This window comes from Phenylobacterium sp., assembly GCF_046463815.1.
Taxonomy (GTDB): Bacteria; Pseudomonadota; Alphaproteobacteria; order Caulobacterales; family Caulobacteraceae; genus Phenylobacterium.
In genome coordinates this window covers 54713-110050 of sequence record NZ_JBKBRO010000014.1, presented here as the reverse complement: position 1 = coordinate 110050, position 55338 = coordinate 54713, and the positions used below count along the sequence as shown (strand labels likewise).

The 55338-nt window shown below is 71.0% G+C and carries 52 protein-coding genes and 1 riboswitch (2 of these 53 only partly in view); of the genes, 32 read left to right on the top strand and 20 right to left on the bottom strand.

Annotated elements, in window-relative coordinates; all coding sequences use genetic code 11:
• From ACK4TT_RS11225 to ACK4TT_RS11215, 3 genes are all read left to right on the top strand, one after another.
• A protein-coding gene (locus tag ACK4TT_RS11225; protein ID WP_409633339.1) for a response regulator crosses the window boundary here: on the top strand, nt 1-550 show its 3' portion. 20 nt of this gene lie to the left of the window's left edge; the window shows 550 of its 570 coding nt (coding positions 21-570); its start codon lies beyond the left edge, outside the window; it ends in the stop codon at nt 548-550.
• A 6-nt stretch (nt 551-556) separates the two neighbouring features.
• Nucleotides 557-1024, top strand: a complete 468-nt coding sequence (locus ACK4TT_RS11220; protein WP_410212999.1) for a hypothetical protein — start codon at nt 557-559, stop codon at nt 1022-1024.
• A gap of 70 nt (nt 1025-1094) precedes the next feature.
• On the top strand, nt 1095-2684 hold the full coding sequence (locus ACK4TT_RS11215) for a phytoene desaturase family protein (RefSeq protein WP_409633335.1): 1590 nt from the start codon (nt 1095-1097) through the stop codon (nt 2682-2684).
• On the opposite strand, the gene ACK4TT_RS11210 is transcribed toward ACK4TT_RS11215, so the two are convergent.
• Genes ACK4TT_RS11210 through ACK4TT_RS11195 form a run of 4 tightly spaced genes read right to left on the bottom strand, consistent with a single transcriptional unit; the run spans nt 2681 to nt 7760 of the window.
• Nucleotides 2681-3046, bottom strand: coding sequence for an ArsR/SmtB family transcription factor (locus ACK4TT_RS11210; protein WP_409633333.1), 366 nt, complete (start codon nt 3044-3046; stop codon nt 2681-2683). The two genes, ACK4TT_RS11215 and ACK4TT_RS11210, sit on opposite strands and share 4 nt — an antisense overlap.
• Nucleotides 3027-6320: an efflux RND transporter permease subunit gene (locus ACK4TT_RS11205; RefSeq protein WP_410212998.1), complete on the bottom strand. Its 3294-nt coding sequence runs from the start codon at nt 6318-6320 to the stop codon at nt 3027-3029. Before ACK4TT_RS11205 ends, ACK4TT_RS11210 begins: the two co-directional genes overlap by 20 nt.
• Nucleotides 6317-7378 (bottom strand): efflux RND transporter periplasmic adaptor subunit, encoded by a 1062-nt coding sequence (locus ACK4TT_RS11200; RefSeq protein WP_410212997.1) that lies wholly within the window; start codon nt 7376-7378, stop codon nt 6317-6319. The genes ACK4TT_RS11205 and ACK4TT_RS11200 overlap by 4 nt, the downstream gene beginning before the upstream one ends.
• Before the next feature lie 16 nt (nt 7379-7394).
• On the bottom strand, nt 7395-7760 hold the full coding sequence (locus ACK4TT_RS11195) for a rhodanese-like domain-containing protein (RefSeq protein ID WP_409633327.1): 366 nt from the start codon (nt 7758-7760) through the stop codon (nt 7395-7397).
• A gap of 170 nt (nt 7761-7930) precedes the next feature.
• Between ACK4TT_RS11195 and ACK4TT_RS11190 the strand changes: the two genes are divergently transcribed.
• The 5 genes from ACK4TT_RS11190 (at nt 7931) to ACK4TT_RS11170 (ending at nt 12594) form a co-directional block, all read left to right on the top strand.
• Nucleotides 7931-9208 carry an NAD(P)/FAD-dependent oxidoreductase gene (locus ACK4TT_RS11190; RefSeq protein WP_409633325.1) on the top strand — a complete coding sequence of 426 codons (1278 nt, stop codon included), beginning with the start codon at nt 7931-7933 and terminating at the stop codon, nt 9206-9208.
• A gap of 4 nt (nt 9209-9212) precedes the next feature.
• Entirely contained in the window at nt 9213-9656 is a 444-nt protein-coding gene (gene trxC / locus ACK4TT_RS11185) for a thioredoxin TrxC (RefSeq protein ID WP_409633323.1), read from the top strand.
• A gap of 13 nt (nt 9657-9669) precedes the next feature.
• Complete coding sequence (locus tag ACK4TT_RS11180; protein ID WP_409633321.1) at nt 9670-9873, top strand: DUF2892 domain-containing protein; 204 nt, start codon at nt 9670-9672, stop codon at nt 9871-9873.
• A 163-nt stretch (nt 9874-10036) separates the two neighbouring features.
• On the top strand, nt 10037-11419 hold the full coding sequence (locus tag ACK4TT_RS11175) for a pyridoxal-phosphate dependent enzyme (protein WP_409633319.1): 1383 nt from the start codon (nt 10037-10039) through the stop codon (nt 11417-11419).
• Nucleotides 11416-12594, top strand: coding sequence for a cystathionine gamma-synthase (locus ACK4TT_RS11170; RefSeq protein WP_409633317.1), 1179 nt, complete (start codon nt 11416-11418; stop codon nt 12592-12594). The genes ACK4TT_RS11175 and ACK4TT_RS11170 overlap by 4 nt, the downstream gene beginning before the upstream one ends.
• 41 nt (nt 12595-12635) lie before the next feature.
• Here the strand turns inward: ACK4TT_RS11170 and ACK4TT_RS11165 are convergent, their stop codons facing one another.
• Nucleotides 12636-15005: a transketolase gene (locus tag ACK4TT_RS11165; RefSeq protein WP_410212996.1), complete on the bottom strand. Its 2370-nt coding sequence runs from the start codon at nt 15003-15005 to the stop codon at nt 12636-12638.
• A gap of 221 nt (nt 15006-15226) precedes the next feature.
• Between ACK4TT_RS11165 and ACK4TT_RS11160 the strand changes: the two genes are divergently transcribed.
• The gene (locus tag ACK4TT_RS11160) at nt 15227-16735 is read left to right on the top strand and encodes an MFS transporter (RefSeq protein ID WP_409633313.1); all 1509 of its coding nucleotides are present in this window, start codon (nt 15227-15229) and stop codon (nt 16733-16735) included.
• Here the strand turns inward: ACK4TT_RS11160 and ACK4TT_RS11155 are convergent.
• On the bottom strand, nt 16694-17041 hold the full coding sequence (locus tag ACK4TT_RS11155) for a hypothetical protein (protein WP_409633311.1): 348 nt from the start codon (nt 17039-17041) through the stop codon (nt 16694-16696). The two genes, ACK4TT_RS11160 and ACK4TT_RS11155, sit on opposite strands and share 42 nt — an antisense overlap.
• A gap of 64 nt (nt 17042-17105) precedes the next feature.
• On the opposite strand from ACK4TT_RS11155, the gene ACK4TT_RS11150 reads away from it, so the two are divergent.
• Genes ACK4TT_RS11150 through ACK4TT_RS11140 form a run of 3 tightly spaced genes read left to right on the top strand, consistent with a single transcriptional unit; the run spans nt 17106 to nt 18828 of the window.
• On the top strand, nt 17106-17753 hold the full coding sequence (locus ACK4TT_RS11150; RefSeq protein ID WP_409633309.1) for an HAD-IA family hydrolase: 648 nt from the start codon (nt 17106-17108) through the stop codon (nt 17751-17753).
• Nucleotides 17750-18040, top strand: a complete 291-nt coding sequence (locus ACK4TT_RS11145) for a 4a-hydroxytetrahydrobiopterin dehydratase (protein ID WP_409633307.1) — start codon at nt 17750-17752, stop codon at nt 18038-18040. Before ACK4TT_RS11150 ends, ACK4TT_RS11145 begins: the two co-directional genes overlap by 4 nt.
• Nucleotides 18041-18051: 11 nt before the next feature.
• The gene (locus ACK4TT_RS11140) at nt 18052-18828 is read left to right on the top strand and encodes an SDR family oxidoreductase (RefSeq protein ID WP_409633305.1); all 777 of its coding nucleotides are present in this window, start codon (nt 18052-18054) and stop codon (nt 18826-18828) included.
• A gap of 15 nt (nt 18829-18843) precedes the next feature.
• On the opposite strand, the gene ACK4TT_RS11135 is transcribed toward ACK4TT_RS11140, so the two are convergent.
• Nucleotides 18844-19242 (bottom strand): Tat pathway signal protein, encoded by a 399-nt coding sequence (locus ACK4TT_RS11135; RefSeq protein ID WP_409633303.1) that lies wholly within the window; start codon nt 19240-19242, stop codon nt 18844-18846.
• A gap of 97 nt (nt 19243-19339) precedes the next feature.
• Here ACK4TT_RS11135 and pseB point away from each other — a divergent pair, with 97 nt between their 5' ends.
• Together pseB and pseC are read left to right on the top strand one after the other, a co-directional pair.
• Entirely contained in the window at nt 19340-20389 is a 1050-nt protein-coding gene (gene pseB / locus ACK4TT_RS11130) for a UDP-N-acetylglucosamine 4,6-dehydratase (inverting) (RefSeq protein ID WP_409633301.1), read from the top strand.
• A complete protein-coding gene (pseC, locus tag ACK4TT_RS11125) occupies nt 20389-21552 on the top strand; it encodes a UDP-4-amino-4,6-dideoxy-N-acetyl-beta-L-altrosamine transaminase (RefSeq protein WP_409633299.1) in 1164 nt (387 codons plus the stop codon). Before pseB ends, pseC begins: the two co-directional genes overlap by 1 nt.
• Here pseC and ACK4TT_RS11120 read toward each other — a convergent pair.
• Complete coding sequence (locus ACK4TT_RS11120; protein WP_410212995.1) at nt 21549-23264, bottom strand: hypothetical protein; 1716 nt, start codon at nt 23262-23264, stop codon at nt 21549-21551. The genes pseC and ACK4TT_RS11120 overlap by 4 nt on opposite strands.
• A gap of 146 nt (nt 23265-23410) precedes the next feature.
• On the opposite strand from ACK4TT_RS11120, the gene ACK4TT_RS11115 reads away from it, so the two are divergent.
• The 5 genes from ACK4TT_RS11115 to ACK4TT_RS11095 are packed head-to-tail and all read left to right on the top strand — an operon-like array spanning nt 23411 to nt 26869.
• Nucleotides 23411-24127, top strand: a complete 717-nt coding sequence (locus ACK4TT_RS11115; protein WP_409633295.1) for a response regulator transcription factor — start codon at nt 23411-23413, stop codon at nt 24125-24127.
• On the top strand, nt 24096-25691 hold the full coding sequence (locus ACK4TT_RS11110; RefSeq protein WP_409633293.1) for a stimulus-sensing domain-containing protein: 1596 nt from the start codon (nt 24096-24098) through the stop codon (nt 25689-25691). Before ACK4TT_RS11115 ends, ACK4TT_RS11110 begins: the two co-directional genes overlap by 32 nt.
• Entirely contained in the window at nt 25688-26122 is a 435-nt protein-coding gene (locus tag ACK4TT_RS11105; protein ID WP_409633291.1) for an HPr kinase/phosphorylase, read from the top strand. Before ACK4TT_RS11110 ends, ACK4TT_RS11105 begins: the two co-directional genes overlap by 4 nt.
• A 59-nt stretch (nt 26123-26181) precedes the next feature.
• A complete protein-coding gene (locus ACK4TT_RS11100; protein ID WP_409633289.1) occupies nt 26182-26586 on the top strand; it encodes a PTS sugar transporter subunit IIA in 405 nt (134 codons plus the stop codon).
• On the top strand, nt 26564-26869 hold the full coding sequence (locus ACK4TT_RS11095) for an HPr family phosphocarrier protein (RefSeq protein ID WP_409633287.1): 306 nt from the start codon (nt 26564-26566) through the stop codon (nt 26867-26869). The genes ACK4TT_RS11100 and ACK4TT_RS11095 overlap by 23 nt, the downstream gene beginning before the upstream one ends.
• Nucleotides 26870-26899: 30 nt before the next feature.
• Here ACK4TT_RS11095 and ACK4TT_RS11090 read toward each other — a convergent pair whose 3' ends face one another.
• The 4 genes from ACK4TT_RS11090 to bioB form a co-directional block, all read right to left on the bottom strand.
• Entirely contained in the window at nt 26900-27661 is a 762-nt protein-coding gene (locus ACK4TT_RS11090; protein WP_409633285.1) for an ABC transporter permease, read from the bottom strand.
• Entirely contained in the window at nt 27658-28620 is a 963-nt protein-coding gene (locus tag ACK4TT_RS11085; RefSeq protein ID WP_410212994.1) for an ABC transporter ATP-binding protein, read from the bottom strand. The genes ACK4TT_RS11090 and ACK4TT_RS11085 overlap by 4 nt, the downstream gene beginning before the upstream one ends.
• 195 nt (nt 28621-28815) lie before the next feature.
• Nucleotides 28816-29118 carry a hypothetical protein gene (locus ACK4TT_RS11080; RefSeq protein ID WP_409633281.1) on the bottom strand — a complete coding sequence of 101 codons (303 nt, stop codon included), beginning with the start codon at nt 29116-29118 and terminating at the stop codon, nt 28816-28818.
• Between the two features lie 117 nt (nt 29119-29235).
• A complete protein-coding gene (bioB, locus tag ACK4TT_RS11075) occupies nt 29236-30216 on the bottom strand; it encodes a biotin synthase BioB (RefSeq protein ID WP_409633279.1) in 981 nt (326 codons plus the stop codon).
• Nucleotides 30217-30287: 71 nt separating this feature from the next.
• Here bioB and ACK4TT_RS11070 point away from each other — a divergent pair, with 71 nt between their 5' ends.
• From ACK4TT_RS11070 to ACK4TT_RS11055, 4 genes are all read left to right on the top strand, one after another.
• Nucleotides 30288-31775: a CHAD domain-containing protein gene (locus tag ACK4TT_RS11070; protein ID WP_409633277.1), complete on the top strand. Its 1488-nt coding sequence runs from the start codon at nt 30288-30290 to the stop codon at nt 31773-31775.
• Between the two features lie 87 nt (nt 31776-31862).
• Nucleotides 31863-33254, top strand: a complete 1392-nt coding sequence (ahcY, locus tag ACK4TT_RS11065; protein ID WP_409633275.1) for an adenosylhomocysteinase — start codon at nt 31863-31865, stop codon at nt 33252-33254.
• A gap of 37 nt (nt 33255-33291) precedes the next feature.
• Nucleotides 33292-34137 carry a PfkB family carbohydrate kinase gene (locus tag ACK4TT_RS11060; RefSeq protein ID WP_410212993.1) on the top strand — a complete coding sequence of 282 codons (846 nt, stop codon included), beginning with the start codon at nt 33292-33294 and terminating at the stop codon, nt 34135-34137.
• A gap of 47 nt (nt 34138-34184) precedes the next feature.
• Nucleotides 34185-35309 carry a serine hydrolase domain-containing protein gene (locus ACK4TT_RS11055; protein ID WP_410212992.1) on the top strand — a complete coding sequence of 375 codons (1125 nt, stop codon included), beginning with the start codon at nt 34185-34187 and terminating at the stop codon, nt 35307-35309.
• On the opposite strand, the gene ACK4TT_RS11050 is transcribed toward ACK4TT_RS11055, so the two are convergent.
• From ACK4TT_RS11050 to ACK4TT_RS11040, 3 genes are read right to left on the bottom strand one after another with little or no spacing between them, the layout of a single operon-like run.
• Nucleotides 35306-36082 (bottom strand): CPBP family intramembrane glutamic endopeptidase, encoded by a 777-nt coding sequence (locus ACK4TT_RS11050; protein WP_410212991.1) that lies wholly within the window; start codon nt 36080-36082, stop codon nt 35306-35308. The two genes, ACK4TT_RS11055 and ACK4TT_RS11050, sit on opposite strands and share 4 nt — an antisense overlap.
• A gap of 28 nt (nt 36083-36110) precedes the next feature.
• Nucleotides 36111-37037: an EamA family transporter RarD gene (rarD, locus tag ACK4TT_RS11045; RefSeq protein WP_409633266.1), complete on the bottom strand. Its 927-nt coding sequence runs from the start codon at nt 37035-37037 to the stop codon at nt 36111-36113.
• Between the two features lie 3 nt (nt 37038-37040).
• The gene (locus ACK4TT_RS11040; RefSeq protein ID WP_409633264.1) at nt 37041-38072 is read right to left on the bottom strand and encodes an aspartate-semialdehyde dehydrogenase; all 1032 of its coding nucleotides are present in this window, start codon (nt 38070-38072) and stop codon (nt 37041-37043) included.
• A 120-nt stretch (nt 38073-38192) separates the two neighbouring features.
• On the opposite strand from ACK4TT_RS11040, the gene ACK4TT_RS11035 reads away from it, so the two are divergent.
• A complete protein-coding gene (locus ACK4TT_RS11035; RefSeq protein ID WP_409633794.1) occupies nt 38193-38633 on the top strand; it encodes a PaaI family thioesterase in 441 nt (146 codons plus the stop codon).
• Between the two features lie 9 nt (nt 38634-38642).
• Here the strand turns inward: ACK4TT_RS11035 and ACK4TT_RS11030 are convergent, their stop codons facing one another.
• Entirely contained in the window at nt 38643-39326 is a 684-nt protein-coding gene (locus ACK4TT_RS11030; RefSeq protein WP_410212990.1) for a MarC family protein, read from the bottom strand.
• 62 nt (nt 39327-39388) lie between these two features.
• Here ACK4TT_RS11030 and pyrF point away from each other — a divergent pair, with 62 nt between their 5' ends.
• Nucleotides 39389-40123 (top strand): orotidine-5'-phosphate decarboxylase, encoded by a 735-nt coding sequence (pyrF, locus tag ACK4TT_RS11025; protein ID WP_409633260.1) that lies wholly within the window; start codon nt 39389-39391, stop codon nt 40121-40123.
• Nucleotides 40124-40125: 2 nt separating this feature from the next.
• On the opposite strand, the gene ACK4TT_RS11020 is transcribed toward pyrF, so the two are convergent.
• A complete protein-coding gene (locus ACK4TT_RS11020) occupies nt 40126-40320 on the bottom strand; it encodes a DUF1674 domain-containing protein (RefSeq protein WP_409633258.1) in 195 nt (64 codons plus the stop codon).
• A gap of 100 nt (nt 40321-40420) precedes the next feature.
• On the opposite strand from ACK4TT_RS11020, the gene ACK4TT_RS11015 reads away from it, so the two are divergent.
• The 5 genes from ACK4TT_RS11015 to purH all read left to right on the top strand — a co-directional run bounded on the left by ACK4TT_RS11015 (nt 40421) and on the right by purH (nt 46329).
• On the top strand, nt 40421-40807 hold the full coding sequence (locus ACK4TT_RS11015; protein WP_410212989.1) for a hypothetical protein: 387 nt from the start codon (nt 40421-40423) through the stop codon (nt 40805-40807).
• Nucleotides 40808-40862: 55 nt separating this feature from the next.
• Entirely contained in the window at nt 40863-42155 is a 1293-nt protein-coding gene (locus ACK4TT_RS11010) for an RsmB/NOP family class I SAM-dependent RNA methyltransferase (protein ID WP_410212988.1), read from the top strand.
• 45 nt (nt 42156-42200) lie between these two features.
• Entirely contained in the window at nt 42201-42860 is a 660-nt protein-coding gene (gene rpe / locus ACK4TT_RS11005; protein ID WP_409633252.1) for a ribulose-phosphate 3-epimerase, read from the top strand.
• Nucleotides 42861-42868: 8 nt separating this feature from the next.
• The gene (locus ACK4TT_RS11000; protein ID WP_409633250.1) at nt 42869-44608 is read left to right on the top strand and encodes a heparinase II/III family protein; all 1740 of its coding nucleotides are present in this window, start codon (nt 42869-42871) and stop codon (nt 44606-44608) included.
• A gap of 8 nt (nt 44609-44616) precedes the next feature.
• Nucleotides 44617-44712, top strand: a riboswitch (ZMP/ZTP riboswitch).
• A gap of 24 nt (nt 44713-44736) precedes the next feature.
• Nucleotides 44737-46329 carry a bifunctional phosphoribosylaminoimidazolecarboxamide formyltransferase/IMP cyclohydrolase gene (gene purH / locus ACK4TT_RS10995; RefSeq protein WP_410212987.1) on the top strand — a complete coding sequence of 531 codons (1593 nt, stop codon included), beginning with the start codon at nt 44737-44739 and terminating at the stop codon, nt 46327-46329.
• A gap of 157 nt (nt 46330-46486) precedes the next feature.
• Here purH and ACK4TT_RS10990 read toward each other — a convergent pair whose 3' ends face one another.
• Nucleotides 46487-51349 carry an NAD-glutamate dehydrogenase gene (locus ACK4TT_RS10990; protein ID WP_410212986.1) on the bottom strand — a complete coding sequence of 1621 codons (4863 nt, stop codon included), beginning with the start codon at nt 51347-51349 and terminating at the stop codon, nt 46487-46489.
• Between the two features lie 201 nt (nt 51350-51550).
• On the bottom strand, nt 51551-52663 hold the full coding sequence (locus ACK4TT_RS10985; protein ID WP_409640238.1) for an AI-2E family transporter: 1113 nt from the start codon (nt 52661-52663) through the stop codon (nt 51551-51553).
• Nucleotides 52664-52849: 186 nt separating this feature from the next.
• On the opposite strand from ACK4TT_RS10985, the gene ACK4TT_RS10980 reads away from it, so the two are divergent.
• Both ACK4TT_RS10980 and ACK4TT_RS10975 read left to right on the top strand, forming a co-directional pair.
• The gene (locus ACK4TT_RS10980; protein ID WP_409640241.1) at nt 52850-54304 is read left to right on the top strand and encodes a helicase HerA-like domain-containing protein; all 1455 of its coding nucleotides are present in this window, start codon (nt 52850-52852) and stop codon (nt 54302-54304) included.
• Nucleotides 54305-54394: 90 nt separating this feature from the next.
• Nucleotides 54395-54751: a hypothetical protein gene (locus ACK4TT_RS10975; protein WP_410212985.1), complete on the top strand. Its 357-nt coding sequence runs from the start codon at nt 54395-54397 to the stop codon at nt 54749-54751.
• A gap of 65 nt (nt 54752-54816) precedes the next feature.
• On the opposite strand, the gene ACK4TT_RS10970 is transcribed toward ACK4TT_RS10975, so the two are convergent.
• On the bottom strand, nt 54817-55338 hold the 3' portion of the coding sequence (locus ACK4TT_RS10970) for an SDR family NAD(P)-dependent oxidoreductase (protein WP_012524041.1). 261 nt of this gene lie beyond the right edge of the window; the window shows 522 of its 783 coding nt (coding positions 262-783); the start codon falls outside the window, past its right edge — the gene reads right to left on this strand; it ends in the stop codon at nt 54817-54819.

Genomic DNA, 55338 nt, shown 5'->3' with positions numbered 1-55338 from the left:
GCTGGACCTGCGCAAGGCCAAGGTCCTCTTGGTGGACGACAATCCCCAGTCCCTGGAGCTGATGACCCAGGTGCTGATGGGGTTCCGGGTGGGCAGGATCACCGCCTGCCGGTCCGCCGAGGAGGCGCGTGAGTCCGCGTCTGCCGTGCCCTACGACCTGCTGATCATCGACGACGAGATGCCCGAGGAGGACGGCATCTCGCTGACCCGCCATATCCGCCGCCAGCCCGAGGGGCCGAACTTCACCGCCCCGATCGTGATGGTGAGCGGCAACACGCCGCTGGAGAAGGTGATCACCGCCCGGGACGCCGGGGCCAACATGATCGTCAAGAAGCCCATCGCGCCCGGCGTGCTGCTCAGCCGCATCGAATGGCTGGCCCGCAACAACCGCCAGTTCGTCACCACCGAGTCCTATTGCGGCCCCGACCGCCGCATCAAGCAGCAGCTCCTGCCCGAGGGCATCCCCGAGCGGCGCTCCTCGGCCATCGCCCTCGTCTCCAACCCCGTCCGCGCCATGTCGCAGGACGAGGTGGATTCCCTGTTCGGATAGCCGCCCATGACCGTCGTGCGCATCTTCACGCCCGAGAACAGGCTGGCCGAGATCCTCCAGTCGCTGGAGGCCCCCACCGCCCAGGAGCTGATCGCCGACGCCGAGACCCGGGTCACGGCCCTGGGCGACGCCATCCGCGCCTATGTCGCCGAGAAGCTGGAGGAGATTCGCGTCTTCGCCGAGCAGGGCGAGGAGGAGCTGTTCGCCGAATGCCGCACGCTCGGCGGGGCGGCGCTGGACGTGGCCGAGGTGGCCGGCGCGGCCGGCATGGAAGCGGTGGGCGAGGTGGCCCGCGGCATCAGCGCCATGGTCGACAACCTGGTGACCAGCGGGGTCTGGCACACCGATGCGCTCCGCCTGCACCTCGACGCGCTCGCCCTCGTCAACCGCGCGGGCGGCGGCCTGGATGAGGAGAGCGAGGTGATCCTGGGGCGCCTTCGGGGCATGCGCGAGGCCGTGGGCGTCGTCGAATAGGCCGAAGTTGCGCGGCGGCCCCGATCCGTAGCACACCCCTTGCGCACAAGAAGCCAGGGGAGCGGCGGGCGTGACGGACGTGATCGTGATCGGCGGCGGCCACAACGGGCTCACCTGCGCCGCCTATCTCGCCGCCGCGGGGCTGAAGGTCGTGGTGCTGGAGCGCCGGGCCGTCGTCGGCGGGGCGGCCGTCACCGAGGAATTCCATCCCGGCTTCCGCAACTCGGTCGCCAGCTACACGGTCAGCCTGCTCAACCCGAAGGTCATCCGCGACCTGGAGCTCCATCGCCACGGCCTCAAGGTGGTGGAGCGGAAGGTCTCCAACTTCCTGCCGTTCGAGGGCGACTACCTGGCCACCGGCGAGGGCCGCACCAAGGCCGAGGTGGCCCGCTTCTCGGCCCGCGACGCCGAGCGCCTGGACGCCTACGGCGAACGCCTGGACCGCATCGCCGACGTGCTGCGCGACCTCGTGATGGAAACCCCGCCCAACCTGGTGGAGGGCGGCTTCGCGAAGGCCCTCCCCGAACTCCTCAAGAGCGCGAGCCTGGGCCGACGCCTCTCGAAGCTGGACCTTACCGCCAAGCGCGACCTCCTGGCCCTGTTCTCGCAGTCGGCCGGCGAGTGGCTGGACGGCTGGTTCGAGAGCGAGCCCATCAAGGCCGTCTACGGCTTCGACGGGGTGGTGGGGAACTACGCCAGCCCCTACACGCCGGGCTCGGCCTATGTCCTGCTGCACCACGTCTTCGGCGAGGTGAACGGCAGGAAGGGCGCCTGGGGCCACGCCATCGGCGGCATGGGCGCGATCACCGGGGCGATGGCCGCCTGCTGCCGCGAGCGCGGCGTGGAGATCCGCACCGGAGCCGCCGTGGCCGAGGTGCTGACCGAGAAGGGCCGGGCCGTGGGCGTGGTGACCGAGGGCGGCGAGACGATCCGCGCCCGGGCGGTGGTCTCGAACCTCCACCCGCAGCTCCTGTTCTCGAAGGTCGACCCCGGCGTCGTCCCGGCCGACTTCGCCGAGCGCATCGCCCGCTACCGTTCGGGCTCGGGCACCTTCCGGATGAACGTGGCGCTGTCCGAACTGCCGAGGTTCACGGTGCTGCCGGAGCCGGGGGACCACCTCACCGCCGGGATCATCATCGCTCCCACCCTGGACTACATGGACCGGGCCTACACCGACGCCCGCGCTCACGGCTGGTCGCGCGAACCCATCGTCGAGATGCTGATCCCCTCCACCCTGGACGACAGCCTGGCGCCGGCGGGCCGGCACGTGGCGAGCCTGTTCTGCCAGCAGGTGGCGCCGCAACTGCCGGACGGCCGCTCGTGGGACGACTGCCGCGAGGAGGTGGCCGACCTGATGATCGCCACGGTCGACCGGCATGCCCCGGGGTTCGCGAAGTCGGTGCTGGGGCGCCAAATCCTCTCGCCGCTCGACCTGGAGCGCACCTTCGGCCTCGTGGGCGGCGACATCATGCACGGCCGCCTGACCCTCGATCAGCTCTTCTCGGCCCGGCCGGTGCTGGGCGCGGGCGACTACCGCACCCCGGTGAAGGGCCTCTACCAGTGCGGCGCGGGCACGCATCCGGGCGGCGGCGTCACCGGCGCGCCCGGCCACAACGCCGCCCGCGAGATCGTCCGCGACGCGCGTCGCCGGCGCTTCTAGCCCGCCGGCTGGCCCCGGTAGATGTCGCAGAGCGTGTCGATCACCCGCGCCGCCGCCGGGTCGTCCAGGCGGTAGTAGATGGTCTGGCCGTCGCGGCGGGTGGAGACCACGCCCTCGGCGCGCAGCTTGGCCAGGTGCTGGGAGGCGGCCGATTGGGCGAGGCCGACGTGATTCGCCAGTTCGCCCACCGAGCATTCCCCTTCGCCCAGGCGGCACATCAGGATCAGCCGCTGCTCGCTGGCCATCAGCTTCATCAGGCGTGCGGCGGCCGCGGCGTGCCGCTCGAGTTCTTCGAGCTCGGCGGGCTTCGGCAGGCGTCCAGCAGGGGTATTCGTCATCGCGCTAATGTAGGCGTCGCGCATGTTGCCCGCCAACGTTGTCGCCTGAGGGGCGAAGCGGGCGGACGTTGTCGGGGGCCGGGGCGGCGACGCCCGCCGGCGAGGGCGGCCGGCCGTCGTCGCGCAGCACGATGTAGATGGCCGGGATCACGAGCACGGTCAGCAGGGTGGACGACGCCAGGCCGAACAGCAGGCTGATGGCCAGGCCCTGGAAGATGGGGTCGAACAGGATCACCGCCGCCCCGATCATGGCCGCCAGCGCCGTCAGCAGGATCGGCTTGAAGCGGATCGCGCCCGCCGCCAGCAACACGTCGCGCAGGGGCCGTCCGTCCGCCTGCTGGTGGCGGATGAAGTCCACGAGCAGGATCGAGTTGCGCACGATGATGCCGGCCAGCGCGATGAAGCCGATCATCGAGGTGGCGGTGAACGGCGCCCGGAACAGCATGTGGCCGGCCACGATGCCCACCAGGGTCAGCGGAATGGGGGTGAGGATCACCAGCGGCAGGCGGAAGCTTTTGAACTGGGCGACCACCAGGACGTAGATGCCCAGGATCGCCACGCCGAAGGCCGCGCCCATGTCGCGGAACGTCACCCACGTGATCTCCCATTCGCCGTCCCACAGGACCGTCGGGCGGTTCTCGTCCATCGGCTGGCCGTTCAGGCGGATGTCGGGCCTGGGCAGGCTTCCCCAGTCGTGGGCCTTGATGGCGTCGTCCACCGCCAGCATGCCGTAGATCGGCGCCTCGTAGCGGCCGGCCAGGTCGGCCATGACCATCTCGGCGTCGCGGCCGTCGCGGCGGTAGATCGGGTAGGAGCCCGTCTCGCGCGTGGCCTCCACCACCTCGCCCAGCTCGACCAGGCGGCGGCCCTGGGCCGTGTTGGCGACGGCCACCGGCGTCGCGGCCAGCCGCTCGCTCCAGGTGCGGTCCGACTGGGGCAGGCGCACGGCGATCTCGACCGGGTTGCGGCCCTCGCCGCGGTGGGAATAGCCGACGGTCGAGCCGCCCAGGATGGCGCCGATGGAATCGAACACCTCGCCTTCCGAGAGGCCGAAGTATTCCACCTTCTCGCGGTTGGGCGTCAGCCGCAGGCGCGGCCGCGGCTCGCCCCAGCTGTCGTCCACGTCGACGATGTAGGGCACGCCCTGGAACAGCTTCTTGACCTCGGCGGCGACCGCCCGCCGCGTCTGGGCGTCGGGGCCGTAGACCTCGGCCAGCAGGGTGGCCATCACCGGCGGTCCCGGCGGGGCCTCCACCACCTTGATCGAGGCGCCCTTGGGCAGGGGCAGCCTGGCCAGCCGCTCGCGCAGGTCCAGCGCGATGGCGTGGCTGGCGCGCTTGCGCTCCGACTTGTGCGACAGGGCCACCGCCAGGTCGCCCTGCTCCGGCCGGCTGCGCAGGAAGTAGTGGCGCACCAGGCCGTTGAAGTTGAACGGCGAGGCGGTCCCGGCGTAGGCCTCCATCGAGACCACCTCGGGCACGGTCTGGGCGACGGCCGCGGCGGCGGCCAGCGTCCGGCGCGTCGCCTCCAGGCTGGTCCCCTCGGGCATGTCCACGACCACCTGCAGCTCGGACTTGTTGTCGAACGGCAGGAGCTTCACGGTCACGGCCTTGAAGTAGAACATCGACATGGCGACCAGGGTCGCGACGCCGACGCCGATCAGGAAGATCCAGGCGCTGCGGCGGGTGGCGATCACCCGGCCCGCGACGGCCCGGTAGGCGCCGCCCAGGCGGCCCTCGCCGTCATGGCCATGGCCATCCGCCAGGGCCTGGCGGGCGAAGCGGACCATCAGCCAGGGCGCGATCACCACGGCCACGAAGAACGAGAAGACCATGGCCGCCGAGGCGTTCACCGGGATCGGCGCCATGTAGGGGCCCATCAGACCGGAGACGAACAGCATGGGCAGCAGGGCGGCCACGACCGTCAGGGTCGCCACGACCGTGGGATTGCCCACCTCGGCCACCGCCTCGACGGCGGCTTGCACCCGGCCGCGGCCGTCGTTCATCGCCCAGTGGCGGGCGATGTTCTCGATCATCACGATGGCGTCGTCGACGAGGATGCCGATCGAGAAGATCAGGGCGAACAGGCTGACGCGGTTGATGGTGTAGCCCATCAGGTTCGAGGCGAAGAGCGTCAGCAGGATCGTGGTGGGGATGACCACGGCGGTGACGGCCGCCTCGCGCCAGCCGATGGCGAAGCCGATCAGGATGACGATGGAGACCGTCGCCAACCCCAGGTGGAAAAGGAGCTCGTTGGCCTTCTCGTTGGCGCTCTCGCCGTAGTCGCGGGTCACGGCCACGTCGAGGCCCTCGGGGATCAGCGAGCCTTCGAGCGTCTTCAGCTTCTCCTCGATGTGCTGGGCCACCACGACGGCGTTGGCGCCCTTGCGCTTGGCGATGGCCAGGCTCACGGCCGGGGCGTCGGTCCAGCGGCCGTCGCGTTTCGCATACCGCCAGACGCCCGCCTGGTCCTCGCGCGGCGCCTGGATCACGTCGGCCACGTCGCGCAGGTAGACCGGCTCGCCGTTCACCGAGGCAACGGTCAGCAGGCCCACGTCGGCGGGGGAGGCGAGGGTGCGGCCGGCGGCCACGTCCAGGGCCTGGCCGCCCTCGCGGATCGAGCCCGACGGGAAGCTGCGGTTGGCCTGTCGCACCGCCTCGATCACCGAGGACAGCGGCACGCCGTGCAGGGTCAGGCGCTCGGGATCGGGTTCGACCCGGATCTCGTCGGGCCGGCCGCCGACGATGAAGGTCAGGCCCACGTCCTCGACCTTGGCGACCTCGGTCCGGAGCTTTCGGGCGATCTCGTAGAGCGCCTGGTCGGTCCAGCGGCCGGCGTAGCCCGGCTTGGGCGACAGGGTCAGCACCACGGCGGGCACGTCGTTGATGCCCCGGGTCACGACCTGCGGCTCGGGGATGCCCACGGGGATCTTGTCGTAGTTGGCGCGCAGCTTCTCGTGGATGCGCACCGCCGCGTCGTCCGGGTCCTCGCCCACGTCGAAACGGGCGGTGACCAGCACCTTGTCGTCCTCGACCTGGGTGTAGACGTGGTCCACGGCGTCGACGCTCTTGACGATGGTCTCCAGCGGCTTGGCCACCAGCTCGGCGGCGTCGGTCGCCCGCAGGCCCGGCGCCTGGACCATGATGTCCACCATGGGCACGCTGATCTGCGGCTCCTCCTCGCGGGGGATCGACATCAGCGCGAGCAGGCCCATGGCGATGGCCGCCAGCAGGAACAGCGGCGTCAGCGGCGAGCCGATGGTCGCCTGGGTGAGCCGCCCGGAGAGTCCCAGCTTCATTTCGCGGGTCCCGCCTGGGCCGGAGCTTGGGTCTGGGCAAGCAGGACGTCGCCGCCGGCGGCGCCGGACAGGATCTCGACCTCGCCGGGCGTCGGGCCCGGCGCGATCTGCACGGCCACGTCGCTGGCCCGGCCGCCCTGGCCCAGCACGCGGACGAAGTCCACGCCGTAGCGGGTGGCGACATAGCGGGCGGGGACGACCAGCGCCATGCGCTCGCCCACCTTCACCCGCACCCGCACCCGCTGGCCGACCAGTTCGGCGCGCAGGCCCTGGACCTTGATGTCGGCCACCACGCGGCCGGCGGTCACGGCGGGATAGACCTGGGCGATGGTCCCGCTCGCGGCGGCGCCCGGCAGGTCCTGGGTCTCGATGGGGACGGGGTCCCCGACCCTGAGCGCGCGGGCCTGGGCCTCGGGAATCTCCAGGCGCAGCAGGGGCTCGCCGGCGGTGACGGTGGCGATCGACTGGCCGGCCATGACCACCGAGCCCAGCGGCACGTCGGCGGTCAGGATTCGACCGTCGGTGGGCGCCAGTACCGCGCCCTGGGCCGACAGTTCGGCGCTGGCCGCCTGCTGGGCGCGGACGGCGGCGAGCTGGCCGTCGGCGGCCTTCGATGCGGCTTCCGCCTGGTCGAGCCCGGCCTTGGAATAGAAGCCCTTGTCGTAGAGCGTCCGATAGCGGGCGAGATCGGCCCTGGCGCGCGCGGCCTCGGCCGCCGCAGCGCTGGCCTGCGCCTCGTAGGCGCCGGTTTCGAAGGTCAGGCGCTGGTCGGTGACGACGCCGATGAGCTGGCCCTTGCGCACCATATCGCCCTCCCGGACCGTCAGCTTGGTGAGCGTGCCGCTGATCCGCGCCCGGGCCTCACCCATGTCGCGCGTCGTGACGATGGCGGCCACCGGCTTCAGGTCGGCGATCCGGCGCGGCTGCAGGGTCATCCGTTCGCGGGCGGCCGCGACGGTCGGGGCCTGCGCCTCTTGCGGCTCGGAGCCGCAGGCGGAAAGCGCCAGGGGCGCGACCGCGAGGCCGGCGGCGAGGAGGAGCGGGGGAAGGCGCTTCATGGGTCGGGTCTTGGTCCTAGCGGGCGTCCGTCACCGCGCCGGTGGCGGGGTCGATGCGGATGGTGGGCAGCCCGGCCTGGCGCCAGGCGGCGATGCCGCCGGCCATGTGCGCGTCGTGCTTCAGCCCCGCGCCCTGGCACCGCTCGACGGCGGTGGCCGAGCGCTTGCCCGAGCCGCACTGGAAGACCACGGCCCGCACCTCGCCGAGATCCGGCAGGGCCTTGGGATCGAAGGTCGACAGGGGAAAGTTCAGCGCGCCGTGGATGCGTTCGGCGGCGAACTCGGCGGGCTCGCGCACGTCGATCAGCACGATCTCGCCGCGCTGAAGCATGGCGTTGATCTCGTTCGGGGTGAGATCCCGGACCTTGTGACGGCCGAACATGAAAATGCGTCTCCATGGACTTGAGAGCCGGCGGCCCTCGTAATATGCATATTTGCGCATATATCGATACAAGAGGCCCGTTCAAGGGCCGATGTTCATTATGAGAACGCCGGTCGCCGCGCCTTGACCTCGCTCAAGGCGGGCGGGCCGGAAATCACCAAGGTAGAATTATGGAAAAGCCCGTCATCGCCATCCTCGGAGCCGGTCTCGGCGGCACCGTCGCCGCTTTCGAGATCAAGGCCGCCGTGGGCGCCCGCGCCGACGTCACCGTCGTCAGCCAGGGCGACACCTTCCACTTCGTCCCGTCCAATCCCTGGGTGGCCGTGCGATGGCGCAAGCGCGGCGACATCGAGGTCAAGCTTCCGCCGGTGATGAAGAAGAAGGGCATCGGCTTCACCGGGGTGGGCGCCAAGCGCGTGCACCCGGCCGAGAACCGCATCGAGCTGAACGACGGCCAGGACCTGAAGTACGACTATCTGGTCCTCGCGACGGGTCCCGAGCTGGCCTTCGACGAGATCGAGGGCCTGGGGCCCCAGGGCTTCACCCAGTCGGTGTGCCACGTGGAGCACGCCGAGAAGACCTCCGAAGCCTTCGAGGCCCTCGTCAAGAACCCGGGCCCCATCGTGGTCGGCGCGGTGCAGGGCGCCTCCTGTTTCGGCCCGGCCTACGAGTTCGCCATGATCCTCGACACCGAACTGCGCCGCCGCAAGGTGCGCGACCGCGTGCCGATGACCTTCGTCACGGCCGAGCCCTACATCGGCCACCTGGGCCTGGACGGGGTCGGCGACACCAAGGGCATGCTCGAGAGCGAGATGCGTGACCGCCACATCAAGTGGATCACCAACGCCCGGGTGGCCAAGGTGGAGAGCGGCGTCATGGACGTCGAGGAGGTCGCCGACGACGGCTCGGTGAAGGCCCGGCACGAGGTCCCCTTCGCCTTCTCGATGATGCTGCCGGCGTTCCGGGGCGTGTCGGCGATCCGGGGGATCGAGGGGCTGACCAATCCGCGCGGCTTCATCGTCATCGACAAGAACCAGCGCAATCCGACCTACCCGAACGTCTTCGGCCTGGGCGTGGCGGTCGCCATCCCCCCGGTGGGCAAGACCCCGGTGCCGGTCGGCGTGCCCAAGACCGGCTTCATGATCGAGAGCATGGTCACGGCCATCGCCCGCAACCTCTCGGCCATCCTCGACGGCCAGCCCGCCACGGCCGAGGCGACCTGGAACGCCATCTGCCTGGCCGATTTCGGCGATGGCGGGGTGGCCTTCATCGCCCAGCCCCAGATCCCCCCGCGCAACGTCAACTGGGCGGCCGAGGGCCGCTGGGTCCACCTCGCGAAGGTGGGCTTCGAGAAGTACTTCATTGGCAAGGTCGCGCGCGGCGAGGCGGAGCCCTTCTACGAGAAGCTCATGCTCGACCTCATCGGCGCCCGGAAGCTGAAGGCCTGACGCCATGCGCCAGCTCGTCTGCCACGCCTGCAACGCCGTGAACCGGATGCCGCTCGGCAAGGATGCGTCCGAGGCCAAGTGCGGCCGCTGCGGCGACCGGCTCTTCGTCGGCCACCCGATCGAGGTGTCGGGCGAGGAGCTCGCCGCCCACCGGCGCTCCACCCAGGGGCTCGCGCTGCTGGTGGACGTGTGGGCGCCGTGGTGCGGTCCCTGCCGCATGATGGCCCCGCACTTCGAGAAGGCCGCCGCGCGCCTGGAGCCGAACGTCCGGCTCCTGAAGCTCAATTCCGAGGACGAGCCGCACGCCGCCGCCGAGCTGCAGGTGTCGGGCATCCCGACCCTGCTCCTGTTCCGCGACGGCAAGCTCGTCGCCCGCCAGGCCGGCGCCATGAGCGCCGACCAGATCGTGGCCTGGACCAACCAGGCGCTCGCCAAGGCCGCGGCCTGAAGGAGGTTTTCCCATGACGCTCGATCGCGCCGTCTTCGTCTTCGCCGGATGCGTGATCCTGTTCAGCGTGACGCTGGCCTATCTGGTCAGCCCCTGGTGGCTGCTGCTGGCGGTGTTCGCGGGGCTGAACATGATCCAGGCCGCCTTCACGGGCTTCTGCCCGGCGGCCATGGTGTTCAAGAAGCTGGGCGTGAAGCCGGGGCCGGCGTTCCGCTGATCCCGGCGAGCCTGGCCTGATCTGCCCTTTCGAGGGTGCGGCGCAGCAATGAAATCGCGGTTGCGCCGCCCTTTCGCATGATATCTACCACGGACAGCTGAACTCGAAGCAATCCGGTTCCGTTTGCAGGACCGTGCGCTTCCGCCATTCCAGAGGCCCGTCCGTGACCGCCCAACCCCTGCCGCCGCCGGCGGCCTCCGCCCTCGACCTGATCGGGCGCACCCCGATGGTCGAGCTTTCCGGATTCGACACCGGCCCCTGCCGCCTGTTCGTCAAGCTCGAGAACGCCAACCCCGGCGGCTCGATCAAGGACCGCATCGCCCGCTCGATGATCGAGGCGGCCGAGAAGGACGGCCGGCTGAAGCCCGGCGGGACCATCGTCGAGGCCACCGCCGGCAACACCGGCCTGGGCCTTGCCCAGGTGGGCCTGCTCAAGGGCTACAAGCTCCTGCTGGTCGTGCCCGACAAGATGGCGCGCGAGAAGATCCAACACCTGCGGGCCATGGGCGTCGACGTGCGCATCACCCGCTCGGACGTCGGCAAGGGCCATCCCGAATATTACCAGGACATGGCCGCCGCCATCGCGGCGAAGCTCAACAACGCCGTCTACATCAACCAGTTCGAGAACCCGGCGAACCCGCTGGCCCACGAGACCACCACGGGCCCCGAAATCTTCGAGCAGATGGAGGGCGACCTGGACGCGGTCGTCGTGGGCGTGGGCTCGGGCGGCACGCTGACGGGGCTGGGCCGCTACTTCGCCAAGGTCTCGCCCAAGACCAGGATGGTGCTGGCCGATCCCGTGGGCTCGATCCTCGCCCCGCTCGTCAACGAGGGGAAGGAGGTCCAGGCGGGCTCGTGGATCGTCGAGGGCATCGGCGAGGACTTCGTGCCCGACATCTGCGACTTGGGTCTCGTGGAGAAGGCCTACGCCATCACCGACCAGGAGAGCGTCGCCACCGCCCGCGAGCTCTTGATGAAGGCCGGCATCCTGGCCGGTTCGTCGTCCGGCACCCTGCTGGCCGCGGCGCTGAAATACTGCCGCGAGCAGACCGAGCCCAAGCGGGTGGTCACCCTCGTGTGCGACACGGGCTCGCGATATCTGTCCAAGATGTACAACGACAGCTGGGTGGCCGAGCAGGGCCTGGCCGACCGCAAGCTGCACGGCGACCTGCGCGACCTGATCGCGCGGTCCGAGGCCGACGCCGTCACCGTCGGCCCGGAGGACACCCTGCTCACCGCCTACAATCGGATGCGCCAGGCCGACGTCAGCCAGTTGCCGGTCATGGACGACGGCCGCCTCATCGGCCTGATCGACGAGAGCGACCTCCTGGAAGCCGTCGAGCGCCGCGACGCCGAGGGCCGCTTCAAGCAGCCGGTCAGCGCGGCGATGACCGCCAAGCTCAACACCCTTCAGGCCGGTCAGCCGCTGGACGCGCTCCTGCCGATCTTCGAGCAGGACCAGGTGGCGATCGTGATGGACGGCCGCGACTTCCTGGGGCTCATCACCCGGATCGACCTGATCAACTACCTGAGGCGCGCGGCGTGAGGGACAACAACATTCCGGGCAAGAACCGGCTCGACTTCGCCACCCGCGCCATCCACGGCGGCCAGGAGCACGACCCCTCGACGGGCGCGGTGATCACGCCGATCTACGCGACCTCGACCTACGCCCAGGCCTCGCCCGGCGTGCACCAGGGCTTCGAATATTCGCGCAGCCACAACCCCACCCGCTTCGCGCTGGAACGCGCGCTGGCGGACCTGGAGAGCGGGACGAAGGGCTATGCCTTCGCCTCGGGCCTGGCGGCCATCTCCACGCTGCTGGAGGCGCTCGACGCCGGCGACCACGTGATCGCCTCGGAGGACCTCTACGGCGGCTCGTTCCGGCTGTTCGACAAGGTGAAGAAGCGTTCGGCGGGGCTGACCTTCAGCTTCGTGGACCTGGCCGACGTCTCCGCCATCGAGGCCGCGATCACGCCCAGGACCAGGCTCGTCTGGGTGGAGACGCCCACCAATCCGCTGCTGCGGCTGGCCGACCTGCAGGCCATCGCGGACCTGTGCCGGCGCCGGGGAATCATCGCGGCGGCCGACAACACCTTCGCCAGCCCTTACGTCCAGCGCCCGCTGGAGATGGGCTTCGACGTGGTGATGCACTCGACCACCAAGTACCTGGGAGGCCACTCCGACGTCGTGGGCGGGGCGCTGGTGGTCGGCGACAACGCCGGGCTGGCCGACCAGCTCACCTTCCTGCAGAACGCCGTGGGCGCGGTGGCCTCGCCGTTCGACAGCTTCCTGACGCTCCGGGGCGCGAAGACCCTGGCGCTGCGCATGGAGCGCCACTGCGACAACGCGCTGGCCATCGCCCGCTGGCTGGAGGGGCGCAAGGACGTGGGCCAGGTGATCTACCCCGGCCTGGAGAGCCATCCGCAGCACGCGCTGGCCAAGGCTCAGATGCACGGCTTCGGCGGCATGATCACGGTGGTGCTGGACCGCGACCTCGACGGGACCCGCCGGTTCCTGGAGCGCACCCGCCTCTTCACCCTGGCCGAGAGCCTGGGCGGGGTGGAGAGCCTGATCGAGCACCCGGCCATCATGACCCACGCCTCGATCCCGGCCGAGACGCGGGCCCGCATCGGCATCTCGGACGGCCTGGTTCGGCTGTCGGTCGGCGTCGAGGACGCGGACGACCTGATGGCCGACCTGGAGCAGGCGCTCTCGGCCTAGTCTCCTCTCCCACGACACGAAGTGCGGGGGGAGAGGAGTCCTCACAAGAACAGCTCGGCCGCCGCCTCGACGATGGCGTCCACGTCGAGGCGGTAGTGGCGGTAGAGGTCGGTGAGGTCGCCCACCTGGCCGAAGGCGTCGAGGCCCAGGGAGCTCGTGCGCATGCCGCGCACGCCGCCCAGCCACGACAGCGTGGCGGGCGAGCCGTCGACGACAGTGACCAAGCCCGCGCTCGGCGCGAGGCGCCCGAGCAGGGCCTCGGCGTGGCTCTCGCGGCGCCCGCCTTCCGTCCAGCGGGCCCGGCGCGCGGCCATCCAGTCGCGGTGCAGCAGGCCCGGCGAGACGACGTTCATCACGCCCAGGCCCGGAATGTCCTCGGCGAGCTGCTCGGCCGCCTGGAGCACCTCGGGGGCCACGGCGCCGCAGAAGGCGATGGCGGCGTCCGAGCCCGGCGCCGGCTCGCGCAGCCAGTAGGCGCCCTTCAAGGCGGGCTCGCGCCAGGCGTCGTCCTTGCGCTCGACCTGGGCGAGGGTGCGGGTGGTGAGCCGCAGATAGACCGAGCCGCCGTCCGCCGCCTGCATGTGCTCGAAGGACCAGCGCATGACCTCGGAAAGCTCGTCCACGAAGGCCGGCTCGAAATAGGTCAGCCCCGGCTGGCCGATGCCGATCAGCGGGGTGTAGATCGACTGGTGCGCCCCGCCCTCGGGGCCCAGCGTCAGGCCCGAGGGGGTGGCCACCAGCATGAAGCGGGCGTCCTGGTAGCAGGCGTAGTTCAGGGCATCGAGGCCGCGGCTGATGAAGGGGTCGTAGACGGTCCCGATCGGCAGCAGCCGCTCGCCGAACAGCGCCGCCGACAGACCGAACGCGCCGAGGTTCAGGAACAGGTTGTGCTCGGCGATGCCCAGCTCGACGTGCTGGCCCGCGCGCCCGCCCGCCCACTTCTGGGCCGAGGGGATCCTGGCGTCGCGGAACACGTCGGCGGTCTCCCGCCTCCGGAACAGGCCGCGCTGGTTCACGAAGCCGCCGAGGTTGGTGGAGACCGTCACGTCCGGACTGGTGGTGACGATCCGGTCGGCCAGCGGCCCGCTGGCCTTGGCGAGGTCCAGCAGGATGCGCCCGAAGGCGGCCTGGGTGGACTGCTCGGACCCGTCCGGCTGCGGGAACTCGCCGCGGGGCGGTACAGGAATCGGCTCGGCCCGCGGGCGCCGGTCCGTCTCGGCGGCGAAGGGGACCGCGCGCACGAAGGCGGCGAGCTCTTCGGCCGCCTCGGGGCTGAGGCCCGCGTAGGGCTCCCACTCCTGGCCCGGGGGGACGCCCATGGCCTCGCGCAGCGCCTCGACTTGGGCCGGCGTCATCAGGCCGGCGTGGTTGTCCTTGTGGCCCTGCAGCGGCAGGCCGAAGCCCTTGACCGTATAGGCGATGAACAGGGTCGGCTTGTCGTCCCTGGATGCAGCATCGAAGGCCTCGACCAGGGTCTCGATGCAGTGGCCGCCCAGGCCGATCATCAGGCCGTGCAGCTCGCGGTCGTCGAAGCTCTCCAGCAGGGCGCGGACGCCCGCCTCCCGGCCGATGTCGCGCGTCAGCCGATCGCGCCAGGCCGCCCCGCCCTGGTAGGTCAGGGCGGCGTACTCGGCGTTGGAACAGGCCTCGATCCAGGCCCGCAGGGCCGGCCCGCCGGGCCGGGCGAAGGCGCGTTCCTGGGCCTTGCCCCACTTCAGCGTCACCACCCGCCAGCCGGCGGTCTCGAAGATGTCGCCGAACCGGTCGAACATCCGGTCGGCGGTGGTCGCGTCCAGGCTCTGGCGGTTGTAGTCGACGATCCACCAGACATTGCGGATGTCGTGCTTGTAGGCCTCGATCAGGCACTCGTAGATGTTGCCCTCGTCGAGCTCGGCGTCGCCCAGGGTGGCGACGAAGCGGCCCTCGCGCGCCGGGTCCAGGAGGCCATGGCCCTTCAGGTAGTCCTGCATCAGCGAGGCGAAGGCGGTGACGGCCACGCCCAGGCCCACCGATCCGGTGGAGAAGTCGACGTCGTCCTTGTCCTTGGTGCGCGAGGGATAGGACTGGGCCCCGCCGAAGGCCCGGAAGCGTTCGAGCTGCTCGCGGGTCTGGCGGCCCATCAGGTACTGGGCGGCGTGGAAGACGGGGCTGGCGTGCGGCTTCACCGCCACCCGGTCCTGGGGCTTCAGCGCGTGGAAGTAGAGCGCCGTCAGGATGGTGGTCATCGAGGCGCAGCTGGCCTGGTGGCCGCCCACCTTCAGCCCGTCGCGGCTCTCGCGGTTGTGGTTGGCGTTGTGGATCGTCCAGGTGGCGAGCCACCGCAGCCGCTCGTCGATGCGCCTGAGGGACTCGAACGTGCGCTCGGCGCCGAGATTGTGACCGGCGGCGGGCGAAGGCTGCGCGCGGGGCATGGAATGTTCTGTCGCCTCGGCTGTGGGGGATGAATTTGCGCCGCTGCGATTTCCCGCGCAGCATTGAACCCCTCTCTAGCAGGTTTTCGAGGGAATGTGAGGCGTCGGTGCGCGGGCCGGCTTCGCCCCGACTCTCGAAACATCGGTACGCCGCGATTGACGCTTTCCAGGGCTTGGGGCTTGCTGGAGGAAGGCGCCCGAAGAGCGCACGGGAGGAGATGATGGCGAGCCGGTCCGACGCGGGCGAGCGCCTGCCGATGAAGACCAAGCTGGCGTTTGGCCTGGGCGGAACCGCCGAGATGGTCGTGCTCTATTCGGTCTCCAGCTTCGCGCTCCTGTTCTACAGCCAGATTCTGGGGGTGCCGGCCCATCTCGTGGGCCTGGCGATCTCGGCGAGCTTCGTCTTCGACGCCATTTCGGACCCGATCGTGGGCTCGATCTCGGACCGCACGAAGTCACGGTGGGGCCGCCGCCATCCCTACCTCTTCGCCGCCCTCCTGCCGACGTCGCTCACCGCCTGGGCGATCTTCTCGCCCCCGGCGGGCCTCGGCCAGACCGGTCTCCTGCTCTGGCTGGGCGCCTCGGTCATCCTGATGCGCCAGGCGATGACCTTCTTCTACGTGCCGCATCTGGCGCTCGGCGGCGAGCTGTCGCCCCACTACACCGAGCGCTCCAAGGTCATGGCCTACTACAGCTTCTTCAACTGGGCCGGCGGGTCGCTGACCTTCGCGGCGGCGACGCTGATCTTTTTCCGGGCGACCCCCGACTATCCGCGCGGCCTGCTGAACCCCGAGCCCTGGCCGCGCTACGCGCTCGCCATCGGCCTGACGTCGTTCGCCGCCATGGCCGCCTCTGCCTGGCTCACCCGCGACCGTATCCCCTATCTGCCCAAGGCGCGGCCGCACGAGCCGGCCCTCAGCCTCCGAGGCATGTTCGGCGACTTCGGCAAGGCGCTGGCCAACATCAACTACATCTGGCTGCTGGCGGCCTACCTGTTCGTGGGCCTCATGATCGGCCTGCGCGAGGGGCTCCGGCTCTACGTCTTCACCTTCTACTGGGACCTCTCCAGCCACGAGCTGTCGTTCTTCATCCTGGGCAGCTTCGCCGGCTATCTGTCGGCCTTCATCTTCGCGCCGCGGCTGCACGGCCGGATAGACAAGCGCAAGACCATGATGGCCTCGGCGCTGGCCTTCGCGCTGATCCCGCCGATCCCCCTGGTGTTGGGCATGCTCGGGATCATCTCGCCGGAAACCCCCGGGCTACTGCCCCTGCTGATCGCCTTCGCCGCCGTGCAGTACGGTTCGCTCAGCATCCTGCAGATCAGCGCCATGTCGGCGCTCGCCGACATCGCCGACCAGAACGAGCTGAAGTATGGCGTCCGCCAGGAGGGGATCCTCTATTCGACCCGCAACATGGCCGGGAAGATCGACCTGGCCGTGGGCACCGCGGTGGCCGGCGTGGTCATCAGCCTGATCGGCTTTCCCCAGGGGGCCAGGACCATGGCCGACGTACCGCAGGGCGTGCTCTTCAACCTGGCGCTCTGCGACAGCCTGTCGGCCATCGTTCCGGGGGCGATCGCGGCGATCTTCTATTCGCTCTACGGCATCGACCGGAAAAGCTACGAGGCCACCCGGACCGAGCTGGAGACCCGTCGGCGAACAAGGGCGAGTGCGTCGAGGTCCAGGTCCTCAGCCTCGCTCGCCGAGGCCCCGCCGGCGCCGGCGGAATAGCCCCATCGCCGCGGCCGCCGCGGCCACGCCCGCGGCGTCGGCCAGCAGGTCGGCGGCGTCTCCCTTGCGTCCCAGGCCCATGGTCGCCTGGAGGATTTCGACGGCGGCGCCGAGGGCCAGGGTGAATCCGGCGACCCGCCACGGTCGCGAGGGCCAGAAGAGAAGACCGAGGAGCGTCAGCGCGGCCCAGGTCACGGCATGCTCGGCCTTGTCCCAGACGTCGACCGTCGGAAGCGCCTGGGTCGGCGCGAGGCAGACGTGGAGGACGGCGGCGCAGGCCAGGCCGAAGACGGCGAAGCGGATCATCCGCGATACCTTGCACGCCCGCCCCGGGCTCTCTAGAGCCTCAGCCGTCAGGGCGGAGTTTCGAATGTCGATCGAGGCGGTGATCTGGGATTTCGGCGGGGTCTTCACCTCCTCGCCGTTCGAGGCGTTCAACCGCTACGAGGCGGAGAAGGGCCTGCCCAAGGATTTCATCCGGCGGGTCAACGCCGCCAATCACCACGACAACGCCTGGGCCCTCTTCGAGCGCAACGAGATCGACGCCGCGCGTTTCGACGCCCTGTTCCGCGAGGAGTCGGCGGCCCTGGGCCACGCCGTTCCGGGGGCCGAGGTGCTGCCGCTGCTGAACGGGATGCTCCGGCCCCGCATGGTCGAGGCGCTCAAGGCCTGCAAGGCGCGCTACAAGGTGGGCTGCATCACCAACAACGTGGTCTCGATGCACAGTCCCGGCCAGAACGAGATCCAGCGCGCCGCCGGCGCCATGGGCCAGGTGATGCCGCTGTTCGACGCGATCATCGAAAGCTCCAAGGCCGGGGTCCGCAAGCCCGACCCGAAGATCTACCTGATGATGTGCGACCTCCTGGCCGTGAAGCCGCAGGCCTGCATCTACCTCGACGACCTGGGCATCAACTGCAAGCCGGCCGCGGAGCTCGGCATGAAAGCGATCAAGGTGGTGGGCGAGGACCAGGCGCTGGCCGAGCTCTCGGCGCTCACCGGCCTGGAGTTCCCGCGATGACCCGCCCGGCCCGGATCGGCGCCGACGCGGCGATCGCCCGCCTCTCCGGCTGGGCCAAGGCCGAGGGCGACCGCGACGCCATCGCCAGGACCTTCCGGTTCAAGGACTTCAACGAGGCCTTCGGCTTCATGACGCGGGTGGCGATCAAGGCCGACCAGCTCGACCACCATCCGGAGTGGTCCAACGTCTACAACCGGGTGGAGGTGGTGCTGACCACCCACGACGCCGACGGCGTGACCGAGCTGGACGTGACGCTGGCCCGGTTCATGGACGAGATCGCGAAGTAAGGGAGGACACGATGGCGGGACGGGTCGCGGGCAAGAAGGCCTTCATCACCGGGGCGGCGCAAGGGCTTGGCGCGGCGTTCGCCCGGAAGCTGGCGTCGGAAGGCGCCAAGGTCGCCCTGGCCGACATCAATCTCGCGGGCGCCAAGGCCGTCGCCGCCGAGATCGACGCCACCCACGGCGCGGGGACCGCCTTCGCCTTCCCCCTGGACGTCACCAAGGAGGAGCAGTGGATCTTCGCCCTCGAGGAGGCCGACGCGGCCATGGGCGGGATCTCGGTGCTGGTGAACAACGCCGGCATCAGCCGGGGCGGCAACATCGAGGAGCTGAGCTACGAGGACTGGAAGCTCGTCATGAGCGTGAACGTGGATTCGGTGTTCCTCGGGACCAAGCACGCGCTGAAGTACCTGCGCCAGAACCAGCCGGGCTCGATCGTCAACATCTCCTCGATCGCGGGCCTGATCGCCGCCCACAACACGCCGGCCTACAACGCGTCGAAGTCGGCGGTCTGGCTGCTGTCGAAGGGCATCGCGCTCCACTGCGCCAAGCAGAAGCTGGACGTCCGCTCGAACTCCATCCATCCGACCTTCATCGACACCCCGATCCTCGACCCGCTGCGTCAGATGTTCGGCAAGGAGGAGGCCGAGGCCAAGCTGGCCCGCCAGGTGCCGCTGGGCCGGATCGGCGCGCCGGACGACATCGCCAACGCCGTGCTCTACCTGGCGTCCGACGAGAGCCGGTTCATGACCGGCGCCGAGCTGAAGCTGGACGGCGGCATCAGCGCGATGTGAGGCGGGGCCGGGCCCCTAGTTCACGAGGATGGCGCCCAGGAGCAGCCGGGCGCCCTGCCGGCCCAGCACCCGATCGGTCTGCTGCTGCAACGCGCGGGCGATGAAGTCGGCGTTGGGCGCGGTTCCCGAGGGCAGGCCCGCCGCATAGGCCTGGACCGTCGAGGCGTAGGCGGAGCGCAGGCGGGGGATGGACTGCTCGGCCCGCTCCCGCAGGGCCGGGTCGGGGATGTCGAGGCCGCATTCGACGGTCAGCGACCCCCGCCGGCCGTCGGCCCGCATGGTCGTGCCGAGCAGGGTCTGGATCTGCAGATAGGGCGAGCGCCTCGGCGCGTTCTCGGCCTTTCCCGAGGCCGCCGCGACGCCCGGCAGGGCGGCGGCGATCGCGATCAGGCCTGCGAGGCGGCGGCGGTCCATGGGACGGATGAAGCCCCGCCTATGGTTAGCGGTCCATTTACGCGCCGCCTCCGACAGTGCCGCTTGAGACGATTCGCCACCGTGATCGGAGCGCCGCTTGGGCCGATTTGCGCCGACCTCCCTGGACCTCGACGGCAAGGTCATCCTCGTCACGGGCGGCACCGGCTCGTTCGGCCGGCGATTCATCGAGACCGTGCTGGAGCGGGCGAGGCCGCGGAAGCTGATCGTCTATTCGCGCGACGAGCTGAAGCAGCACGAGATGCAGATCGACCTGGCCGAGCGGTTCCCGGCCGAGGCGCTCGCGCGGATGCGTTTTTTCCTGGGCGACGTGCGCGACCGCGAACGCCTCAGCCTGGCGGTCCGCGGCGTCGACATCGTGATCCACGCCGCGGCGCTGAAGCAGGTGCCGGCCGCCGAATACAATCCCTCGGAATGCATCCACACCAACGTGCTCGGGGCCGAGAACGTGGTCTGGGCCTGCCTCTCCAACCGGGTGAAGCGCGTGGTGGCGCTGTCCACCGACAAGGCCTGCAACCCGATCAACCTCTACGGGGCGACCAAGCTCGCCTCGGACAAGACCTTCGTGGCGGCCAACAACCTGTCGGGCGACATCGGCACTCGCTTCGCCGTCGTGCGCTACGGCAATGTGGTGGGCTCGCGCGGCTCGGTCGCGCCCTTCTTCCAGCGGCTGATCGCCGGGGGCGCGAAGGAGCTGCCGATCACCGACCCGCGGATGACGCGGTTCCTGATCACCCTGGACGAGGGGGTGGACTTCGTCCTCTCGTCGCTGGCCATGATGCGCGGCGGCGAGATCTTCGTGCCCAAGATCCCCTCGATGAAGATCGTCGACATCGCAGCCGCCATGGCGCCCCGCCTGCCGACCAGGATCATCGGCATCCGCCCGGGCGAGAAGCTGCACGAGATGATGATCTCGTCGGACGACGCGCGGACCACGGTGGACCTCGGCGACCGCTATGTGATCGAGCCGGCCTTCGCCGAATACACCCGGGCCCCGCTGGATGGCGGCCAGGTCCCGGAGGGCTTCTCCTACGCCTCGGACACCAACGACGACTGGCTGGCGGCGGAGGCCTTCCTCGCCATGCTCGAGACGGGCGCGCCGAAACGGCGGCGCCGGGCCACGGACTGATGCCCGGGCCGGTCCTCCCCTACGGCCGCCAGACCATCGAGGACGACGACATCACCGCGGTCGCCGAGGCGCTGAAGGCCGACTTCCTGACGACGGGGCCGCTGGTCGAGCGCTTCGAGCTGGCCTTCGCCGAGACGGTGGGCGCGCGGCACGCCGTGGCCTGCGCCAACGGCACAGCGGCCCTGCACCTGGCCATGCTGGCCCTGGAGGTCCAGCCGGGCGAGGCGGTGATCGCGCCGGCCATCACCTTCCTGGCGACCGCCAACTGCGCCCGCTACGTGGGCGCCGAGGTGGTGTTCGCCGACGTCGACCCGGCGAGCGGCCTGATGACGCCGGACAGCCTTTCCGAGGCGCTGACGCGGCTGGAGGGCCGCCGGCTGCGCGCGGTCCTGCCGGTGCACCTGCGGGGCGACGCCGTCGACCTCCCCGGCCTGGAAGGCCTGGCGCGCGACGCCGGGGCGGTCCTCGTCGAAGACGCTCCACACGCCCTCGGAACGGCGATGAGATTTGGCAATGTGACGGAGATGGTCGGCGATGTGCGACATTCCGCCATGGCCACCTTCTCGTTCCATCCGGTGAAGACCATCGCCACCGGCGAGGGCGGCATGGTCACGACCAACGACGATCGGCTGGCCGAGCGCCTCCGGACGATGCGCAGCCACGGCATGGTCCGGCCCCAGGGCCGCGAGCCGTGGTGGTACGAGATGCCGGAGCCGGGCTTCAACTATCGCCTGCCCGACGTCCTCTGCGCCCTGGGCCTGTCGCAGCTTGCCAAGTTGCCGCGCTTCGCCGCCCGCCGCCGCCTGCTCGCCGCGCGCTACCGCGAGGTCCTGGCCCCCCTGGCCCCGGCCGTGAGGCCCGCCGCCCAGCCGCCCTGGAGCGATCCGGTCCTGCACCTGATGACCGTGCTGATCGACTTCGAGGCCGTTGGCCGCACGCGGCTCGAGGTGGTCGAGGCCCTGCGCGCCCGGGGGGTCGGCAGCCAGGTCCACTACATCCCGGTCAACCGGCAACCCTACTACCGCGAGCGCTACGGCGAACTCGTCCTGCCGGGCGCCGAAGCCTGGTATGCGCGCTGCCTCTCGCTGCCGCTCTATCCGGGCATGGAGGACGCGGACGTGGGGCGGGTCGCGGACGCGCTGAAGGCCGCCTTGGGGCTCTAGGCGGCCAGCCCCGCCTGTTGGATGAGGTCGCGCACCAGGTCCACCTGGTCGGGCGCCGCGGCGAGCTCGCTGCGCGTGGAATCGTGCCGCACCAGCTTCAGGGCCTCGGCCTTGGCCCGGTTGGCGGCCGGGCCGAGGGGGGCGGAGTCGCCGCAGGCGAGCTTCAGCAGGACGGTCAGGCGCTGGACGGCAGGGGCGTTGGCCCTGGCGACGCCGGCAGCCACCTTCGCCTCGGCCTCGATCAGCCCGCCCAGGTCGCCGAGCTTGGTCTGGATGGGGACGAAGTCCTCCTCGACGAGGCCGCAGCGGGCGACGGCGCGCTGCAGCGCGGCGAGCTGGGCCAGCCGCTGGGGCGCGCTTTCGTTGTCGAGGCTGCGGGCTTCCTTCTCGAACCGCAGCGAATTCACCACCGCCTTCAGCCAGCGTCCGGCCTGGCGCTTGTTGGCGGCGCCGATGATGTTCTCGGTGAGCCAGACCAGGGCCTCGACCTCCTCGAAAGAAGTCTTTCCCTGGCCGAGGTAGGCCTCCACGAAATCGCCGGTCACCAGCATCTTGGAGCGGGCCGAGAACGCCGCCTGGACGTCCTCGAGGGGCAGCAGCTTGCCGGAGGCGGCGGTCAGCGACATGGCGAGCGCGCGCAGGACGTCGATCTCGGCCTCGGCGTCGCCCGGTTTCAGGCGGCGCGGGCCGTTGAGTTCGCGCAGGATGCGCTTGCCCAGCGCCGTGCGGACCTCGACGAAGTCCTCGGTGGCGAGCCACTTGGCCAGCCGCTGGGCCGGCGGCGCGAGCTGGGGCATAACCTTGGCGACCGAAGGCTCGATGCCGACCAGGGACTCGACGGCCTCATAGGCCGCGAGCCGGGTCATGGCCGCCAGGCCCGCGCCCAGGTCCAGGCCCTTGCCGATCAGGTCGCCCAGGCCCGGCTTGGATTCCAGGATCTCGGCCAGGGGCTGTTCGAGGGCGTTGAGCGCGAAGGCCCGGGCGGCGTGGGCCTTGGGGGCGGCGTCCGCCAGGTCGAGCAGGCGCAGCACCTTCTCGGACCAGGTCTGGGCGGGCGCGATGGAGGCCGCCACGCCCGCGCCCAGCAGGAAGCCGCGCTCGGGGTCCTTGGATACGCGCTCGGCGGCCGCGGCGAAGCCCTCGGCGTCGACATCGGGCAGGACGCCGCGCTTGAAGTCCTTCATCAGCCGGTCGATGGCGCGGTCGACCAGGGTATGGAATACCCGCATCAGCTCGTGGACGGTCATGCCCCTGGCGTGGGCCTCGGGGACGGCGACCTTCTGGATGGCGTGCTGCAGTTCGAAGCCCGAGGCTTCCAGCTTCTCCACGAGGTCTGGCCGGTGCAACAGCTCGAAGGCCGTGGCGTGGTTGCGGTCCAGCCAGGCTTCCAGCAGCCGCCCGATCCGCTCCCGCGCGTGGATGGTGTAGAGATCCTGCGGCGTGACGCAGAGGGGCTGGACGTCGGCCTGGGCCTTGGGCTTGCGGGCGATCTCCTCGACGCCCAGCTTCAGGATGGTGACGGTCTGGAACTCCCGGGACTCCTCGTCCAGCGTCTCCTTGGTCACCTTGACGGCGGCCACCCGGCCCTCGTTGAAGAGGTCCTCGGCGGTCTGAATCGCGGCCACGCGGTTCTCGCTCGCCATCTCCAGCGTCCAGGAGGCGCCGGAGGTCTTCCGGACGAACACTTCGAAATGCACGCTGTAGCCATCCATGCCAGCATCCCCCCGGACGCCTGCACGTTCTCCCATCAAGCTTAAGAGCGCGTTGACTTGGCGACGACCTCGCACGCGGCCCCATTGAGGCCACGGTGAATGGTCAATAGCTTGCAGATCCCTGGACAAGGAGACCTCGACCTCACATGGCCAAGATCACCCTGGTGGATGACGACGAGAACATCGTCACCTCCGTCAGCCTGGCTCTCGAGAGCCACGGCCACGCCGTGAAGGCCTATTACGACGGCGCGGCCGGTCTCGCGGCGCTGGAGAACGATCCGCCGGACCTGGCGATCCTGGACGTGAAGATGCCGCGCATGGACGGTATGGAGGTGCTGCGCCGCCTGCGCCGGACCTCGGAGGTGCCGGTCATCATCCTCACCTCGAAGGACGAGGAGATCGACGAGATCCTGGGCTTCAACCTCGGCGCGGACGACTACATCCACAAGCCGTTCAGCCAGCGCCTGCTGATCGAGCGGGTGAAGGCGGTGCTCCGCCGCGCCGGACGGGGCGAGGAAGACGCCGCCGGGGGCCCCGCCGCCGCGGCCGAGGCCAGCGCGCGGGCCATCAAGCGGGGCAAGCTCACGCTGGACCCCGCCCGTCACGACTGCCTGTGGGACGGCAAGCCGGTGAAGCTCACCGTCACCGAATTCCTGCTGCTGCAGTCGCTGGCCCAGCGCCCGGGCTTCGTGAAGAGCCGCGACAACCTCATGGACGCGGCCTACGAAGATCAGGTCTATGTCGACGACCGCACGATCGACAGCCACATCAAGCGCATGCGCAAGAAGTTCCGCGAGGTCGACCCCGATTTCGACGCGATCGAAACCCTCTATGGCGTCGGCTACCGATATCGGGAAACCTGAGCGGGCGCCCCGGCCGTCGGGATTCCGCTGGCTTCCGGGCTCCAAGCTCGGCCGGCTGATCGTCGCGCTGAACCTGCTGGGCCTGGTGATCCTGATCTCCGGGGCGCTCGTGCTGAACGAGCTGCGCCGGGGACTCGTCAACGCGCGCATCGACAGCCTGTCCACCCAGGGCGAGCTGATCGCCGACATCATCAACCGCGCGGCCACCGTGGGCGAGCCGGAGCCGGAGATGGACGCCGCGCTGGCGGCTGACATCCTGCAGACGTTCAAGAGCCCAACCACCCAGCGCGCCCGCCTCTTCGACGCCAACGGGCGGCTCGTGGCCGACAGCGACCTCGTGGCCGACCGCGTGGAGACCCGCGAGCTGCCGCCGGCCCGCCCGCGCGAGGACGGCGGCATGCGGCTCGACTTCATGCCCCACACGGCCGCGTCCACCGTGGCCCAGGCGGAGAAGGCGCTGGGCTTCGAGGTCGGCGAGGCGCTGAAGGGCCGCAAATGGGCCGGCATGCGCCGTGGGCCGGAGGGCGACCGGGTGGTGTCGGTCTCGGTCCCGATCCGCCATGTCCGGGCCGTCCTGGGGGTCATCACCCTGGAAGCCAGCGACGTGGACGAGATCATCGCCCGGGAACGCTATGCCCTGGCCCCGTTCATCCTCATCGCCATCGCGGTGAACCTGGCCTCCATCCTCCTGCTCAACGTTCTGGTGGCCCAGCCGGTGCGCCGGCTGGCCCGCGCCGCCGACCGGGTGCGTCAGGCCCGCGCCCGGGCCATCTCGCTGCCGGACCTCGCCAGGCGGGACGACGAGATCGGCGACCTGACCCGCAGCCTGGAGGACATGACCCATTCGCTGTCCGAACGGATGGACGCCATCGAGGCCTTCGCCGCCGACGTGGCCCACGAGATCCGCAACCCGCTGACCTCCCTGCGCTCGGCGGTCGAGACCCTGGACCTGGTGAAGGACCCCGCCGCCCGCGAGCGGCTGCTGGGCATCCTGAAGAACGACGTGCAGCGCCTGGACCGGTTGGTCACCGACATCTCCAACGCCTCGCGCCTCGACGCCGAGCTGTCGCGCGACCAGCCGCGGATGGTCGACCTGGAGCGGCTGGTGGGCGAGATCGTGGCCCTCTACCAGGCCACCGCCAAGCCGGGCGAGGTGACCGTGCGGCTGGAGCGGGCTCCGGGCGGGGAGCCCTTGAAGGTCATGGGCCGGGAGGGGCCGCTGGGCCAGATCTTCCGCAACCTCATCGACAACGCCCGCTCGTTCAGCCCGCCGGGCGACGCGGTCACGGTCGCGCTGGGGCGGGAGAGGGGGCAGGTCGTGTCGCGGGTCTCCGACAACGGCCCCGGCATTCCCCCTGAGAACCTGGAGACGGTCTTCGAGCGCTTCTACACCTCGCGACCCAAGGGCGCGGCCTTCGGCGGAAACTCCGGCCTGGGCCTTTCCATCGCCCGGCAAATCGCCGAGGCTCACGGAGGGACGTTGCGGGCCGAGAACCGGACGGACGCCGAGGGCCGCGTGCTCGGCGCGACCTTCACCCTCTCCATTCCCGAGGCCGTGCTGTGATCCGCCATGCGGGCCTGATCGCCCGCCGCGTCGGCGGCCGCTGGCTGGGCGCGCTCATCGAAGGGCCGTCCGGGGCGGGCAAGAGCGATCTGGCGCTGCGGGCGATCGACCAGGGCTTCCGGCTGGTCGCCGACGACCGGGTGCTGCTATGGGCCTCGGGCGGGCGGCTGTTCGGCCGTGCGCCCGACACGCTGCACGGCCTGATCGAGGTCCGGGGGCTCGACGTGCTCCGGGCGCAGGCCCTTCCCCTGGCCGAGGTGGGCCTGGTCGTCCGGTTGGGGATCCCCGAACGTATCCCCGACCCGGTCCATGAACACATCCTGGGGCTGAGCGTCCCGGCGCTTACTACCGAGGGGTTCGAACAGTCGGCGCCTGCGAAACTCGGCCGCGCGCTTGCGGCCTTTGACGCGGCGCACAACCGGCGTATTTAGCTCCGCTCGCGCCCGGCGATGGCGCCATCGGGTTGGGGATACCCTTTGGAACAAATGGCATGATCGGGCTCGTGATCGTCACGCATGGCCGATTGGCGGAAGAGTTCGTCTTCGCCATGGAGCACGTGGTCGGGCCGCAGGCGGCCGTCGAGGCCATCTGCATCGGCCCCGAGGACGACATGGAGCGCCGCCGCAAGGACATCCTCGACGCCTGCGGGCGCGTGGACACGGGTCAGGGCGTCATCCTGCTCACCGACATGTTCGGCGGCACGCCGTCCAATCTGGCCATTTCGGTCATGGAGCAGACCAGGGCCGAGGTGATCGCCGGCCTCAACCTGCCCATGCTCATCAAGCTCGCCAGCGTGCGCACCCGCTACAGCCTGGAAGACTCGGTTGCCGCGGCGCAGGAAGCTGGGCGAAAGTACATCTCGGTCGCCTCCTATGTCCTGGCCGGAGAGAAGTGAGCTGAGCGAGACCGTCGCCTCCCGCACCGTCGAGATCGTCAACAAGCGGGGCTTGCACGCTCGTGCGTCGGCGAAGTTCGTGAAGACCGCCGCCGGCTTCGACGCCGAGGTGCGGGTCTCCAAGGACGGCCAGACCGTCGACGCCCGCTCCATCATGGGCCTGATGATGCTGGCCGCCGCCCCCGGCTGCTGCATCGAGATCGAGGCCGAGGGCCCCGAGGCCGAACCGGCGGTGGCCGCCCTGGCCGAGCTGGTTGCCGCGCGGTTCGACGAGGAGGAGTAGGCCCCTCGATATTGCTTCAATATCGAAGGATCAACTCTTCAGTCGCCAGCCCGTCTTGAAGATCCAGGTCACCGCCGCGAGGCAAAGGGTCAGGAAGACGAAGGTCATGCCCAGGCTGACGCCCACGCCCACGTCCGAGACGCCGTAGAACGCCCAACGGAAGCCGCTGACCAGATAGACCACCGGGTTCGCCAGGGCGACGTTGCGCCAGAAGTCCGGCAGCATGTCGATGGAATAGAAGCTGCCGCCCAGGAAGGTCAGCGGCGTGACCACCAGGATCGGGATGATCGACAGCTTCTCCCACCCGTCGGCCCAGATTCCGGTGAGGAAGCCGAACAGGCTGAAGGTCACGCTGGTCAGCACCAGGAAGGCCAGCATCACCAGCGGGTGAGATATCTGGAAGTCCACGAACAGCCGCGCGGTCGCCAGGATGATCAGGCCCAGGACCACCGACTTGGTGGCCGCCGCGCCCACGTAGCCCAGCACGATCTCGCCCACCGACACGGGCGCCGAGAGGACTTCGTAGATGGTGCCGGCGAACTTCGGCATGTAGATGCCGAACGATCCGTTGGAGATGCTCTCGGTCAGGATCGACAGCATGATCAGGCCCGGGATGATGAAGGCGCCGTAGCTGACGCCGTCGATCTCGGGCATCCGCCGCCCGATCGCCGCCCCGAAGACGATGAAGTAGAGCGAGGTGGTGATCACCGGCGCCGCCAGGCTCTGGACGATGGTCCGGAACCAGCGGTGCATTTCGAACTGGTAGATGGCCTTGACGGCGTGGAGGTTCATGCGCGGCTCCTGACCAGGCTCACGAAGATCTCCTCCAGGGAGCTTTCCTGCGTGCGCAGATCCTTGAAGTCGACGCCCAGCTCGGTCAGGCGCTTGATCAGCTCGGCGATGCCGGTCCGTTCCGCCTGCGCGTCGAAGGTGTAGACGAGCTCGGTTCCCTCGGAGGCGAGGTCGAGCTGGTAGTCCGAAAGCCCGGCCGGCACCGTCTTCAGCGGCTCCTGCAGGTGCAGCGTGAGCTGCTTCTTGCCGAGCTTGCGCATCAGGACGTCCTTGTCCTCCACGACGATCAGCTCGCCCTTGGAGATCACGCCGATCCGGTCGGCCATCTCCTCGGCTTCCTCGATGTAGTGGGTGGTCAGGATGACGGTGACGCCGCTCTCGCGCAGCAGCCGCACCATTTCCCACATCTCGCGCCGCAGCTCGACGTCGACGCCGGCGGTGGGCTCGTCCAGGAACAGAATCGAGGGCTCGTGGCTGAGCGCCTTGGCGATCATCACCCGCCGCTTCATGCCGCCCGAGAGCGCCATGATCTTGGCGTCCTTCTTGTCCCAGAGGGAGAGGTCCCTCAGCACCTTCTCCAGGTGGGCGTCGTTGGGCGGCTTGCCGAACAGGCCCCGGCTGAACCTGACCGTGTCCCACACCTTTTCGAAGGCGTCGGTGGACAGTTCCTGGGGCACCAGGCCGATCTTGGCCCGGGCGGCGCGGTAATCCTTGCGGATGTCGTGGCCGTCCGCCGTCACCTGGCCCGCCGTCGCCCGCACCAGGCCGCAGACGATCCCGATCAGGGTGGTCTTGCCCGCGCCGTTGGGTCCCAGCAGGGCGAAGATCTCGCCGCGTCGGATGTCGAGGTTCATGTCCTTGAGGGCCTGGAAGCCACCGGCGTAGGTCTTCGACAGACCCTTGATGGATATGATCGGTTGCAACGTCCCCTCCAGAGCCCTCCGAGATAGGGCCCGCATGACGTTTCAGCTAGGCCGGCGCCGACAGGATATCGGTGGAGCAGTGCTTTGGCCCAGGCCTCGCCGCCCGTCCTCTTGACCTGTTCGAGGCCGGCGCCTGGATCGGGCCGATGGGGCGGGTGGTCTAGCTGACGCCGCCGTTCTTGGCGTCGAACGCCGGGCTGGCGCTGCTGACGCGGGCGATCAGGGAGAGCGTCAGGCCCTGACGTCGACGAGGACGCCGGTCTTCTCCTCGGTGTCCTCGCGGACCTTCTGCTGAATCATCTCGCGGATCTTCTCCTCGATCTTGGCGCGCTCCTCGGGGCTCATGGCCTTCAGCTCTTCTTCCGTGACGCCGAGGGCTCGGAGCATCTGCTCGCGCATGTGCTCGGCGGCGGTCTTCTGGGCGTAGTCCAGGAACTCGGTGGCCGCGGCGCTGCGCTCGACGGGCTTGGCGGCGAAGCCGCTGAAGCCGGTCGCGGGCGGGACGTAGGCGGAGGTCGTGGAGGGGACTTGCATGTCCCTGCCCGCGCAAGACGCATGCCGCGGAAATCCCGCGGCCTTTCAGCGGCTTGGCGAACGGGACCGCGTCCGATGGTGAAGAAACTGCCGCCGGGGCGGCAGTTTCCCCCCCGTTCAGGCCACGGCCATCGGCTTCATCTTCAGGTCGGCGAGCAGGGCCTCGTCGGCGCTCCTCTCGGGGTTGTCGGTGGTCAGCAGCCGCGCGCCGACGAAGATCGAGTTGGCGCCCGCCAGGAAGCACAGGGCCTGCAGTTCCTTGGTCATGTGCTCGCGGCCGGCGGCGATGCGGACCATGGCCTTCGGGCAGACGATCCGGGCGACCGCGATCATGCGCACGAACTCCAGGGGATCGACGGCCTTGGACCCGCCCAGGGGCGTGCCCGGAATCGGCATCAGGTCGTTGATCGGCAGGCTGTCGGGGTGCGCCGGCAGGGTGGCGAGCTGGTGCAGCAGGCCCGCCCGGTCGCGCCGCGTCTCACCCATGCCGACGATGCCGCCGCAGCAGGTGGACATGCCGGCGTCGCGGACGGCGGCCAGGGTGTCGAGCCGGTCCTGGTAGGTCCGGGTGGTGACCACCTTGTCGTAATAGTCCGGCCCGGTGTCGAGGTTGTGGTTGTAGTAGTCGAGGCCGGCCGCCTTCAGCGCCCTGGCCTGTTCGGGGCTCAGCATGCCGAACGTGGCGCAGGTCTCCAGGCCCAGCGCCTTCACGCCCGAGATCATGGCCGAGACCTTGGGCAGGTCGCGGTCCTTCAGGTCGCGCCAGGCGGCGCCCATGCAGAATCGCTGGGCCCCGCCGGCCTTGGCCTCGGCCGCGGCGGCGATCACCGTCTCGGCGTCCATCAGCTTGCCTGCGCCGACGCCGGTCTTGAACTTCTGCGACTGGGCGCAGTAGCCGCAATCCTCGGGGCAGCCGCCGGTCTTCACCGACAGGAGCTGGGAGAGCTGCAGCTCGGTGGGGTCGAACCAGCGCCGGTGGACCTCGGCGGCCCGAAAGACCAGCTCGGTGAACGGCAGCTCGAACAGCGCCTCCACCTCCTCCAGCGTCCAGTCGTGGCGCGGCTGTGCAGGGTCGACAGGGCGGACGTGAGCGTTCATGAGGTTGTCTCCGAAGCCGGGGAGAACCGCCCTTACAGTGGTGTCCCTAGGGGCAGCAACCGCGAGGCGGCATGAGCCAGGCGGATCGCGAGATCGAACTGAAGTTCCTGTGCGCGCCGCAGGACCTCGCCGCCGTCCTCGCCGCCGCGCCGCCGGGCGACGACGAGACCCGCGAGCTCATCAGCGTCTATTTCGACACCCCCGACCGGGCCCTGGAGAAGGCCGGCGCGTCGCTCCGCGTGCGCGAGAGCGGCGGCAAGCGGGTGCAGACGCTGAAGCGGGGCAAGGGCCTGGCCCGCGAGGAGCACGAGCGGCCGGTGGAGGACCTGCGGCCCGATCCCGACCTCGGTCCCTTGCGCGAACTCCTGCCGCCCGAGGGCGCCGCGGCCCTCCAGCCGGCGTTCCACGTCCGCGTCCAGCGCCGCCAGCGGCTGATCCGCTACGGCGGCGCTCAGATCGAGCTCGCGCTCGACCAGGGCGAGGTGCGCGGCGGCGACCGCACGAGCCCGATCTGCGAGGTGGAGCTGGAGCTGAAGGCGGGCGAGCCGAAGGCCCTGTTCGACCTGGCGCGCGAGCTGTCGTCCGCCGCGCCGCTCTACCTCTCCTTCGACGGCAAGGCGGCGCAGGGCCAGGCGCTCACCGCCGGCTCCCGGCCCCAGGCCCGCCGGCGGGAGGAGGTGGTGCTGAAGCCTGAGGCCACCGCCGCCGAGGCCTTCCAGGCCGCCGCCCGCAATGCGCTGGCCCACATGGCCGGCAGCGCCCAGGCCTTGCGCGAGGCCCCCGCGCCAGAGGCCATCCACCAGCTCCGGGTGGCCGCGCGCCGCCTGCGCAGCCTGATCTCCACCTTCGCCCCCGTCGTCGGCGACGGCCGGGCGGACGGGGTGAAGGGCGAACTCCGCTGGCTGGCCAAGGCCTGCGACCTCGCCCGGGAACTGGATGTCTTCGCCGAGGAGGCGCCGCGCTGGGCCGAGGCGCTCAAGCCCGCGCCCGAAGGCCTGCCCGCCCTGCTCGCCGCCGCGGCCGAGGCGCGGGGACCCGCCGCCGCCGAGGCCGCCTTCGCCGCCTCGTCCGAGCGGTTCCGGGCCTTCCTGCTCGGCGCCACCGCCTGGGTGGAGACCGGGGACTGGCTCTCCGACCCGGCGCGCCGCAAGGACCGCGACCGGCCGGCCCGCGCCTTCGCCGCCGACGCGCTGGAGCGCCGGCTCAAGCGCCTGCGCCGCAAGGCCAAGGGGTTCGAAGGGGCCGACGACGCCCATCGCCATGCGCTGCGCATCGAGGCCAAGAAGCTGCGCTACGCCGCCGAGGCCTTCGCCAGCCTATTCGCCGCCAAGCGGGCGGCGGCGTTCATCGCCCGCCTGAAGACGGTGCAGGACGAGCTTGGCGCCCTCAACGACGCCGCCGTCGTGGGGCCGCTCCTCGCGGGGCTGGACCTCGATCCCGCCGCCGCCTTCGCCGCGGGCGAACTGGTGGGCCTCCGCTCGGCGGACGGTCCCGCGCGCCTGGCCGCCGCGGGCAAGGCCCTCGACCGCCTGCTCGCCGCCCAGCCCTTCTGGCGCTAATCACATAAAGATTTCTTTATATGATCGTTGCGACTGTGCGCGCCCGCGGCTATAGAGCCGGGCAACGAATTCCCTTCTGAGGACACCATGACCGACTACGTCGTGAAGGACATCTCGCTCGCCGACTGGGGCCGCAAGGAGATCGAGATCGCCGAGACCGAGATGCCGGGCCTGATGGCGGTGCGCGCCGAGTTCGCCAAGGCCCAGCCCCTGAAGGGCGCCAGGGTGGCGGGCTCCCTGCACATGACCATCCAGACCGCCGTGCTGATCGAGACCCTGCAGGCCCTGGGCGCCGAGGTGCGCTGGGCCTCGTGCAACATCTTCTCCACCCAGGACCACGCGGCCGCCGCCATCGCGGTGAAGGGCACGCCGGTGTTCGCCATCAAGGGCGAGACCCTGGTCGAGTACTGGGAATACGCCCACCGGATCTTCGAATGGGCCGACGGCGGCTATCCGAACATGATCCTGGACGACGGCGGCGACGCCACCCTGCTCTGCGTGCTGGGCCCCAAGGCCGAGGCCGATCCCTCGATCCTGAACAGTCCGCAGAACGAGGAAGAGGAAGCGCTCTACACGGTGATGAAGCGCTACCTGAAGGAGAAGCCGGGCTTCTATTCGGCCATCCGGGCGGCCATCAAGGGCGTTTCGGAAGAGACCACCACGGGCGTGCACCGCCTCTATCAGATGGCCGAGAAGGGCGAGCTGCCGTTCCCCGCCATCAACGTCAACGACAGCGTGACCAAGTCGAAGTTCGACAACCTCTACGGCTGCCGCGAGAGCCTGGTGGACGCCATCCGCCGCGGCACCGACGTCATGCTGGCCGGCAAGACGGCGGTGGTCATGGGCTACGGCGACGTGGGCAAGGGCTCGGCCGCCTCGCTGCGCAACGGCGGCGCCCGCGTCATGGTCACCGAGGTCGACCCGATCTGCGCCCTGCAGGCGGCGATGGAAGGCTATGAGGTGGTCACCGTCGAGGACGTGGCCGACAAGGCTGACATCTTCGTCACCGCAACCGGCAACAAGGACGTGCTCACCGTCGACCACATGCGGCGGATGAAGAACAACGCCATCGTGGCCAACATCGGCCACTTCGACTCCGAAATTCAGATCGCCGGCCTGCGCAACTTCAAGTGGGACGAGATCAAGCCGCAGGTCCACCACGTGGAGTTCCCGGACGGCAAGAAGATCATCGTCCTGTCCGAAGGCCGCCTGGTGAACCTGGGCAACGCCACGGGCCACCCGTCCTTCGTGATGAGCGCGTCCTTCACCAACCAGACCCTGGCCCAGATCGAGCTGTGGGTGAACGGCGCGAAGTACGACAAGCGCGTCTACACCCTGCCCAAGCACCTGGATGAGAAGGTGGCCATGCTCCACCTCGAGAAACTGGGGGCCAAGCTCACCAAGCTCTCCAAGGAGCAGGCGGACTACATCGGCGTGAAGCCGGAAGGCCCGTTCAAGCCCGAGCACTACCGGTACTAATTTTCCGGAAAGCCAAATGGGGGCTAATGGTCGAGCTGTGCCTTTAGCCCTCATCATCTCCTCGTTCGTGGCCGCGAGCCGGATCGGCGGCGGGGCCCAGCAGTACGTGCTGGCCGCCCACAAGATCGATCCGGTGCTGGCCCCCACGGTCATGTTCGGCCGCAGCCCGGCCAAGGGCGGCCAGGGCGAGGTGACGACGCCCGACGTGCTGTCGCGCGTCCTGGCCGACATCGAGGCCGACGCCATCTTCGGCCTCGTGGACCTGATCATCACCGGCCACTTCTCCTCGCCTGCCCAGGTGGACATCGCCGCGGGCGTGCTGGAGCGGGTGCGGGCCGCCAACCGCGACGGCGCCTACGCCGACCGGCCGGTGGTGGTGGTCGATCCCGTCATGGGCGACGAGCCCAAGGGCCTCTACGTGAAGCCCGAGGTGGCCGAGGTGATCGCCGCCCGCCTCGCGCCCCAGGCCGACTGGATCACCCCCAATCTCTGGGAGCTGGGCTATCTGACCGGCCGGACCCTGACCGACGCCGCCGGCGCCCGCGACGCCGCCCGGGCGCTGGGCCGGCCCGCCCTGGTGACCTCGGTCCCGGCGGGCGGGGGGGAGATCGGCCTGCTCTACGTCACCGCCGACGAGGCCGTGCTGTTCACCCACAAGCGGCTTGAGCGCGCGCCCAACGGCACGGGCGACCTGGTCACCGCGAGCTTCGGCGCGGGCCTGGTCGAGGGGCTGGGGCCCCTGGCCGCCGCCGAGCGCGCCGCCCGCGCCGCCGCCGAGACCGTGCAGGCGACGATGGAGTGGAAGGCGCCCGAGCTGCCCATCGTGGCGCTGGCCGACCGGCTGGTCAGCCCGCGCGCGACGGTGCGGACGCAGCGGCTGTAGCCGTCCACGGCTGGCGCGGCTCCGCGCCCGGCGGTTATAGAGGCGCGATGGTCGAGATTTCCGGCTTAGCGCCGCCCCGCTTCGCCGCCGTGAAGGACGCCTTCGCCGCCAACTTCGAGGCCGGCGAGGAGCTCGGCGCCCGCTTCACCCTGGTCGAGGCCGGCGAGGTCGTACTGGACCTCTGGGCGGGCCACGCCGACCGCAAGCGCACGCGCGCCTTCGAGGAGAACACCCTGGCCTGCGTCTTTTCCACGACCAAGGCGCTGGCCGCCCTGCTGGTCGCCCGCGCGGTGGACGCCGGCAAGCTGGCCTACGACCAGAAGGTCGCCGACCTGTGGCCCGAGTTCGCGCAGGCCGGCAAGGGCGACATCACGGTCGAGCAGGCCCTCTCCCACCAGGCGGGCCTGCCGGGCTTCCTCGAGCCGATGGAGCCCAGCCTGTGGGTCGAGTGGGACGCCATCGCCGCCAAGCTGGCGGCCATGGCCCCCATGTGGCCGCCGGGGACCGCCAGCGGCTACCACCCGATCACCTTCGGCTACCTCGCGGGCGAGATCTTCCGTCGCGCCGACGGGCGGATGATGGGCGACGCCCTGGGCGAGGACATCCGCACCCCCTTCGGCCTGGACCTCTGGATCGGCCTGCCGGAGAGCGAATTCGACCGCCTGGCCGAGCTGCAACGGCCGAACGCGCTTCCAAACTTCGGCGAGGTCAACGACGCCACCCGCGCCGCCTTCCTGACGCCCTGGGCCTCGGTGGCCGGCGTGCCGGCGGCGGTCTGGCGCAAGACCCAGGTCCCGTCCGCCAACGGCTACGCCACGGCCCCGGCGCTGGCCCGGCTGATGGGGGCTCTGGCCAACGACGGCTGGCTCGACGGCGAACAGATCCTGTCGCCGGCCCTGATCGTCGAGGCGACCCGCGAGCGCATCCGGGGCCAGGACCTCGTCCTGCCGTTCGTGATGAGCTGGGGCGCGGGCTTCATGCGCAATCCGCCGAACCGGCCCTGGGGCCCGGGCGAGCGGACCTTCGGCCATTCCGGCTGGGGTGGGAGCTGCGCCTTCGCCGACCCGGACCGCAAGCTGGCCGGCGGCTACGTGATGAACAAGCAGGGCACGGCGCTGATGGGCGACCTGCGCCCCCGCCGCCTGATCGAGGCGGCCTACGCGGCCCTTTAGCGCGTGAGGGTGGAGGGCCGCGACCGCAGCAAGGCGGCGCACGCCAGCCCGCCCGCCACGACATAGCCGGTCGCCTGCCAGGCGCTGTCGTAGTGTGACCCCATCGCCGGATAGGTGGCGATGCGGCCGAGGTTCAGCAGGGCGTGGAACAGCACCGCGGCGAACAGGGTCCCGCCGCCGTTGTTGTAGAGCCAGGCGATCAGGATGCGCAGGGCGGCCGCGCCCAGCACCCACCAGGCCATGTCCGACGCCGTCGCGCCGATGGCCCGCATCGACGGCAGATGCCCGACCCACCAGGGAACCGCCAGCACGAGGCTCGCGCCGACCGCGCCCCATCGCCGTTGCAAGGGATCGAAGGCATAGCCCATCCAGCCCACCTCCTCGCCCGCCGCCAGAACGAGGAAGAGGCCGAACAGCAGGAGGAGGGTGACCGGGCCGAGCCGGGCCGGGACGCCGCCGTGGCCCGCGGCCTGCATGACCAGCCAGACGGCCAAGTAGATCGCCGGCGCGAGCAGCAGCGTCGCCGCCAGCCAGCGGCCGCGCAGGGACGTGGGGTCGAAGGCCCGGCGCAGGAGGTCCGCCGCCGCGCGCCAGCCTTCCGAGCGAGTGGTCAGGACGAGCGCGGCGACCATGGGGACGAAGGCGAGCGCCAGGTCGCTGGCCGGAATCCGGAGCTCGCCGATGACGCCCAGGCGCGGGCCGGCCAGCCACAGCGGGATGGCGAGCGCGAGCACGAGGAGGAAGAAGGCCAGGGGCGATCGCCGAGCTTGCACGTCCCCTCCTATATGACCTCGCCCGACCCTACTCCGCCGCCGCGGTCTCCGCGACGGCCCGGCTGACCGCCCGCGACCGGCGCCAGGCTCCGTACAGGAACACCGCCGCGCCGATCCAGATGAACACGAACGACAGGGCCCTAAGCGGTGTGAAGGGTTCGCCCTGTAGCAGGCCGATGCAGAAGCTGATGGTCGGCGCGATGAACTGCAGGAAGCCCATGGCCGACAGCGGCAGGCGCCGGGCCGCCCAGGCGAACAGCGCCAGCGGCGCGGCGGTGATCGGCCCCGACGCGATCAGCCAGGCCGAGTCGATCGGGGCCGTGGTGAAGTGGCCCGCCCCGCGGCCTTCCAGCCACAGGATGTAGGCGAGGCTCGGCAGGCCCAGGATCAGGCACTCCCAGAAGAGCCCCGTCTGGGCCGAGGCCTGGACGCGCTTGCGGACGATGCCGTAGCCGCCGAAGCTGAACGCCAGGACCAGGGAGACCCAGGGGAGGTGGCCCAGGGCCGCGGCCTGGATCACCACGCCCACCAGCGCCAGGCCGATGGCCGCCTGGCCGATGCGGTCGATCCGCTCACGGAAGATCAGCGCGCCGGCGGCCATGTTGACCAGCGGGTTGATGTAGTAGCCGAGCGAGGTCTCCAGCAGCCGGCCCGAGTTCACCGCCCAGATGAACACCACCCAGTTGGTCGCGATGAGCACCGACGAGACGGCCAGCCAGGCCAGCACGCGCGGCTGGCGCAGGACGCTCACGGCCTCGCGCGCCTGGCTGGCCAGGAGGACGAACAGCGCCGCCGCCGGGATGCTCCAGACGATGCGGTGGGAGAGCATCTCCCACGATCCGACGCCCAGCGCGCCGATGGCCTGGAAGGCCAGCGGCACGAAGCCCCAGATGAGGTAGCAGGCGATCCCGGCCGTGAGCGCCAGGCGGGAGTCGCCGGGCGCCGACGAACTCATGACTTAGGCCAGCGCCGTCTGGCGGAGCAGGCCGCGCTCGTGGAGGAGCTGGGCGATCTGCACGGCGTTGAGGGCCGCGCCCTTCCGCAGGTTGTCGGCCACCACCCACATGGACAGGCCGTGCTCGACGGTGGGGTCGTTGCGGATGCGGCTGACGAACACCGGGAACTCGCCCTGGGCTTCCTTGGGCGTGATGTAGCCGGCGGGCTCGCGCTTATCGATCACCACCAGGCCCGGCGCCTCGCGCAGGATCTCGCGGGCCTCGTCCTCGTCGAGCGGGCTCTCGAACTCGATGTTCACCGCCTCGGAGTGGCCGACCATGACGGGCACGCGCACGCAGGTGACCGTCAGCTTGATGGCCGGGTCGATCATCTTGTGGGTCTCGTTCCACATCTTGGCTTCCTCGTCGGTGTAGCCGTCGTCGAGGAACGAACCGATGCAGGGGATCACGTTGAAGGCGATCTGCTTGGGGAACTTCCTGGGCTCGGACGGGCCCAGGACGAACACGCCCTTGGTCTGGTCCCAGAGCTCGTCCATGCCTTCCTTGCCGGCCCCGGAGACCGACTGATAGGTCGCCACCACCACGCGCTTGATCTTGGCCCGGTCGTGCAGCGGCTTCAGCGCCACGACGAGCTGGGCGGTCGAGCAGTTGGGGTTGGCGATGATGTTCTTGCGGCTCGCGTAGCTGACGTCGTCCGGGTTCACCTCCGGCACGATCAGCGGCACGTCGGGGTCCATGCGCCAGGCCGATGAGTTGTCGATGACGATGGGGCCGGCGGCGCCGATCTTCGGCGACCATTCCTTCGAGAACGCGCCCGAGACGCTCATCAGCACCACGTCGACCTTGGAGAAGTCGAACTGCTCGACGTCCTCGCACGCGATGTTCTGTTCGCCGAAGGACACCAGTTGGCCGATGGATTTGCGCGACGCGATAGCGTGAATCTTGTCCACGGGGAAGTTCACTTCCTCGAGGATGTTCAGCATCTCGCGGCCCACGTTGCCCGTGGCGCCGACCACCGCGACCCGGTAGCCCATCTTCAGTCTCCTACGGCTGGGGAGCGTCCCCGTACGCCCTGCGCCCGCACGTGGCAAGGCGAGCGAGGTCGGACATCAGCCAGATAGGCGCTTTCTCGTCGCGCGGAAGACGGACGCGTGATGATTTGCGACACCATGGACCGGCGGGCCGCGCCGCACGACGAGGAGGGACAATCGATGGCCGACACCGGCATGCCGTTCGCCGACCTGATGGGCGTGGAGATCGTGGAGCGGTCGAAGGATCGCGTCCGGGGGCGGCTGACCGTCCGCGAGGACCTGTGCACCGCCGGCGGCATCCTGCACGGCGGGGCGTTCATGGCCTTCGCCGATGCGCTGGGCGCGATCGGCGGCTTCCTCAACCTGGCGCCCGGCGCGCGGACCACCACGCTGGAAAGCAAGACCAACTTCCTGGGCGGCGCCCGGGTCGGCTCGACCGTGGAGGGCGAGGCCACGCCGCTGCACATCGGCCGCCGCTCCAGCGTCTGGCAGACGCGGATCACCGGCGCCGACGGCAAGCTGCTGGCCCTGGTGATCCAGACCCAGATGACGGTGGAGGGCTAGGCGCGGGCCCTAGTGGTACGGGTTAGCGGCGTCCGGGCGGATGAAGCCGGCGGTGGCTTCCGACAACCCCGCGAAGATGAACTGCACGGCCAGGGCGCAGAGGATCAGGCCCAGCACGCGCACGACGATGGTCAGGCCGATCCGGCCCAGGATGCGCGAGATGATGGGCGTGGCCATGAAGCAGGCCAGGGTGGCGGCCGAGACCGCCCCGATGGTCGCCACGCCGATGGCCGCGCCGGCCATGCCGAACTGCCGCGCCTGGCTGGCGTAGATGACGACGGTCGAGATGGCGCCCGGCCCGATCAGCAGGGGCATGGCGAAAGGCACGATCATCCGCTCGAAACGCCGGCGCGCCTGCTGGCGGGCGTCGCCCGAGGCCGCCTCGGCGGCGTCGGCGAAGGTGGCGGTGAAGTCGTCGCGGGCCATCTCCAGGCCCAGCAGGAACAGGATCACCCCGCCGGCGATGCGGAAGGCCGGCAGTGAGATTCCGAAGAACTCCAGCAACGAGAGGCCCGAGAAGTAGAAGAAGGTGAGGAAGCCCACCACGAACAGCGAGATGTAGAGCGCGATCAGGGCGCGCTCCTTCGCCTTCGCGCCCGCCGTGGCGGCGGCGAACAGCGGCACGTTGCCCAGCGGATCGAGCAGGGCGAACAGGGCGACGAAGAAGTTGACCGCGAAGTCGGCCTGGCTCATGCAGGCGTCTTAGCCTGAAACCCCGCCTGCGGGCCACCCGCAGCTTGACCGGAGCCACCCTCATGGCCGCCGTTGCGCACGCGCAAGCCACCGCCCAAGCCCCTGGGCGCGCCGACCCCCGGCTGATCGTTCCGCTGGACCTGCCCACGGCCGACGAGGCCCGGGCCATGGTCGAGAGGCTGGGCGAGGCGGTCGCCTTCTACAAGGTGGGCCTGGAGCTGTTCGCGGGCGGCGAGGGCATGACGCTCGCCCGCGAGCTGAAGGCCGCCGGCAAGCAGGTGTTCCTGGACTGGAAGCTGCACGACATCGGCACGACGGTGCAGCGCGCCGCCACGGTGCTGGCCGAAGCGGGCTGCGACTTCCTCACGGTTCACGGCGAGCCCCAGGTCATGGCCGCCGCCGTGCGCGGCAAGGGCGCCTCGAACCTCAAGGTCCTGGCGGTGACGGTGCTGACCAGCCTGACCGACGCCGACCTCGCCGAGATGGGCTTCACCGAGACGGCCCCGCAGCTCGTCCAGCGCCGCATCCACCAGGCCATCGCCGCCGGCTGCGACGGGGTGATCGCCAGCCCGCACGAGGCCGCGCTCGCCCGTTCGCTGGGGGGCAAGGACTTCCTGGTGGTCACACCGGGCGTCCGGCCCGACTGGGCGGCGAAGAACGACCAGGCCCGCGCCGCCACGCCGCTGGACGCGCTCAAGGCCGGCGCCTCGCACATCGTCTGCGGCCGCCCGATCACCGCCGCGAACGACCCCCGCGCCGCCGCCTTGCGCGTGGCGGCCGAGATGGCTGGGGCCTGACCTCAGAAGTCGACAGCGATGCCCTTGCGTTCCCAGTCGCCGAAGCGGGTGGGCTCGGGGCCGCGGGGGCCGCCTTCCTCCGGCGGACGCTCAGCCGCCGCCTCGGCCAGGCGACGGGCCTCAGCCTCTTCCAGGGCCCGACGGGCGGCCGGCGACAGGGTCTTGCCCGGGCTGGCGTTGGGCGGGGTGTCGTTCATGCCTCGGCATTTAGGCCCGAAGGGTTGCAAATTCTACATTTGCGTTGTTCGCGGAACGCTGGTTTACCCCGCGCCCAATCGTTTTCGGGGGAAAACACCAATGAACCGCCTCTCCACCGCGTTCTTCGGCGCGGCCGTCCTCTATGCGCTCGCCGGCATCGTGCTCGGCATGGTCATGGGGGCCACCCAGGACTTCGCCATGCGGCCGGTCCACGCCCACCTCAACCTGCTCGGCTGGGCCGGGCTCGCCATCATGGGCGCCTTCTTTGGCCTCGCCGGCGCCCGCGCCCCGCAGAAGCTGGGCTGGGCCGTCTTCGTGATCAGCAACATCGGCAATGTGTGCCTGCTGTCGATGGTCGCCCTGATTTCCAAGGGCAAGCCGCCGATCGTGCCGGTGCTGATGGCCGGCGAACTGTCGGTCCTGGTCGGCATGGCGCTGTTCGGCGTCTGCGTCCTGATGGCCGGCCGCAAGGCCGCGCACGCCTAAGGGGCTTGCGCCCAAACCTCTTGCGCCGGCGGCCCGATGCGGGCACGCCGGCGCCGTGACCTCGCCAGAGCTTCAAGACGCTGCGGGCCTGCCCGCCCGCGCCGCCGCCCTCGACCTCCTCGACGCCGCGCTGTCGCGCCGCGCCGGCCTGGAGGAAGGCCTGAACCATCCGTCGCTCGCGGCGCTCGCCCCGCGCGACCGGGCCTTCGCGCGCGCGCTCGCCATGGCGACCCTGCGCCGGCTCGGGCCCATCGACGCCGCCCTCCAGGCCCGGCTCAAGAAGCCGCCGCCGGACCGCATCGTCCAGGTCCTGCGCCTGGGCGCGGCCCAGCTCCTGGTGCTGAAGACCCCCGCCCACGCCGCCGTTTCGGCGACGGTGGACCTCTGCGCGCGCCAGAAGGGCGGCCAACCGTTCAAGGGCCTGGTCAACGCCGTGCTGCGCGGCCTCGTCCGCGAGCCGCCGGAGCTGGACGATCCGGACCTGCTCGCGCCCCAGTGGCTCGCCGCCCGCTGGCGCTCGGCCTTCGGGCCCGAAGCGGCCCGGGCCATGGCGGCCATGATCGCCCAGGAGCCGGCCACCGACCTGTCGCCGAAGGATCCCGCCGCCGCCGCGTCGCTGGCCGCCCGGCTCGACGGCCAGGTGCTGCCCGGCGGGACCGTCCGCGCGGGCCTGAAGGGCGAGGTCTCGTCCTGGCCGGGCTTCGCCGAGGGCGGCTGGTGGGTGCAGGACGCCTCCGCCGCCGTCCCCGCCCGCCTGCTGGGGATCGAGGCCGGCCGGACCGCGCTCGACCTCTGCGCCGCGCCCGGCGGCAAGACCCTGCAGCTCGCCGCCATGGGCGCCCGCGTCACCGCCGTGGACAAGTCGGCGGGCCGCCTCAAGCGCGTCTCCGAAAACCTCGCCCGCACGGGCCTGTCCGCCGAGGTCGTCTGCGCCGACGCCGCCGAATGGCGGGACGCCCGCCGCTTCGACGCCGTGCTGCTGGATGCTCCCTGTTCGGCCACCGGCACCTATCGCCGCCACCCCGACGTGCTGTGGGTGGCAAGTCCCGCCGACGTGCCCAAGCTCGCCGCCCTCCAGGCCCGTCTGCTCGACGCCGCCGCGCGCCGGGTGGCCGATGGCGGCCGGCTCGTCTACTGCGTCTGCTCGCTGGAGCCCGAGGAGGGCGAGGCCCAGGTCGCCGCCTTCCTGAAGCGGACCCCCGGGTTCGTCCTGGAGCCCATGGCCCCCGGCGAGGGCGGCGCCCCCGAGGCCAGCCTCCTGCCCGACGGGACGCTGCGCATCCTGCCCCACCATCGCGACGGCGGAACCGACGGCTTCTTCATCGCCCGGATGCGGCGCGGGGCCTGAGCCGGGGGTGGCCTCTCCGGCCGCATCACTGTAAGTCCGGGGCGCATGGCGAACCGCACGATCATCGCGCCCTCGATCCTGGCGTCCGACTTCTCGCGCCTGGGCGAGGAGGTGCGCGCCATCGAGGCGGCGGGGGCCGACTGGGTGCACGTCGACGTGATGGACGGCCACTTCGTGCCCAACATCACCATCGGCCCGGACGTGGTGAAGGCCCTGCGGCCGCACGCGACCATCCCCTTCGACGTCCACCTGATGATCTCGCCGGCCGATCCCTACCTGGAGGCGTTCCGCGCCGCCGGCGCCGACCTGATCAGCGTCCATCCCGAAGCCGGGCCGCACCTGCACCGCACGCTCCGGCGCATCCGCGAGCTGGGCGCCAAGGCCGGCGTGGTGCTGAACCCGTCCACCGCCCCGGACCCGCTGGAATGGATCCTGGAGGACATCGACCTCGTCCTCGTCATGTCGGTGAACCCGGGCTTCGGCGGCCAGAGCTTCATCGCCTCGCAGCTCCGCAAGATCGAACGCCTCAGGACGATGATCGACGCCGCCGGCCTCGACGTGATCCTCGAGGTGGATGGCGGGGTGACGCCCGAGACCGCGCCGAAGTGCATCGCCGCCGGGGCCACGGCTCTGGTGGCCGGCTCGGCGGTCTTCAAGGGCGGGCCCGAGCGGTACGCCGCCAACATCGCCGCCCTCCGGGGCTGACCGACCGCATGGCCCCGCCCTCGCCGCCGCGCCTTCCGGGACCGCTTCCGGGACGCTACGGGGCCGAGGCGCTCGCCGTCTGGACAGGCCGACGCCTGCGCGAGGAGTGGCTGGCCTCCCCCGCCTGGCGCTGGCTGGCCGGGCGTCCCCGCCCCGAGGGCTTCGCCCTGGAGCCCCGCGACTTCCGCCCCCCCGACCCGGAGAACGGCCGCCGCATCCTGGCCGGCGCCTTCGTGCTGGCGGGCGCGAGCCTGACCATCGGCCCGCGCGGCGACCCCTGGGATCGCGCCAGCCCCGACCGCCGCTTCGCCACGGCCCTGCACCGTTTCGGCTGGCTGGCCGACCTCACGGCGCTTGGCCGCGAGGGCGCCGCCGAGGGCCTGCGGCTCACCCTGGAATGGCGGCGGGTCTTCGACCGCTGGAACAGCTTCGTCTGGGGCCCGGAGGCCCTGGAGCGGCGGGTGTTCAACCTCGCCTGCCACGCCCGCACCCTCTGCGTGGGCGCCTCCGAGGCCGAAACGGCGCTGATCGCGGCCAGCCTCTCGCGTCAGGCCCGCACCCTTCTGGGCCAGGGCGGCGGCCCCGCCCGGGCGGCCGAGCGGGCCTGCGCCGCCGCCGTCGCCGGGGCCGCGCTCTCGGGCGAGGCGGGCGAGCGCCTGCTGGCCCGGGGCCTCGCGGCCCTGGAGCGCGCCCTGCCGCACACCGTCGGCCCTGACGGGGGCCACGCCTCGCGCAGCCCGGAAGCCGCCCTGGAGCTGCTGTTCGACCTGGAGACCCTGGACGACGCCCTGGCCCAGCACGGCCGCGCCCCGCCCGAGGCCGTGCTCAGGGCCCTCGACGCGCTCGCCGGCGCGGTGCGCTTCCTCACCCTGGCCGACGGCCGGCTGGCGGCCTTCCAGGGCGGAGCCGCCTCGACCCCCGCCCACGTGGCCGCCGCCCGCGCGGCCGAGATCGCCGACCGTCCGATCCCGCCGGCCTGCAACGGCTACCAGCGCCTGGAGGGCCAGGCCCTGCAGGTGCTGGCCGACGCCGCCGCCCCGGCGGAGGGGCCCTGGAGCGTCGCCGCCTGCGGCCAGCCGCTGGCCGTCGAGGTGCTGGCGGGCGGACGGCGCCTGATCGTCGGCGCCGGCTGGTCGCCCGACGCGCCGGGTCCCCAGGCGCTCCGGGTGGCCGACGCCGCCTCCACGGCCGTGCTGGGCGACGCGCCCTGCGGCGAGCCCCTGCGCGGCTTCCCGGCCGCCGTGCTGGGCCCGCGCCTGGCCTGCGCCTGCGGGCCGGTCCAGTGCGAGCGCCGCGAGGCCGAGGGCGCGGTGTGGCTGGAGATGGCCCACGACGGCTGGGGCCGCCGCTTCGGCCTGCGCCACGAAAGGCGCCTGTTCCTGGACACGGCCGCCGACGAGGTAAGGGGCGAGGACCGCCTCGTTCCCCTGAAACCCGGCGAGGCCGACGAGCGCCGCTTCATCCCCTTCACCGTCCGCTTCCACCTGGCCCCGGAGGTCAGCGCGCTGGTCGCCCGCGACCGCAGGAGCGTGCTGCTCAAGCCCGAGGGCGACGAGGCCGGCTGGTGGCTGCGCAACGACGCGCTGGAGGTGAGCCTCGAACCCTCCATCGCCTTCCAGGGCGGCGAGGCCCGCCGCACCCAGCAGATCGTCCTGCGCGGCCAGGCCCGGGCGAAGTCCGGCGCGCGGGTGCGGTGGAAGCTCTCATCGGCGGCGGCCCCGGTTGACCCGAAGAAGCCGGAAGCCTAATCCCCCCGCCATCGGCGCGTGACTGGCGATTGAAGGTGGGAAACCACCGGGGAGCGCGGCGACCATAGACGTTTCGCGTTCCGCCGCTCGCCTGGGCCCTTTCTTCAACCCGAAGCCAGGAGTCCGCCGTGCCCGCCGCCCCCGATTTCCCCCCCGCCCCCGACCGTGTGACCGTCCGCCGCGCCCTCCTCTCGGTCTCGGACAAGACCGGCCTCGTCGACTTCGCCCGCGCGCTCGCGGACAAGGGCGTCGAGCTCGTCTCCACCGGCGGCACGCGCAAGGCCATCGAGGGCGCCGGCCTGCCGGTGAAGGACATCTCCGAGCTCACCGGCTTCCCCGAGATGATGGACGGCCGGGTGAAGACCCTGCACCCCGTCGTCCACGGCGGCCTCTTGGGCGTGCGCGACGCGCCCGAGCACAAGGCGGCCATGGAGGCCCACGGCATCGGCGCCATCGACCTCGTCTATGTGAACCTCTACCCGTTCGAGGCCACGGTCGCGGCCGGCGGCGGCTACGAGACCTGCGTCGAGAACATCGACATCGGCGGCCCGGCCATGATCCGCTCGGCGGCCAAGAACCATGGCTACGTCGCCGTCTGCACCGAGCCGGCCGACATGGCCGAGGCGGTGGCCGCGATCGCCGCCGACGGAACCACCACCCTCGATCTCAGGAAGCGCCTGGCCGCCCGGGCCTATGCCCGCACCGCCGCCTACGACGCGGCCATCTCCCAGTGGTTCGCCGCCCAGGTGGGCGATGCGGCCCCCCGCCGCCGGGCCTTCGCCGGCGAGCTCGTGCAGACCATGCGCTACGGCGAGAACCCGCACCAGTCGGCCTCGTTCTACCGCTTCCCGAACCCGCGCGTCGGCGTGGCGACGGCCACCCAGCTCCAGGGCAAGGAGCTCAGCTACAACAACATCAACGACACCGACGCGGCCTTCGAGCTGATCGCCGAGTTCGACCCCGCCCGGGCCCCGGCTTGCGCCATCATCAAGCACGCCAACCCCTGCGGCGTGGCGACCGGCGCGAGCCTCGCCGAGGCCTATGAGCGGGCGCTGGCCTGCGATCCGGTCAGCGCCTTCGGCGGCATCGTGGCCCTCAACACCCGCCTCGACGCCGCCACCGCGGCCAAGGTGCTGGAGGTGTTCACCGAGGTGGTCATCGCGCCCGAGGCCGACGAGGACGCGATCGCCCTCTTCCGCAAGAAGAAGAACGTCCGCCTGCTGGTCACCGGCGGCCTGCCCGATCCGACGGCGCCCGGCGACACCTTTCGCTCGGTCTCGGGGGGCTTCCTGGTCCAGGGCCGCGACACCGCCCGCCTGACGCCTGCCGACCTGAAGGTGGTGACCAAGCGTGCCCCGACCGAGGCCGAGATCCGCGACATGCTGTTCGCCTTCACCATCGCCAAGCACGTGAAGTCGAACGCCATCGTCTATGCGAAGGACGGCCAGACCCTGGGCGTCGGCGCCGGCCAGATGAACCGCAAGGATAGCGCCCGCATCGCCGCCCTGCGCGCCGCCGACTTCGGCCTCGACCTGACCGGCTCGGCCTGTGCGTCCGAGGCCTTCTTCCCGTTCCCGGACGGCCTGATCCAGGCGGCGGACGCCGGCTGCACGGCGGTGATCCAGCCGGGCGGCTCCATCGGCGACGACAAGGTCATCGCCGCCGCCGACGAACGGGGCCTGGCCATGGTCTTCACCGGCGTGCGGGTGTTCAGGCACTGACCGCCTTGCCCTCCCCCTCGTGGGGAGGGTCGACTCGCCGTCAGGCGAGCGGGGTGGCGAAGCCAGTCTCCGGGCCCGGCGCCCGGTCGCGACTCCCCCACCCGTCTCCCCCGGACCGAGTCCGGGGTCGCCACCCTCCCCATGAAGGGGAGGGAAATCAGCCTCTCCGCTTCCGTCCGCTCGCCGCCTCGCTGGCCAGCTCGCGCAGGGCGGCGTTGGCGATGGTGAGCTTGGCGAAGGTCCAGGCCCCGCCGGCCGCCTCGATCTCGTCGATCGTTCGGGTGGCCGCCTGCACCGCCTCGCGCCGCAGCGCCGCCCACGAGCTCACCGCCTCGCGCGCGTGTTCGGGGTCGGACCCGGCCTGGGCCGAGCCCGCGAAGGCCATGATCGCCCGGGTGAGCTGGGCCTGTTCGGCCAGCAGGTCCTCGATCAGGCGGCGCAGCGCCGTCCGCTCGAAGAGGTCGCCGGCCCGGAACTCGCCCGCCGCGGCCCGCAGCCGGTCGAAGGCGAAGGCCTCCCCCGCCGCGTAGTAGAGCCGGGCGACGTTCGGCAGCGGCCAGCTCGAGGCCTCGGCCAGGTCCACCAGGTCGGCGGTGGTGGTGAGCGGGCCCAGCGCCGCGGCCTCGCGCGCCAGGCCGGCGGGCGTCCCGGCGTCCACGAGCTGGTCGGCGCGGGCCTCCACCGCGGCCTGTTCCACCGGCGACAGGATGGCCGGGGTGAGCTTGGCCAGCGCCTTGAAGCCCGGGCCGTAGCGGGCGGTGAGCCCGGCCACGTCCAGGCCCTCGCGGGCCGCCCGCCGGGCCAGCCAGAAGGTCGCCCCGCGCAGCGCCGCCACGAGCCGCCGCAGAAGCGCGAGCTGGCCCCCCGCCGGGACCTTCAGGTCCAGCGCCACGGCCGCCTGCCAGTGGGCCTCGAAGTCCAGCACCGCCTTGGCCGCCTCGTAGCCGGCGGTGAGCGCGACCACGTCGCAGCCCGCCGCCGCCATCATCCGCGACGGGAAGCTCGGCCCGCAGCGGTTGACCATGTCGTTGGCGATCACCGTGGCGATGATGTCCCGCCGCAGCCGGTGGCGGCGGATCGGGTCCTTCCACTTGCGGAGCGGCTTGGGGAAATAGCCTTCCAGCCGGGCCTCGAACCATGGGTCGTCGGGCGCCTCGGTGGCGACGATCTCGCGCTTCAGCTCCAGCTTGCCGTAGGCCAGCAGCACGGCCAGTTCCGGCCGCGTGAGCCCCCGGCCCGCCTGCATCCGCTCGGCGACGGCCAGGGCGTCGGGCAGGCCCTCGACGGCGCGGTCGAGGCGCCCCTTGGCTTCCAGCTCGGCCATGAACCGCGCGTGCGGCTCCAGCTCGCCGACGGTGTCCATCTCCAGCAGGGAGAGCGCCAGGGTCTGGTCGTAGTTGTGGGCGAGCACGTGTGCGGCCACATCGTCCACCATGGACTTGAGGAGGGCGTCGCGCTTCTTGCGGGTGAGCTCGCCGGTGCGCTCCAGCATGCCGGTGGCGATCTTGATGTTCACCTCGTGGTCCGAGGAGTCGACGCCCGCGGAGTTGTCGATGGCGTCGGTGTTCACCCGGCCTCCATGCTGGGCGAACTCGATGCGGCCGGCCTGGGTGAGGCCGAGGTTGGCGCCCTCGCCCACCACCTTGACCCGCAGTTCGGCGCCGTTGACGCGCACGGCGTCGTTGGCCTTGTCGCCCACCTCGGCGTTGGCCTCGGCCTTGGCCTTCACATAGGTGCCGATGCCGCCCAGGTAGAGCAGCTCGGCCGGGGCCTTGAGGATGGCGTTGATCAGTTCGGCCGGGGACAGGGCCTCGGCGGTCACCTCCAGCATGGCCCGCACCTCGGGGCTCAGCGGGATCGACTTCTGGCTGCGCGGGAAGACCCCGCCGCCCTTGCTGATCTTCCTGCGGTCGTAGTCGTCCCAGGACGAGCGGGGCAGGGCGAACATGCGCTCGCGCTCGGCGTAGCTCACGGCCGGGTCGGGGTCGGGATCGAGGAAGATGTGCCGGTGGTCGAAGGCCGCCAGCAGCCGGATCTGACGGCTGAGCAGCATGCCGTTGCCGAACACGTCGCCGCTCATGTCGCCGCAGCCCACCACGGTGAAGGGCTCGGACTGGATGTCCTTGCCGAGCTCCCGGAAGTGGCGCTTGACCGCCTCCCAGGCGCCGCGGGCGGTGATGCCCATGGCCTTGTGGTCGTAGCCGGCCGATCCCCCCGAGGCGAAGGCGTCGCCCAGCCAGAATCCGTAGGACTCGGCCACGCCGTTGGCGATGTCGGAGAAGGTCGCCGTGCCCTTGTCGGCGGCGACCACCAGATAGGGGTCGTCCCCGTCGTGGACCACCACGCCCTCGGGATGGATCACCTTGCCCTGGGGGGTGAGGTTGTCGGTGAGGTCCAGGAGGCTGGACAGGAAGGTCTTGTAGGCGCGGATGGCCTCGGCCCGCACGGCCTCGGGGGTCCCGCCTTTCGGGAGCTGCTTGGGATAGAAGCCGCCCTTCGAGCCCACGGGCACGATCACCGCGTTCTTCACCTGCTGGGCCTTCACCAGCCCCAGCACCTCGGTGCGGAAGTCGTCGCGCCGGTCGCTCCAGCGCAGGCCGCCCCGGGCCACCGGGCCGAAGCGCAGGTGCACGCCCTCCACCACCGTCGACCAGACGAAGATCTCGCGGAACGGCCTGGGCGCCGGCAGGTCGGCCAGCTCGCCGCTCGCCACCTTGAACGAGATGTAGGGCTTGGGAGCGCCGTCGGGGCCCGGCTGGTAGAAGTTGGTCCGCTGGATCGCCTGCACCAGGAGGGCCAGCCGGCGCAGCACGCGGTCGTCGTCCAGGCTCTCCACGGCCTGCAGGGCGTCCACGATCTCGGCCATCACCGCATCCCCCTGGCGCTTGCGCTCCTCCAGGCCGGCCGCGATGGCCGGATCGAAGCGGATGCGGAACAGGTCGAGGATCAGCCGGGTCACCCCCGGATGGTTCGACAGCGCCTGCTCCTGCACGCGCGGGCTAGGGTCCAGGCCCGACTGCTGGCGGTAGCGCGCCAGCGTCCGGATCAGCGCCGCGTCCCGCCACGGGATCGACAGCTCCAGAACCAGCCGGTTGAAGCCGTCGTTCTCCGTCTGACCCGTCCAGACAGCGGCGACGGCGTCTTCGAAGGCCTGCTTGACCTCGGCGAACACCAGGTGCTCGCCGCGCGGGTCCTCGATCTCGAAATCGTGGATCCAGACCGGCGCCTCGCCCTCGCGGGCGATGGGGAAGCCGGCCTCGGCGATCGCCTTCAGGCCCATGCTCTCCAGGATCGGCAGCACGTCGGCCAGAGGGGCCGGCTCGCCGCAGCGATAGAGCTTGAAGCGGAACTGCAGGGCGTTGTCGGACGCGGTGCGGTAGGCCCGCGCGCGGATGGGCGGGCCCTCCGCCAGGGTGTCGACCACGGCCACGTCCGCCAGGGCCTCGGCGGCGTCGAAGCGGTCGCGATAGCCGGCCGGGAAGGCGTCGCGGTAGCGGGCCACCGTCTCGGCGACCTCCTCCGGGGTCCGGCCGCTTGCGCGCACGGCGGCCTCGAACCGGTCCTCCCAGGTGCGCGCGGCCTCGGCCACCTGGGTCTCCACGCGGCGGAGGTCCGGCCAGGCGTGCTCGCCCGGGGTGAAGCCGATGATGTAGTGGACCCGCGCCAGCGGGGTCTCCGAGAAGCTCGGGTAGAAGGCCGAGACCCGGCCGCCGTACGCCTCCGCCAGGATCTCGCCCGCCCGCCGGCGGATATCGGAATTGTAGCGGTCGCGCGGCACGAACAGCAGGACCGAGGCGAAGCGGTCGAACGGGTCCCTGCGCTCGAACAGCCGCACGCGCGGCCGGTCGTAGAGGTGCAGGATGCCCAGCGCCTGGCTGAGCAGGTCGTCCACCGTGGCCTGGAAGAGCTCGTCGCGCGGATGGTTCTCGACGATGTTCTTCAGGCGCTTCTCGTTGTGGCTTCCGGGCGCGGCGCCGGCGCGCTCCAGCACCTTCGCCACCTTGGCGCGGATCAGCGGCACGGCGCTGGCCGGCTGGTCGTAGGCCTCGGCGGTGAACAGGCCCACGAAGCGGACCTCGCCGCGCGGGCGGCCGTCCTCGCCATAGCGCTTCACGCCGACGTAATCCATGTAGCCCCGCCGGTGGACGCGGCTCTTCACGTTGGACTTGGCCACCGTCACGGCCGGGTCGACCGCCAGCCGGTCCTTCACCTGGCCCATCAGCAGCGCGGGCTCGTTGGCCCGGCGCAGCACCGTGCGGGCCGGGTCGCGCAGCACGCCCAGGCCGTCCTTGGGCTGGTAGAGCGGCTCCTCGGGCGCGTAGTCCCCGTTGGGAAGCCTGGGGTACTCATAGACCCGCGCGCCCAGGAACACGAAGTGCTCGGCGTGCAGCCAGGAGAGGAATTCCACCTCCTCGGGGTCGGCCTTGCCGGACGCCTCCAGCTCGGCCAGCGTCCGGCCCATCAGGGCCAGCATCTCGGGGAAGTCCTCCACCGAGGCGCGCACGTCCGCCAGGGTGGATTCCACCGCGGCGACCAGCGCCTGCTCGCGGTCCGGGCCGATGGGGTCGAGGATCACCTGGATCATCGACTCGCGGCGCGGGGTCCCCGTCTCGCCGCGCACGCCCGCGCGGTCGCGCCGGACCTCGACGATGGGGTGGAACATGGCGCGCACCGACAGGCCCTGGTCGGCGATCTCGCCCATGACGCTGTCCACCAGGAACGGGGCGTCGTCCTGCACGATCTCCAGCCGGTCGAGGCCGCCCGCCGTCTCGCCGATCACCGGGGCGATGCGGATCTGCGGCCGGCGGTTGCGCCGCCGCGCGGCGAAGCGCCAGAAGTCGGCGAGGTTGCGGGCGATGTCGGCCGAGGTCAGCTCGGGCAGCTCGTCGGGGGCCGCGTCGGCGGCGGCCTGGGCGGCGAAGGCCCTGGCGGCTTCGGGGGCGGCGTCGAGCGCGGGATCGCCGGCCAGCTCGGCCAGCACCGCCTTGACGGTGGTGGAAACCTTGGGCGAGCGGCTCATCGGGCCGCTCTCCACGCGAGAACGCCGCCGGAGGAGAGAGTCCGGCGGCGTGTGGCTCCGCCGTGGGGGGGCGGCGGAACGCTTGCTCGCTGCGCCCGCGGGGTTGGGGGGCGGACGCACCAGCCGGACGGGGAAGCGGTCCGGCCAACTTCAGATAGGAAGCGCGCGATCAAGATTTAAGTCCCTGGGGTCAATTAGGGGTCAAGAACGTCTGGAGCGGCGGGCCTTGGCCGGCGCGCCGGGGGCGGAGGGGGGCGCCGCGTCGCGCGGCTTGAGGGCGGGGTCGCCGTCGTCCGACAGCAACACGGCGATCCAGCGGGTCCCCTTGAACTGGGCCAGGATGACCATGGCCATCACGGTCAACGGCGTGGACAGGAACGCGCCGGCCAGTCCCCAGACCACGCCCCAGAAGGCCAGCGCCAGCAAGAGGACGATGGGGTCCATGTTCAGGCTGCGGCTCTGCATCCTGGGCTGGACCACGTTGCCGACGAACATGGTCACCGCCTGCAGGACGATCGCCAGGGCGGCCGCCTGCCAGAGGGTCTCGAACTGCACGAGGGCGAAGATGGGCGGGAGCGCCACGCCGACGATGCCGCCGACGATGGGGATGTACGAGGCGATGAAGATCAGGATCGCCCAGAAGAGGGCGTTGTCGAGGCCGACCGCCGCCATGGCCGCCCAGGAGGCCGCCGCGATCATCAGGCCGGTGACGGTCTGGACCCACAGGTACTGCTCGACGCCGTTGCGGATGCGCTGGAAGGCCGCGACCGCCTCCTGCCGCTCCTCGCGCACGGGGAACAGGGCCACGACCTTGCGCTCCCACCCGCGGCGCGAGGCCAGGATGAATCCCAGGTAGACCAGCACGAAGGCGGCGGTGGACAGGAAGCTCTGCAGCCCCTTGGCCACCTGGCCCAGGTAGCTGGTGGGATTGAGCTGGTGGATCAGCGAGCTCACCGTCGGCGGCACGTCGATCCCCACCAGCCCCGCCATGCGGGCGATCAGGCCGTTGAGGCGTGGGGTGTAGTCCACGAGCTGGGTCGCGAAGCTGGTGGCGTTGTCGGCCACGAAGAAGGCGGCCCCGCCGAAGATCGCCACCGACAGCACGACGGCCAGCGGCGTCGCCGCCCGCCGCGAGACGCCCGGCAGCCGGGCCTGCAGGACCCGGGCGAAGCCGTCGATCATCACCGCCAGGAACATGGCCAGCGCCAGCGGCGTGAGGATGTCGGAGAGCCAGTAGAGCACGGCCCCGCCCGCGATCACCGCCAGGATTGCCAGGGCGTTTCGGGAGACCGTGTCGGCGGCGGGGGAGGGCATGGGTGTCGACAGTCTATGGTGCGGTCGCCGCCGTCAATCGGGCGTGCTCTACCTCGGTTCGTGGAGGTTGGGGAGTTATTTTGCCCTTGATGCCGGAAATATCCGCAAGGTTCGTTCGCTCTGGCTCCCCGCCGCCGGCCCGGCTAGCTTGGCCGAGGTCTGTATGACTTGCACACGGGAGTGATCATGTCGGGCGACGGCGTCCTGATCGGCTGGTCGGACCACGCGGAGGTCCTCAGGCTCGACCGCGCCAACCGCCACGGCCTGGTGGCCGGCGCCACCGGCACGGGCAAGACCGTCACCCTCCAGATCCTGGCCCAGGGCCTCTCGGACGCCGGCGTCCCGGTCTTCGCCGCCGACGTGAAGGGCGACCTCTCGGGCATCGCCGCGCCCGGCCAGCCCAACGAGAAGTTCCTCGAACGGGCCCGCATCATGGGCCTCGACCTCCAGCCCGCCGCCGCGCCCGTCGTGTTCTGGGACCTGTTCGGCGAGGCCGGCCATCCGGTGCGCACCACGGTCTCCGAGATGGGCCCCCTGCTGCTCTCGCGGATGCTGGAGCTGAACGAGGTGCAGGAGGGCGTGCTGACCGTCGTCTTCCGCGCCGCCGACGAAGAGGGCCTGCTGCTCCTCGACCTGAAGGACCTCCAGGCGGCGCTGGCCCACGCCGCCGACAACGCCAGGGCGCTCTCGGCCCGCTACGGCAACATCTCGCCGGCCACCGTGGCCACCATCCAGCGCAAGCTGCTGATGCTTGAGGACCAGGGCGGGGCGAACCTGTTCGGCGAGCCGGCCCTGTCGCTGTCCGACCTGATGCGCACCGACGGCGCGGGGCGGGGCTACGTGAACATCCTCGCCGGCGAGCGGCTGATTTCGAACCCCAGGCTCTACGCCACCTTCCTCTTGTGGCTGATGAGCGAGCTCTTCGAGGAACTGCCCGAGGTGGGCGATCCGGAGAAGCCGCGCCTGGCCTTCTTCTTCGACGAGGCCCACCTCCTGTTCCGCGACGCGCCCAGGGCCCTGCTGGAGAAGGTGGAGCAGGTCGTGCGCCTGATCCGCTCCAAGGGCGTCGGCGTCTATTTCGTCACCCAGAACCCTGCCGACATCCCCGACACCGTGCTGGGCCAGCTCGGCAACCGCATCCAGCATGCGCTGCGCGCCTACACGCCCGTGGAGCAGAAGGGGCTGAGGGCCGCCGCGGGCAGCTTCCGGACCAATCCCGCCTTCGACACCGCCGAGGCCATTCAGCACCTGGGCGTGGGCGAGGCCCTGGTCTCGGTGCTGGACGAGAAGGGCGCGCCCACCGTCGTCCAGAAAACGCTCGTCCGGCCGCCGGCGTCCAGGCTCGGGCCGCTGCTGCCCGCCGAGCGGGCGCAGGTCATGTCGGCCAGTCCCGTGCGCGGCCTCTACGACCAGGTCCGCGACCGCGAGAGCGCCTACGAGATGCTCAAGGCCAAGACTGTCGAGACCGCCGCCGCGCCGGAGTCCGCGCCTGGGCGGTCCCGTCCCGACGCCCGCGACAAGCCGTCCGAGTTCGAGACCATGGGCAAGGCCTTCGCGACCTCCATGTTGCGCACCATCGGCAACCAGGTCGGCCGCGAGATCATGCGCGGCTTGCTGGGCGGGGTCCGCCGCCGGCGCTAGGGCGCCTCCTGACAACCGCCACGCGCGGGTGCTAGCGTCGCCTTAGGTGTCGCGTTTCCGGCAAGAGAAACCGATCGGGAGGATCATCTCATGCGGCTCATCGCCCTCGCCGCCGCAACGGCCGTGTTCGCCGTTCCCGCCGTCGCCAACGCCCAGGTCGCCGACCCGGCCGAGCGTCCAGCCTTCGTCAATGTGGACGAGCCGGCGTTCTGCAACGCCGCCGGCCTCGCCGATCCGCGGGAGCAGGCCTCGGGGTTCGCCATTCCCGCCGACAAGGGCGGCGGCCAGCTCGTGTTCGTCGACAAGGTCCAGGCCCAGTGCCAGCAGGTCGTCGGCGGCAAGCCCACGGGCCAGCTCAAGCGGCCCACCATCTGCCCGCTCGGCGCCGGCCGCATCCTGAAGGACGGCGCCTGGATCTGCCGCAGCCAGAAGCTGGCCGGCAAGTAGGCCCCAAGGAAAAGGGCCCCCGGCGTCGCCGCCGGAGGCCCCGATCTCTCGGCCGGGCGTGGCGCCTAGCGCGGCGCCATGCGGATCGCGCCGTCGAGGCGCACGTCCTCGCCGTTGAAGTAGCCGTTGGTGATCATGGTGAGCGCCAGCTGGGCGTACTCTTCCGGATTGCCGAGGCGCTTGGGGTGCGGGACCTGGGCGCCCAGGGCGGCCTTCACCGCTTCCGGCGCGGCGGCCAGCAGCGGGGTGTTGAAGATGCCCGGCAGGATGGTGTTCACCCGGATGCCGTCGTTCGACAGGTCGCGGGCGATGGGCAGGGTCATGCCGACCACCCCGCCCTTCGAGGCGGAGTAGGCCGCCTGGCCGATCTGGCCGTCCTCGGCCGCCACCGAGGCGGTGTTGACGATGGCGCCGCGGTCGCCGTCCGGCAGCGGGTCCAGGGTCAGCATGCCGGCCGCCGACTTGGCGATGCAGCGGAAGGTGCCCACCAGGTTGATCTGGATGATCATGTTGAAGGCGTCGAGCGGGAAGTGCTTGATCTCGCCGGTCTGCTTGTCGCGGCTGGCCGTCTTGATGGCGTTGCCGGT

Excerpts from the sequence above, each read along its gene's own strand:
- ACK4TT_RS11140 (WP_409633305.1), top strand. The coding sequence starts at position 18,052 with ATGGCGGGACGGGTCGCGGGCAAGAAGGCCTTCATCACCGGGGCGGCG.
- pyrF (WP_409633260.1), top strand. The coding sequence starts at position 39,389 with ATGGCCGCCGTTGCGCACGCGCAAGCCACCGCCCAAGCCCCTGGGCGC.
- ACK4TT_RS10990 (WP_410212986.1), bottom strand. The coding sequence starts at position 51,349 with ATGAGCCGCTCGCCCAAGGTTTCCACCACCGTCAAGGCGGTGCTGGCC.
- ACK4TT_RS11135 (WP_409633303.1), bottom strand. The coding sequence starts at position 19,242 with ATGGACCGCCGCCGCCTCGCAGGCCTGATCGCGATCGCCGCCGCCCTG.
- pseC (WP_409633299.1), top strand. The coding sequence starts at position 20,389 with ATGCCCGGGCCGGTCCTCCCCTACGGCCGCCAGACCATCGAGGACGAC.
- rarD (WP_409633266.1), bottom strand. The coding sequence starts at position 37,037 with ATGAGTTCGTCGGCGCCCGGCGACTCCCGCCTGGCGCTCACGGCCGGG.
- ahcY (WP_409633275.1), top strand. The coding sequence starts at position 31,863 with ATGACCGACTACGTCGTGAAGGACATCTCGCTCGCCGACTGGGGCCGC.
- ACK4TT_RS11055 (WP_410212992.1), top strand. The coding sequence starts at position 34,185 with ATGGTCGAGATTTCCGGCTTAGCGCCGCCCCGCTTCGCCGCCGTGAAG.
- ACK4TT_RS11070 (WP_409633277.1), top strand. The coding sequence starts at position 30,288 with ATGAGCCAGGCGGATCGCGAGATCGAACTGAAGTTCCTGTGCGCGCCG.
- ACK4TT_RS11040 (WP_409633264.1), bottom strand. The coding sequence starts at position 38,072 with ATGGGCTACCGGGTCGCGGTGGTCGGCGCCACGGGCAACGTGGGCCGC.
- ACK4TT_RS11015 (WP_410212989.1), top strand. The coding sequence starts at position 40,421 with ATGAACCGCCTCTCCACCGCGTTCTTCGGCGCGGCCGTCCTCTATGCG.
- ACK4TT_RS11080 (WP_409633281.1), bottom strand. The coding sequence starts at position 29,118 with ATGCAAGTCCCCTCCACGACCTCCGCCTACGTCCCGCCCGCGACCGGC.
- ACK4TT_RS11180 (WP_409633321.1), top strand. The coding sequence starts at position 9,670 with ATGACGCTCGATCGCGCCGTCTTCGTCTTCGCCGGATGCGTGATCCTG.
- ACK4TT_RS11190 (WP_409633325.1), top strand. The coding sequence starts at position 7,931 with ATGGAAAAGCCCGTCATCGCCATCCTCGGAGCCGGTCTCGGCGGCACC.
- ACK4TT_RS11000 (WP_409633250.1), top strand. The coding sequence starts at position 42,869 with ATGGCCCCGCCCTCGCCGCCGCGCCTTCCGGGACCGCTTCCGGGACGC.
- ACK4TT_RS11100 (WP_409633289.1), top strand. The coding sequence starts at position 26,182 with ATGATCGGGCTCGTGATCGTCACGCATGGCCGATTGGCGGAAGAGTTC.
- ACK4TT_RS11220 (WP_410212999.1), top strand. The coding sequence starts at position 557 with ATGACCGTCGTGCGCATCTTCACGCCCGAGAACAGGCTGGCCGAGATC.
- ACK4TT_RS11085 (WP_410212994.1), bottom strand. The coding sequence starts at position 28,620 with ATGCGGGCCCTATCTCGGAGGGCTCTGGAGGGGACGTTGCAACCGATC.
- ACK4TT_RS11020 (WP_409633258.1), bottom strand. The coding sequence starts at position 40,320 with ATGAACGACACCCCGCCCAACGCCAGCCCGGGCAAGACCCTGTCGCCG.
- ACK4TT_RS11090 (WP_409633285.1), bottom strand. The coding sequence starts at position 27,661 with ATGAACCTCCACGCCGTCAAGGCCATCTACCAGTTCGAAATGCACCGC.
- bioB (WP_409633279.1), bottom strand. The coding sequence starts at position 30,216 with ATGAACGCTCACGTCCGCCCTGTCGACCCTGCACAGCCGCGCCACGAC.
- ACK4TT_RS11120 (WP_410212995.1), bottom strand. The coding sequence starts at position 23,264 with ATGGATGGCTACAGCGTGCATTTCGAAGTGTTCGTCCGGAAGACCTCC.
- ACK4TT_RS11200 (WP_410212997.1), bottom strand. The coding sequence starts at position 7,378 with ATGAAGCGCCTTCCCCCGCTCCTCCTCGCCGCCGGCCTCGCGGTCGCG.
- ACK4TT_RS11205 (WP_410212998.1), bottom strand. The coding sequence starts at position 6,320 with ATGAAGCTGGGACTCTCCGGGCGGCTCACCCAGGCGACCATCGGCTCG.
- ACK4TT_RS11110 (WP_409633293.1), top strand. The coding sequence starts at position 24,096 with ATGGCGTCGGCTACCGATATCGGGAAACCTGAGCGGGCGCCCCGGCCG.
- ACK4TT_RS11160 (WP_409633313.1), top strand. The coding sequence starts at position 15,227 with ATGGCGAGCCGGTCCGACGCGGGCGAGCGCCTGCCGATGAAGACCAAG.
- ACK4TT_RS11030 (WP_410212990.1), bottom strand. The coding sequence starts at position 39,326 with ATGAGCCAGGCCGACTTCGCGGTCAACTTCTTCGTCGCCCTGTTCGCC.
- ACK4TT_RS11210 (WP_409633333.1), bottom strand. The coding sequence starts at position 3,046 with ATGCGCGACGCCTACATTAGCGCGATGACGAATACCCCTGCTGGACGC.
- ACK4TT_RS11115 (WP_409633295.1), top strand. The coding sequence starts at position 23,411 with ATGGCCAAGATCACCCTGGTGGATGACGACGAGAACATCGTCACCTCC.
- ACK4TT_RS11155 (WP_409633311.1), bottom strand. The coding sequence starts at position 17,041 with ATGATCCGCTTCGCCGTCTTCGGCCTGGCCTGCGCCGCCGTCCTCCAC.
- ACK4TT_RS10980 (WP_409640241.1), top strand. The coding sequence starts at position 52,850 with ATGTCGGGCGACGGCGTCCTGATCGGCTGGTCGGACCACGCGGAGGTC.
- trxC (WP_409633323.1), top strand. The coding sequence starts at position 9,213 with ATGCGCCAGCTCGTCTGCCACGCCTGCAACGCCGTGAACCGGATGCCG.
- ACK4TT_RS11195 (WP_409633327.1), bottom strand. The coding sequence starts at position 7,760 with ATGTTCGGCCGTCACAAGGTCCGGGATCTCACCCCGAACGAGATCAAC.
- ACK4TT_RS10975 (WP_410212985.1), top strand. The coding sequence starts at position 54,395 with ATGCGGCTCATCGCCCTCGCCGCCGCAACGGCCGTGTTCGCCGTTCCC.
- ACK4TT_RS11145 (WP_409633307.1), top strand. The coding sequence starts at position 17,750 with ATGACCCGCCCGGCCCGGATCGGCGCCGACGCGGCGATCGCCCGCCTC.
- rpe (WP_409633252.1), top strand. The coding sequence starts at position 42,201 with ATGGCGAACCGCACGATCATCGCGCCCTCGATCCTGGCGTCCGACTTC.
- ACK4TT_RS11150 (WP_409633309.1), top strand. The coding sequence starts at position 17,106 with ATGTCGATCGAGGCGGTGATCTGGGATTTCGGCGGGGTCTTCACCTCC.
- ACK4TT_RS10985 (WP_409640238.1), bottom strand. The coding sequence starts at position 52,663 with ATGCCCTCCCCCGCCGCCGACACGGTCTCCCGAAACGCCCTGGCAATC.
- ACK4TT_RS11095 (WP_409633287.1), top strand. The coding sequence starts at position 26,564 with ATGTCCTGGCCGGAGAGAAGTGAGCTGAGCGAGACCGTCGCCTCCCGC.
- ACK4TT_RS11165 (WP_410212996.1), bottom strand. The coding sequence starts at position 15,005 with ATGCCCCGCGCGCAGCCTTCGCCCGCCGCCGGTCACAATCTCGGCGCC.
- ACK4TT_RS11035 (WP_409633794.1), top strand. The coding sequence starts at position 38,193 with ATGATTTGCGACACCATGGACCGGCGGGCCGCGCCGCACGACGAGGAG.